We start from the raw sequence: 40,467 nt of genomic DNA on the forward strand, positions 1-40,467 counted from the left end.
CGCCTGGAAGCTGACCGGGTTGATGGTAAAACCCAGGATCTGATGATGGACGTTGTTGATGGCGAAGAAGTTCAGCGAGGTCGGCATCTGGGCGTAGAGAATGTAAAACAGCACCGCCTCGATCATCAGGATAAAGGCGACGAACATTTTGTTGCGCCCGGTTTTATCAAGGCGAAACGCCTCGCGGAAAAAGAACGCAATGACCACGACCGACAGGACAATCAGCACCAGGTTGGCGATCATCACGTTATGCATCAGCCAGGCGCAGAGAAAAATCATTACCACCGTACCGGCCAGCACCAGCGCCAGATTGCGCAGGCTGAGGGGGCGGTGATCGGGCTCGGAGCCAATATCTTTTACCATCCCGCGGCAGGCGAAGTAGACCAGCAGCGCGATAATCAGCCCCGCGCCGCACAGATTATAGGTCACCGCGTAGCCAAACTTTTCCGCGATCACCGGCGCCAGCGACAGCGACAGCAGCGAACCGATGTTTATCGACATATAAAACAGGGTAAACGCCCCGTCGAGACGGGCATCCTTCGGCGGATAGCATTTTGACAGCAGGCTCGCCGGGTTGGCTTTAAACAAACCGTTGCCGACGGCGATGGTGCCGAGGGCGATAAAAATCAGCTGCGGTTTCAGCAGCGACATCCCGGTCATAAAGTAGCCGATAGCCAGCACAACCGCGCCGAGCACCAGGGTACGTTTGGTCCCCAGCAGATGGTCGCCCACGTAGCCGCCGATCGAGATCAGCCCGTAAACCAGCGCCGCGAAGGCGCCGAAGGTGATAAAGGCCTGTTCCTGAGAGAAGCCCAACTGTTTAACAAAGAAGACCGCCAGGATCCCCTGAACGCCGTAATAGCCAAAACGTTCCCAGAGCTCCACAAAGAAGATCATGAAGAACGGACGAGGTTGCTGCAGCAAACCCGTAGGTGCAGTTGTATTCATATTCCTTCGCCTTGTATTACTTTCCCAAAAAGTATGAACGCGTATGCCAGAACGCGCCGAAAATGTCTGATAACTCGCCATGCTGCGGTTATTGGCTTAATGAGTAGATTATTATATAGATGTTTTAGTGAATAACTGGCTGATCACACTAATTGAATGGCTTTTTTATGGATTTAAGCTCTGTTGTCTGGCGGGGCGGAAGCGAAAATAAAAACGCCCGCAGCGGCGGGCGTCTGGCATGACACAACGGGAGGGTTATTCGTCTTCTTCGTCGCGCAGCGGGACGATCAGCATGTCGACATGGACGGTGTTGATCAGCTGACGGGCAGAGGACATCAGCTTGCTCCAGAAGTCCTGATGGTGGCCGCAGACCACCAGGTCCATATCATATTTTTTAATCGCATCGACCAGCACCTGGCCGAGGTCGCCGCTGCCGCTCAGGGTCTCGGTGATCGGGTAGCCGGCGTTGGTCGAGAGCTCGGTCAGCGCGTGATGGGTCTCTTCGGAGATGCGTTTTTGCATATCGCCGAGGTTCACGTCAATCAGCCCGGTGTAGAGGTCGGAGTAATTGACATCCACGTGGATCAGGGAGACTTTCGCGTTATAAGGGCGGGCCATAGAAACGGCTTTTTCAACCAGTACTTTACTCTCCGGGGACAGGTCTACTGCAATCAGAATATGTTTGTAAGCCATAGTGTTACTCCTTCCATAAGTTTGTCGATGACCATTGGACCTGACAGCTGGCGCTGCCGTTTCGCCCGCGTCCTGCGTGCTACATTCGCGGGAGGGTAGCCTTTAAGGACTTCATTGTAGAAGATATTTCTTACCTTATAGCGCCCCCCGCACTCCGTCAATGCACTGGGTTCACCTAAAAGCTAAACAAATTTATCCGTCTTACGTATTGATAACGAATAACCTTGTGGTAAAAAAATTAATGGATCTCCTACACTATTTAATGAGCCGGTCGGAAAAATAAATGTGATCGGAATCGCACTCTTTACGGTATTGTCGTCGGTTATTTGGGGAGCGGTAGCCGCGGAGGATTTCTCCGTGGGCGGGTCGCCGGGGAGGAGGTATGATCAGCACTATTGCGCTGTTTTGGGCCCTGTGTGTCGTTTGTGTGGTGAATATGGCACGCTACTTCTCATCGTTGCGTGCATTATTGGTTGTGCTACGTGGTTGCGATCCCTTGCTCTATCAGTACGTCGATGGCGGCGGCTTTTTTACCTCGCACGGGCAGCCCAGCAAACAGATGCGGCTGGTCTGGTATATCTATGCCCAGCGCTACCGTGACCATCATGACGATGAATTTATTCGTCGCTGCGAACGTGTTCGTCGCCAGTTTATTCTGACCAGCGCCCTGTGCGGCCTGGTGGTGGTGAGCCTGATTGCGCTGATGATCTGGCACTAACGATATTTTCAGAATAAAAAAAGGGCCAGCAAGCTGGCCCGTTTTGAACGAATAACGCTTAAATCAGCTTCAGGGAGAGCCAGTAAAGGACGCCTGAAAGGATAATCGCTGCCGGCAGGGTCAGTACCCAGGCCATCAGAATGCTGGTTACCGTCTTTTTCTGCAGACCACCGCCATCCACCAGCATCGTCCCCGCTACCGAGGAGGAGAGCACGTGGGTGGTGGAAACTGGCATCCCGGTGTAGCTCGCCAGACCGATTGAGACCGCTGCGGTCATCTGCGCCGACATCCCCTGGGCGTAGGTCATGCCCTTCTTACCGATCTTCTCACCGATGGTGGTCGCCACGCGGCGCCAGCCGATCATGGTGCCAATACCCAGCGCCAGCGCGACCGCCATGATAATCCAGATTGGCGCGTACTCGATGGTGCTCAGCATATCGGTTTTCAGTTTCTTCAGCAGACGCTGGTCGTCAGCGCTTACGTCCGGCAGTTTCGCCACTTTGTCGGTAGTGTCGGAGATGCAGAGCATGATGCGACGCAGCTGGCCGCGCTGTTCCGGTTTTAGCGACTCGTAGTTCTCAACGCCGGTCAGCATGGTCTTCACGCGGTCAAGGGCGTTGATGGTGTTCGCCGGATGGCAATGAAACTCGCCGTTGGCCGCGGTATTGGTGTCCGGAGAGGGAACCAGCTGGTCAACGCCGGTGGCTTTCTTCAGCAGGTCAGGGCGCTGCTGGAAGAAGGTTTCCACGTTGTTGACCGCATCGCGGGTACGGGTGATTTCGTAACCGGAGGCGTTCATATTCACCACGAAGCCCGCCGGGGCGACGCCGATCAGGACCAGCATCACCAGACCAATGCCTTTCTGTCCATCGTTAGCGCCGTGAGAGAACGACACGCCGATAGCGGACAGGATCAGGGCGATACGGGTCCAGAACGGCGGCTTTTTCTTGCCGTCTTTCTTTTCACGCTCCGCCGGGGTCAGGTGGATACGCGCCCGTTTTTTGGTGCCGCTCCAGTAGCGGCGCAGCAGGAAAATCAGGCCGCCCGCAATCACCAGACCAACGATAGGCGAGATGATAAGCGAACCAAAAATGCCGATGACTTTCGGGATATTCAACGCATCAACCACGGAGGTGCCTGTCATCAGCGCATTGGTTAAACCAATACCGATGATGGCGCCGATCAGGGTATGAGAACTGGATGCCGGAAGACCGAAGTACCAGGTCCCGAGGTTCCAGATGATCGCCGCCAGCAGCATAGAGAACACCATGGCGAGGCCATGCGCGGAACCCATGTTAAGCAGCAGATCGGTCGGCAGCATATGCACGATGGCATAGGCTACGCTGAGACCGCCCAGCAGAACGCCAAAGAAGTTGAAGAGCGCCGCCATCGCCACAGCGAGCTGTGAGCGCATAGCGCGAGTGTAGATAACCGTAGCCACCGCGTTTGCGGTATCATGGAAACCGTTAATCGCTTCGTAAAACAGTACAAAAGCTAAAGCAAGCAATAATAATAGTCCGGTATGTAAATCCAGACCGGCAAATAAATGTAGCATAGGACGTTACGCCATTTTGAGGACATGAACGCGGCGCATTATCAGTGACTTTAGCGGCGCGGGCAAAGTGAAATATAGACTTTTTTTGATTTTCTTCCTGTTTAGGTTTTACCCTGTTGGGAGTAATCCTATATCTTTCAATGATGTATCTAATGCGGGGTTTTTCCCGCTGGTGTGACCAGAGTGAAATATTTACAAAACCCGACAATTGGGGAACGAGGAATGCGGTGTGGAAAGGTTTGATGCCATTGTCGTTGGCGCCGGAGCGGCGGGAATGTTTTGCGCAGCGCAGGCGGGGCAGCTTGGCTGTCGCGTCCTGCTGCTCGACAACGGCAAAAAGCCGGGGCGAAAAATTCTGATGTCCGGCGGCGGCCGCTGCAACTTTACCAATATGTATGTCGAGCCGGCGGCCTATTTGAGCCAAAACCCGCATTTTTGCAAATCAGCCCTGGCGCGCTACACCCAGTGGGACTTTATCGAGCTGGTCGGCAAATATGGCATCGCCTGGCATGAGAAAACCCTCGGTCAGCTGTTTTGCGATGATTCGGCGGAACAGATCGTCACTCTGTTGCTGGCGGAATGCGAAAAGGGCGGCGTGCAGATCCGCCTGCGCAGCGAAATTCTCAGCGTGGAGCGCGACGAGCAAGGCTATCGGCTTCAGGTGAACGGCGAAACGCTGGCGACCAAAAAGCTGGTGATCGCCTCCGGCGGCTTGTCGATGCCGGGCCTCGGCGCCTCGCCGTTTGGCTATAAAATCGCCGAGCAGTTCGGCCTGAAGGTGCTGCCGACCCGTGCGGGTCTGGTGCCGTTTACCCTGCACAAGCCGCTGCTTGAGCAGCTCCAGGTTCTCTCCGGCGTCTCGGTGCCGTCGACCATCACCGCCGAGAACGGCACCCTGTTCCGCGAAAATCTGCTGTTCACCCATCGCGGCCTTTCCGGACCGGCGGTGCTGCAAATTTCCAGCTACTGGCAGCCCGGTGAGTTCGTCACCGTGAATCTGCTGCCAGACTGCAATCTTGAGGAATTCCTTAACGAGCAGCGCGGCGCGCATCCCAACCAGAGCCTGAAAAACACCCTCGCGATGCAGTTGCCGAAGCGGCTGGTGGAGTGTCTGCAGCAGCTGGGGCAAATTCCTGATGTCACGCTGAAGCAGCTGAACGTTCGCGATCAGCAAGCGCTGGTGGAGACGCTGACCGCCTGGCGCGTGCAGCCGAACGGCACCGAAGGCTACCGGACGGCGGAAGTGACCCTCGGCGGCGTGGATACTAACGAACTTTCGTCACGTACCATGGAGGCGCGTAAGGCGCCGGGTCTCTACTTTATCGGCGAAGTGATGGACGTCACCGGCTGGCTCGGCGGCTATAACTTCCAGTGGGCGTGGTCAAGCGCCTGGGCCTGCGCGCAGGCGCTGGTGGAAGGGTAATCTAAGCGTTCGGGCGCCCTGGCGCCCGAACGTATATGATCAGTTCAACCCAAGAAAATACTGGGCGATTTTGAAATAGATAATCAGTCCGGTGCCATCGATCAGCGTGGCGATAAACGGCGCGGAAACTACCGCCGGGTCGATGCCGATCCGCTTAAGCACCATCGGAATGACCGACGAGACAACTGCGCTCCACAGAGTAATGCATACCAGCGTCAGGCTGACGATCAGCGTGATTTCCATGCCGATGCCCATCATCCAGGCGCGCAGGCAGCCCGCCAGCCCCAGCGTTAAGGCAATCAGAAACGAGGTCGACACCTCTTTGCGGATCACCCGCCCCATATCGCGCAGCCGTACTTCTCCCAGCGCCATCGAGCGCACCAGCGTCGAAGTGATCTGCGTTCCGCTGTTGCCGCCGGTGCCGATGAGTAACGGAATAAAGAAGGCCAGCGCAATGGCCGACTCCAGCGCCTCTTCGAAATGCTGCAGCACGCTGCTGGTGTAGGCTTCGGCCACGAACAGCAGCAGCAGCCACACCGAGCGTTTCTTCCACAGCGTCCAGGGGCTGATGTCCAGATACGGTTTTTCCAGCGGCAGTGTCGCCCCCTGCAGCTGAGCGTCCTCGGTGACGTCATCCTCCAGCAGATGGGCGATCTCCTTTTCCATCAGGCAGCCGACCAGCTCGCCTTTATCGACGACGGGAACCAGCTCGAGGCCGCGCTCGTTGAGCTCGGCAATGACCTGCGGGCGTTCATCGTCAGGTTTGACGCGGAACAGGCAGCTGTCCATCAGGTAGCGGATAGACTGCCCGACATCCCCTTCCTGCAGTAGCTTTTTGACCGACAGGCTGCCGCGCAGCTTTTTACCAGCGACAACAAACACCTGGCCGGGAATATCATCGCTGGTGAGCTGCGAGATAAAGTGCTCCCGCGCCTCATGGACGCTGAGATGTTCCTGCAGCGTAATAAAGTCGGTACGCATATACTGGGCGATGGCATCGCCGTTGAAGCCAGAGGTCGCCTGATGGGCGGCGCAGAGTTGAATGGAAGACATGATTAAAATCCCTATAAAAAATCACTCATAGGGGCGAACAAGACAGGGTTAGCGCAGGCAGATCCCTACGTCCTGGTTTTAGCACTGCATAACGTATCTGAACGGTCATGACCGACAGAAGTTACCTTGGCAACACCTTGATTCGATGGAAGCCTGTATTTCCCTGAGTGGTCTCTCTCGATACCAGCAGGGCGGTAACTTGTATTTATGCAGGAGCCTCGCCATAACGAGATCGTTAAATGAGGCGCCATTATTGGCGAAGCGGGATAATTCACAAAGCGTATAGTTTATGTGGTTTATCAACGGTTGATAAACCACCCAAGAATTTTCAAATCGTTAATCATCCGCTAAACACTGCAAATGCCCATGGCGCACGCCGCGCTGGGCAATCACGTCGTCGGCAAAATGCTGTATCTCGACCATGTCTCCCTTCAGCACCGCAATCTCCAGGCAGTCGTCATGACTGATATGCACATGCAGCGTGGCGACGGAGAGATCGTGATGATGATGCTGGGTGGCCACCAGCCGGCTCGCCAGTTCGCGTTTTTCATGCTCGTAGACATATGACAGGACGGCATAACCGCGCCGCGGCTCCGACGGCGCGGGATCCTGGTTGAGGGCGTCGCGCAGAATATCGCGTACCGCCTCCGAACGATTGTGGTAGCCGCGGCGGGCGCTGAGCGCATCGAGAGCGGCCAGCAGGTCATCATCAAGAGTCAGGGTTACGCGCTGCATGGCATGGCCTCGTTAAGCAGAGTGGCAGGAAAAGGTGGCAGCACCGCCTGCTGGAGCGCCTGTCCGGCAGGGGAGCGCAGGCGCAGCGGTAGACTGACCGTTGCGGTTTCAACGATGCATCCGTGCTCCATCACCAGCACCCGCTGGCAAAAGCGCTCCACCAGCCGCAGGTCGTGAGTGATGAACAGGCAGGCGGTGCCAAACTGGGCCTGCAGGCGTTTCAGCAGGGCGATAATCTCCGCCTGCAGCAGCAGATCGAGATTCGAGACCGCTTCATCCAGAATCAACAGCTGCGGCCGTACCGCCAGGGCGCGAGCCAGGCAGACGCGCTGCAGCTGTCCGCCGCTGAGCTGCGTCGGGCGTTTATCGAGCAGCATCGTGGAAAGGTCGACCGCCTGCAGCATCTCTTCCACCTGGCGCGCGCGTTCCTCGCGCGACAAGCGCAACAGATGGCGCAGCGGCTCGCTGACGATCTCGCGCACCGTTTTGCGCGGATTCACCGCGCTGAAGGCGTCCTGAAACACCAGCTGAATATCGCGGCGGAAGGCGCCGACGGCCTCGCCCTTCAGGGCGGTCAGCGGTGTGCCGCGCCAGACAATATCGCCGTGCTGCGGCGTTTCCAGGCCCACCAGCATCCGCGCCAGGGTGCTCTTGCCGCAGCCGCTGCGCCCGAGCAGGGCCACCGTTTCGCCAGAGGCGATGGCGAGTTGGATCTCGTGCAGGACCCTGCCGTGGTGCGGGTAATTGTGGCTCACCCCGGTGACGCTGAGTAAATTCATGCTGTTTTCTCCAGTCCGTACAGCGCCAGATGCGCCGCCAACAGGCGTTGGCTCAGCGGGTGCTGTGGGGCGCTGAACAGCGTATTTACATCGCACTGTTCAACGAGGCGACCGTTCTCCATGACCGCTACGTAATCCGCCAGCCGCGCCACAACGCCCATGTCATGGGTCACCAGCAGCAGCCCCAGACCGCGGCTGGCGACGATATCCGCCAGCAGATTGAGGATCCGCGCCTGGGCGATGGCATCGAGGTCGGTGGTCGGTTCGTCGGCGATGATAAAGGGCGCGCGGCTGAGCAGGGCGAGGGCGACCATCATCCGTTGCAGCATGCCGCCGCTCATCTCAAAGGGGTAGCGTTTCAGCAGCGCCCGCGGATTATCCAGACCCACCTCTTCCATTGCCGCCAGCAGGGCGGCGTCACTTGCTTCGCGGCCCGCCGCCCGGCAGGTTTCCCGGGCGTGGGCGGACATGGTATGCAGCGGATTAAAGGCGCTGCGTGGGTTCTGCATGATAGTGGCGATAGTCGCGCCGCGCAGCTGTTCGCCGTGCACCGGCATGCCGTCAAGCAACACCCGGCCGGCGGTCTGGTTGACGCCGGGCGGCAGCAGGCCCAGCGCGGCGGCGCAGGTGAGCGATTTCCCGCTGCCGCTGCTGCCGAGCAGCGCCAGTACCTGGCCGCGGCGCAGGGTAAGCGAGACGTCGCTGACCAGCGGGCGGTCGGCGGTAAGGGCGATCTGTTGCAGTTGGATCTTCTGCGGCATCAGTGGCTATGCTCCGCGATCAGGTGAGGATCGAGGCGATCGCGCAGCGCGTCGCCCAGCAGGTTAAAGGCCATCACGCTGATGAACAGCGCCAGCCCCGGCCAGACCATCTGCAGCGGCTGGGTCCAGATATACTGCCGGGCGTCGTTGATCATCACCCCCCATTCCGCCGTCGGCGCGCTGACGCCGAGGCCAAGGAACGACATGCCGGCCACGTGAAGCATCATATGACCGATATCCAGCGAGGCGAGCACCAGCAGCGAGGGGATCACCGCCCCTGCCAGATGGTCGCTGAACAGCCGCCACTGGCTGGCGCCGCTCAGGCGGGCGGCGAGGATAAATTCGCGCTGGCGCAGGGAGACCACCAGATTACGCACCATTCTGGCGTACCAGGCCCAGTGCGACAGCGCAATGGCGAGGATCACGTTGGTCAGCCCGGTACCCAACACCCCCACCATAAAGAACGACAGGATCGAGGTCGGAAAGGTCATAAACAGTTCGGCGAGGCGCATCAGGCCGCGGTCGGCGCGGCCGCCCAGCAGCCCGGCGCTGCCGCCAACCGCCAGACCGATCAGCAGCACCAGCAGCAGGCAGGCCATTACCGCCCCCAGCGAGACGCGGGTGGCGGCCAGCAGGCGCGAGAAAATATCCCGTCCAAGATGATCGGTTCCCAGCCAGTGCGCCCCCCCTGGCGGCAGCAGCCGCTGCTGCAGGTTAATCGCCGCCGGATCCCAGGGCAGCCACCAGCCGCTGCCGAGGGCGATGACCGCCAGCAGCGCGATAACCAGCAGGGCCAGTTTCACCGGCCAGCGGAAGTTTCGCAGCCATCTCATACGCTCACCTCCTCATGGCGGCGCAGGCGCGGGTCGAGCGCCGCGTTAAGCACATCCACCGCCAGGTTAGCCAGTACGAACACCGTGACCATCATCAGGGTAAAGCACTGAATCACTGGATAATCGCGATTGAAGATCGCGGAAACCGCGTAGCGGCCAACCCCCGGCCAGGCAAAGATATTTTCGATAATCATCGTGCCGCCGATCAGCTCACCAATGTGCATGCCCATGGCGGTCACCACCGGCAGGGTGGCGTTGCGCAGGATATGCCGCCGCTCCACCTGGCGCGTGCTCAACCCGCGCAGCCGCGCCCATACCACGTGACGCTGGCCGGAGACCTCCAGCATGCTGGCGCGCAGCAGCCGGGCGTTAATCGCCAGCGACATAAAGGCGATGGAGACGGCGGGCAATATCAGGTGCTGCCAGTCGCCGTATCCCATCGCCGGGAGCCACTGCAGATGCACGGAAAAGAGCATCACCAGCAGAAAGGCTAGCCAGAAGTTCGGCATCGACACGCCGAGGAAGGCAATCAGCCGTACAGCAAAATCCGGCAGGCGATCGCGATGGCGCGCCGCCCAGATCCCCAGCGGCAGCGAGGTGACGAGGATCAGCGCCAGCGCCGCGCCGGTGAGCAGCAGGGTGGCCGGCAGGAAGTGCAGCAGGTCGTCCAGCACCGGCCGCCGGGTGGCATAGGAGAGGCCGAAGTCCAGGTGCAGCGCCCGCCACAGCCAGTGCAGATACTGCATCGCCAGCGGCTGGTTGAGCCCCAGCAGTTCGCGGGTCGAGGCGACCATCTCTTCCGTGGGCGGCAAGTTCGACAGGCGCAGATAATCCAGCGCCGGGTCGCCGGTGCCGAGCCGCAGCAGCAGAAAGATGATGGCGGAGGCGGCGAGCAACAGCGGGATCAGCAGCAGCAGGCGGCGTAAAATATAGCGTAGCATTATGGCGTTACCGGTTTAATCTGGTCGAACGGGATCTCGGTGGTCACCGGCGCGAACGGGATCTCGCCGACCTCCTGGCGCGCAACCGACATCAGCGAGACATAGCTGATGGGTAGGTACACCGCGTCCTGATGCAGACGGGTCAGCACATCGTGGTACAGCCGTTTCCGCTGCGCCTCGTCGCTGGTGGTCAGCACCTCGCTAATCTCTTTATCAATCAGCGCTTTGTCGGGCAGGCCGCGCTGGGCCTGATAATCGGCATGCGAGGGCACGCGCATCGAGCTTAAAAAGGCATGCGGATCGTAGGGGGCGCCCCAGGTGCGATTGAAGATCATGCCGAACCGGCCTTCGCGCTGGCGCGCATAGATGCTGCTCTCCTCCTCGCCCACCAGGGTGACGCGGACGCCGACCTCCCGCAGATTGGCCTGAATAATTTCGGCCATCGATTTAGCCAGCGCGTCGGTGCCGATAAACGCCAGCTCAATCGCCAGCGCTTGCCCGGCTTTTTGTCGCCAGGGCTGGCCTTCCGGCTGCTGCCAGCCGGCCTGCGCCAGCAGGGCGCGGGCTTTTGCCGGATCGTAACGGCGCGGCGTCAGATCCTGCGGGGCGTAGGGGACCGAGGGCGCAAACAGGGTGTCGGCAACCTGCTGGGTGCCGTAGAGCACGCTATCGACGAGGGTCTGCTTGTCGACGGCGTAGTTGAGCGCCTCGCGAACCGCCTGCTCGCGGGTCGGGCCCTGGCTGGCGTTCAGCGCTAGCATCACCGTCTCCGTCGGGGCGGAGAGTCGAGCCACGTAGCCGGGGTGATGACGAAAGCGTTCGAAGGTATCCAGCGGTAGCAGCCCTTCGTCGCCGTAGAGCATGTCAATTTCCCCGGTTTCGAACGCCACCGCGCGGCTGGTGGCGTCAGGGATCACTTTGATGGTGATTTGCTGCAGCGCGGGTTTATTACCCCAGTACTGTTCGTTGCGTACCAGCACGTCGCGCTGATTGAGCTGCGAGCTCGCCAGTCGCCACGGCCCGGTGCCGATCGGGGCTTTGATGCCGTTGGCGGTGCCGCCATCGATAAACTGCGAGGGGGCGATAAAGCGGAACGGGCGGGGCAGGGCCAGCTCTTGTAGCAAGGGGGCGTAGGCGCTTTTCAGGGTGATCTGCAGCTCGCTGGCGCTGAGCGCCCGCACGTCGGTTATCTGATTGGCGAGCTCAAGCCAGGCGTGGCGTTGACGGTTGGCGAGCACCGCCTGGAAATTCGCCGCTGCGGCCTGGGCGTTAAAGGGTTCGCCGTTGGAGAAGGTCACATCCTCGCGCAGGGTGAACCACCAGGTTTTACCATCGTCGGAGTGACGCCAGCGGGTCGCCAGCCAGGGCTGCACGCTGCCGTCAGCCTGATACTTCACCAGCGGCTCATAGACCATGCTTTGGGCAAACATCTGGTTGGGGGTATAAAGATGCGGATTCAGCGGGCCGACGTTCACCGGCCAGGCGGTGGTGAGCGAGTGCTGCGCGGCCTGAGCCAGCAGAGGGACGCAGGCGATCAGCGCCAGCAGAGTGAGGCGGAAAATAGACAAGACGGCAATCTCAACGACAGGAAAGTATGACGATTTTAGTGATTCATCATACTTTCGGAGTAACCTGGATCAATATTGCGCCGAAAAGTATAAGTAATCCGTATGATTATGCGCAGGGGCAGGCGCCGCTTTACCCCTCAGGGCGCCCGGAACAACCCCAGCAGCGTGGCCACCTGTTCGTCGATCGGCACCAGATCCCGCTTGACGATCAGATGCAGCGGCGTCGCGCGGCGCGCGCCATGGCTGAGGGGCAGCCGCTTCAGCACGCCCTGATCGAGATGGGAACGAATGCGCTCTTCCGGCAGCCAGCCGAAGCCGACCTGATACATCACCGCATCAATGGCGGCGTCAATGGTGGAGAAAGTCCAGGCGTCACGCGTCGCCTGGCCATCGCCGGTCTGGTCGGCAATGCGCACCAGCGGCCATGGCGCCAGCGCGCTATCCTCCAGCGGACCGTCGAGCGCGGCGAGAGGATGGTCGCGGTGGGCGACGGCGATAAAATCAATATTCATCAGCCACTCTCCGCGGCCGGTAATATCCTGGCGGCGGGTCAGAACCATGACATCGGCTTCCGTTCGCGCCGCGCCCTCGTCATCCATATTTTCCAGCACTTCGGTGAGTCTGACCTGCGTCTGCGGATAGCGCTGCTGAAACTGGCGCAAAATGGCGAACAACCGCTGGCGCGGGAAAATGCTGTCGACCACCAGATCCAGACGGGTGCGCGCCCCGTTGCGCAGAGTGGCGGCATGCGTCTCAACGTAGGCGAAGGCCTGTAGCAGCGGTTTGACCTGATTCAGCAGCAGTTCGCCGGCCGGGGTCAGCACCGCCCGCCGCCCGGACGGCGCCAGCAGCGCTACCCCTAAACGCTCCTGCAGCAGCGCGAGGTTATAGCTCACCGAAGACTGGCTGCGATTGGTCTCCTCCGCCGCTCTGGCAAAGCTCCCCAATTCCACTACCTTTTCGAGTAACGCCCACTGCTCCAGGGTTGTCTTGTGCATAATCAATCTAAAATTTGGATGTATTTAATCCAAACATAGCGTTATTCATTCAATTTTTAAAGACGTATGCTGTCCTCAACAACACAGAGGAGAATAAATGATGAGCACTTTCGACAAACATGACCTCAGCGGCTTTATCGGTAAACATCTGGTCTACACCTACGACAACGGCTGGAACTACGAAATTTACGTCAAAAACGGCCACACCCTCGACTACCGTATTCACAGCGGCATCGTCGGCAATCGCTGGGTGAAAGATCAGGAAGCGTACATCGTGCGGGTGGGGGAAAGTATCTACAAAATCTCATGGACCGAACCGACCGGTACCGACGTCAGCCTGATCGTCAACCTGGGCGATAAACTGTTCCACGGCACCATTTTCTTCCCGCGCTGGATCATGAATAACCCGGAAAAAACCGTCTGCTTCCAGAACGATCACATTCCTCTGATGAATTCGTACCGCGATGCCGGCCCGGCCTACCCGACGGAAGTGATTGACGAGTTTGCTACTATCACCTTCATTCGCGACTGTGGCGCGGATAATGACGAGGTTATTAATTGCCCGGCAAGTGAATTGCCAGCTGATTTTCCTGCAAATTTGTAATTAAGCAGAAATAACTTTGTGATCTGCGCTAACTTTTTGTCATCAAGCGTGACAAAGACAGCGTCATTAATTGTTATCTGGTTTAACCCCCGTTTACTTTCCGCGATAGCGTTCCTGTTTGCTTTTCCAGACAGGAACGCTTTTTTGTCAAAATTCTGCCATAAATAAAACCTATCATTCTGTTTCTTAATGATTTATTTGGCTATGCTGAGAAAAGATTAATTTCTTAATATTATCCTAAGCAAGGTCGACTACATTAATAGTGGTCGAAATACCCTGAAATGGAATGCCGCGCTGAACTCACTTCATTTTAATTTCGTTTAAGTCCGCAGGCGCAGGATATTTTATTCTAACGACCCAGGTTTGTGCGTGGGTCATCTACAGAACAGGATGATGATGAGCGATTTTTTGCCTTTTTCGCGCCCGTCGATGGGCGACGCAGAGCTGGCAGCCCTGCGTGAAGTTTTAACGTCGGGCTGGATCACCACCGGACCGAAGAATCAGGCACTTGAAGCGGCATTTTGCCAGTTGACCGGCAACCGCCACGCGATTGCCGTCAGTTCAGCGACCGGCGGGATGCATGTGACCCTGATGGCGCTGGGTATTGGCCCTGGCGATGAAGTCATTACACCGTCCCAGACCTGGGTCTCCACTCTCAATATGATCTGCCTGCTGGGCGCCACGCCGGTAATGATCGATGTCGATAACGACAATCTGATGATCACCCCTGAGGCGGTGGCAGCGGCGATCACCTCGCGTACCAAAGCGATTATTCCTGTGCACTACGCGGGGGCGCCAGCCGATATCGACGCCATTCGCGCGGTGGGCGAGCGCCATGGCATTCCGGTGATCGAAGACGCCGCCCATGCGGCGGGGACCCACTATAAGGGCCGCCACGTAGGCTGGCAGGGGACCGCGATTTTCTCGTTCCACGCGATCAAAAACATGACCTGCGCTGAAGGCGGCCTGATTGTCACCGACGACGACGAGCTGGCCTCCCGTATCCGCAGCCTGAAATTCCATGGCCTTGGCGTGGACGCCTATGACCGCCAGACCCATGGCCGCGCGCCGCAGGCGGAGGTGATCGCTCCGGGCTTTAAATACAATCTTGCCGACATCAACGCCGCGCTGGCGCTGGTCCAGCTGGAAAAACTGCCTCACGCCAACCAGCGGCGGGCGGAAATTGCCCAGCGCTATCTGCGCGAACTGGCGGACACGCCGTTTACGCCCCTGACCGTCCCGGCCTGGGATCACCAGCACGCCTGGCATCTGTTTATCATCCGCGTCGATGAGGCTGCCTGCGGCATCAGCCGCGACGCGTTGATGGAAAAGCTAAAGGCGATGGGTATCGGCACCGGTCTGCACTTCCGTGCGGCCCATACGCAAAAATATTACCGCGAGCGCTTCCCGGAGGTTTCCCTGCCGAATACCGAATGGAACAGCGCCCGCATCTGTTCTCTCCCGTTGTTCCCGGACATGACCGATGACGATGTCACTCGCGTCATTTCCGCACTGCGCCAGCTGTCAGGACGTTGATATGCTTACTTACCCTCCCGTGAAGAAGGTCTCGGTGGTTATTCCGGTTTATAACGAACAGGATAGCCTGCCGGAGCTGCTTCGTCGTACGGATACCGCCTGCGCCACGCTGGGGCGGCAATATGAAATTCTGCTGATCGACGATGGCAGCAGCGACGATTCCGCGCGCATGCTCACCGAAGCTGCCGAGGCGGAAGGCAGTCACGTCGTCGCCGTGCTGTTAAACCGTAACTACGGGCAGCACTCGGCGATCATGGCCGGTTTCAGCCATGTAACCGGCGATTTAATCATTACGCTTGACGCCGACCTGCAAAACCCGCCGGAAGAGATCCCGCGGTTGGTAGAGAAGGCGGATGAAGGCTACGACGTGGTGGGCACCGTTCGCCAGAACCGTCAGGACAGCATCTTCCGCAAAACCGCGTCGAAGATGATCAACCGCCTGATCCAGCGCACCACCGGCAAAGCGATGGGCGACTACGGCTGCATGCTGCGCGCTTACCGCCGCCATATCATCGACGCCATGCTCAACTGCCATGAGCGCAGCACCTTTATCCCGATCCTGGCGAATACCTTCGCCCGTCGCGCGGTGGAGATCCCGGTGATGCATGCCGAACGTGAATTCGGCGACTCCAAATACAGCTTTATGCGCCTGATCAACCTGATGTATGACCTGGTGACCTGTCTGACCACCACGCCGCTGCGTCTGCTCAGCATTTTCGGCAGCGTGATAGCCCTGCTGGGCTTCGCCTTTGGCCTGATGCTGGTGGTGCTGCGTCTGGCCTTTGGCCCGCAGTGGGCGGCGGAAGGGGTATTTATGCTCTTCGCCGTGCTGTTTATGTTCATCGGCGCTCAGTTTATCGGGATGGGCCTGCTCGGGGAGTATATCGGACGCATCTATAACGACGTGCGCGCGCGTCCCCGCTACTTTATTCAACGTGTTGTTCGCCAGCCGGAAACGGCATCTAAAGAGGAAGATCGTTCATGAAAGCCGTAGTCTTCGCTTATCACGATATGGGCTGCACCGGTATCCAGGCTCTGCTGGACGCTGGATATGATATCGCTGCTATTTTCACCCACCCGGATAACCCTGGCGAAAACCATTTCTTTGGCTCCGTGGCGCGCCTTGCCGCCGAGCAGGGCATTCCGGTGTGGGCGCCGGAAGACGTGAACCATCCGCTGTGGATTGAGCGTATCCGCGAGATGAAGCCGGACGTGCTGTTCTCCTTCTACTACCGCAACCTGCTGGGCGATGAGATCCTCAGTCTTGCGCCGAAAGGGGCGTTTAACCTACACGGTTCGCTGCTGCCGAAATATCGCGGCCGCGCGCCGCTGAACTGGGTACTGGTCAATGGCGAAAGCGAAACCGGCGTGACGCTGCACCGGATGGTGAACCGCGCGGATGCCGGCGATATCGTCGCTCAGCAAACCGTGGCGATTGGCCCGGATGACGCCGCCCTGACGCTGCACCGCAAGCTGTGCGCTGCCGCCACTGAGCTGCTGAGCCAGGCGTTGCCGGCGATCCTCGCCGGAACCACCGATGAACGTCCGCAGGATCACAGCCAGGCGACCTATGTGGGACGGCGCACCCCGGAAGATGGCCGCCTCGACTGGGAGCAGCCGGCGCAGACGCTGCACAATCTGGTGCGCGCGGTCTCCGATCCGTGGCCGGGGGCCTTCGGCTACGCTGGCGCGAACAAATTTATTGTCTGGAAATCCCGTGTACGCAATGATCTACCTGCAGCCAAACCGGGCACCGTTATCTCCGTTGCACCGCTGATCGTGGCGTGCCAGGAAGGGGCGCTGGAGATTGTCACCGGCCAGACCGAACGCGGCGTGTACATGCAGGGCGCCCAGCTGGCGCAGGCGCTGGGCCTGGTGTCCGGGGCGGTGATCAGCAGCAAACCGGTGGTGGCGGTTAAGCGTCGTACCCGGGTGCTGATCCTCGGCGTCAATGGCTTTATCGGTAACCATCTGACCGAACGCCTGCTGCAGGACGACAACTATGAGATTTACGGCCTGGATATCGGCTCCGACGCCATCAGCCGTTTCCTCGACTGCCCGCGTTTTCACTTCGTGGAAGGCGATATCAGCATTCACTCCGAGTGGATCGAATATCACATTAAGAAATGCGACGTGGTGCTGCCGCTGGTAGCTATCGCCACCCCTATCGAGTACACCCGCAACCCGCTGCGCGTGTTCGAGCTGGATTTCGAAGAGAACCTGAAGATCATCCGCGATTGCGTGAAATACAATAAGCGCATCATCTTCCCGTCGACCTCTGAAGTGTACGGCATGTGCACCGACAAAAACTTCGACGAAGATACTTCCAACCTGGTGGTCGGGCCGATCAACAAACAGCGCTGGATCTACTCGGTCTCCAAGCAGCTGCTGGACCGCGTGATCTGGGCCTACGGCGATAAGAATGGCCTGAAGTTCACCCTGTTCCGTCCGTTCAACTGGATGGGGCCGCGTCTGGATAACCTCAACGCCGCGCGTATCGGCAGCTCCCGCGCCATCACCCAGCTGATCCTCAACCTGGTGGAAGGCTCGCCGATCAAGCTCATCGAAGGCGGTAAGCAGAAGCGCTGCTTTACTGACATCAGCGACGGTATCGAAGCGCTGTTCCGCATCATCGAGAACAAAGACGGCCGCTGCGACGGGCAGATCATCAACATCGGTAACCCGGATAACGAAGCGAGCATCAAAGAGCTGGCGGAGATGCTGCTGGCCTGCTTCGAACGCCATCCGCTGCGCGATCGCTTCCCGCCGTTTGCCGGCTTCCGCGAAGTGGAAAGCAGCGACTACTACGGCAAGGGCTATCAGGACGTTGAGCATCGCAAACCGAGCATCCGCAACGCCAAACGCTGCCTGAACTGGGAGCCGAAGGTGGAGATGGAAGAGACCGTTGAGCATACGCTGGACTTCTTCCTGCGCACGGTAGAACTGGTGGACGCTAAACATCCATGAAACAGGTCGGCTTACGCATAGATGTCGATACTTTTCGCGGGACGCGGGACGGTGTTCCGCGGCTGCTGGACCTGCTAGGCCAGCACGGGATTCAGGCAAGCTTCTTCTTCAGCGTCGGGCCGGACAATATGGGGCGCCACCTGTGGCGCCTGGTAAAACCGAAGTTTCTGTGGAAGATGCTGCGTTCCAGAGCGGCTTCGCTGTACGGCTGGGATATTCTGCTGGCCGGCACCGCGTGGCCGGGACGCCGCATCGGCGCGGGGAACGAGGCGGTGATCCGTGCGACCGCCGAGTCTCATGAAGTGGGCCTGCACGCCTGGGACCACTACAGCTGGCAGGCGTGGAGCGGCGTCTGGCCGCAGGAACGGCTGACGCTGGAGGTCGAGCGTGGCCTGCTGGAGCTCGAGCGCATCATCGGCCGGCCGGTCACCTGTTCGGCCGTTGCCGGCTGGCGCGCCGATCAGCGGGTGGTGAAAGCCAAAGAATCCTTCGATTTTCTCTACAACAGCGACTGTCGCGGCACGCGGCCGTTTCTGCCCCAGCTCGGCAGCGGCGTCTCTGGTACGGTGCAGATCCCGGTCACGTTGCCGACCTGGGACGAGGCGGTGGGCACGGCGGTGGATATCGCCGGCTTTAACCGCTATCTCCTCGACTGCATCCATCGCGACCCTGGCGTGCCGGTCTATACCATTCACGCCGAAGTGGAAGGTATTGCCTATGCCGATCAGTTCGATGAACTGCTGACCATGGCGGCGGAAGAAGAAATTCAGTTTTGCCCACTGAGCCAGCTGCTGCCCGCTGACTTTAGCGAGCTGCCGTCCGGCAAAGTGGTTCGGGGTGAACTGGCTGGCCGGGAAGGCTGGCTCGGACGTGAACAATTACTGACTTCGGGTGTTTGATGAAAAGCATTCGCTATGGCGTCTCTCTGATTGCGCTGTTTGCGCTGTATTACCTGCTGCCGCTCAATTTCCGTTTGCTCTGGCAACCCGATGAAACACGCTATGCGGAGATCAGCCGTGAAATGCTGGCCACCGGCGACTGGGTGGTGCCGCATTTTCTCGGGCTGCGCTACTTCGAAAAGCCGATTGCCGGTTACTGGATCAACAGTGTCGGCCAGTGGCTGTTTGGCCATAATAACTTCGGCGTACGCTTCGGGTCGGTCTTCGCCATCACCATGACCGCCGTGCTGGTGGCCTGGCTGGCGTGGCGCATCTTTCGCGATAAGCGGGTAGCCGTCCTGTCGCCAGTGATTTTTCTCACCGCGATGCTGGTGTATGCGATTGGTACCTATGCGGTGCTGGACCCGATGATCACCCTGTGGCTGGCGCTGGCGATGTGCAGCTTCTGGGGCGCGACGCAGGCGCAGAGCCGCGGCGGCAAAATACTGGGTTACGTGCTGTTGGGCGTCGCCTGCGGTATGGGGGTGATGACCAAAGGTTTCCTTGCGCTGGCGGTGCCGGTGGTGGGCGTTCTGCCGTGGGTGATCGCCCGTAAACGCTGGCGTGAAGTGCTGACCTACGGTTGGCTGGCGGTTGTCGTCTGTACGCTGGTGGTGCTGCCCTGGGGGCTGGCTATCGCCCAGCGCGAGCCGGACTTCTGGCGCTACTTCTTCTGGGTCGAGCATATTCAGCGTTTCGCCGAAAAAGACGCCCAGCACAAAGCGCCGTTCTGGTACTACATCCCGTTCCTGATTGCCGGCAGCCTGCCGTGGCTGGCCCTGCTGCCAGGGGCGCTGAAGCGCGGCTGGCGTGAGCGCGATGAGGCCCGCGGCGCGCTGTATCTGCTCGGTTGGGTGGCGATGCCGCTCCTGTTCTTCAGTATTGCAAAAGGCAAACTGCCGACCTATATCCTGCCGTGCTTTGCGCCGCTGTCGATCCTGATGGCCCGCTACGCGCTGGAGGCGGCGAAGACCGGCGCGAAAGCGCTGCGCATCAATGGGATGATCAACCTGGGCTTTGGCCTGCTGGGGCTGATCGCCGTGCTGGTGGTCTCGCCCTGGGGCGTGATGCACAAGCCGGTATGGACCAAGATTGAGCTGTATAAATGTCTGCTGGCGGCCATCGCCTTCGCCGTCTGGGCGCTGATGGGCTGGCTGGCGATGAAAGACGCTGGCCGCCGTTGGAGCCTGGCGGCGCTTTGCCCGCTTGGCCTGGCGCTGCTGGTGGGCTTCGCCATTCCGGACCGGGTTATCGACAGCAAACAGCCGCAGTTCCTCGTGGATATCGTCAGCGAATCCCTGCAGCCCAGCCGTTACGTCCTGACGAACAACGTCGGGATCGCCGGCGGCCTGGCCTGGGAGCTGAAGCGAAGCGATATTATTATGTTCGACAAACAGGGTGAGCTGAAGTACGGTCTCGACTGGCCGGACGCTCAGGGAAGCTTTGTCAGCCAGGCCGGGTTTGCCGACTGGTTGGCCACGCACCGTCAGCAGGGGCCGGTCTCGCTGGTGCTGTTGATGGATAAAGGAGAGAGTATGGTCGACTTACCGTTACCGAAACCCGATAACGCCTATGAGCTGGGTCGGGTGGTCTTCCTTCAGTACCTGCCGCAATGAGCGTCTGGATCTGTCTGGTTTTCGCCAGCCTGCTGAGCTGCGCCGGACAGCTGTGCCAGAAACAGGCGACCCGCCCGTCCCGTCGCGGACGGCGGAGTCGCCATATACTCTTCTGGCTGGGGATGGCGCTGCTATGCCTCGGCTGCGGCATGCTGCTGTGGCTGAGCGTCCTGCAGTCTATTCCGGTGAGCATCGCCTATCCGATGCTGAGCCTGAACTTCGTCTGGGTCACCCTCGCGGGCTGGGGCATCTGGCATGAGCCGGTCGCTCGCCGCCACTGGTTTGGCGTCGGGTTGATCGTCGTGGGCATTGTCATTCTGGGGACCAGCGTTTGATGGGCTTTCTCTGGGCATTATTCAGCGTCGGCCTTGTCAGCGCCGCGCAGCTGCTGCTGCGCAGCGCCATGGTGGCCTTGCCGCCGCTGACCGATATTCTGGCCTTTCTCCAGCATCTGCTGCATTTCGAGCCTGGTACCTTCGGCCTGTTTTTCGGCCTGCTGGGCTACCTGTTGTCAATGGTCTGCTGGTACTTTGCCCTCCACCGTCTACCGTTATCAAAAGCGTATGCACTGTTGAGCCTGAGCTATATCCTGGTGTGGGCTGCCGCCATCTGGCTGCCCGGCTGGCATGAGCCGTTCTACTGGCAATCGCTGCTGGGCGTGGCGATTATCGTCGCCGGCGTATTGACCATCTTCTGGCCGGTGAAACGCCGCTAGCCGGGGAGCCGGCTTTTGGGACGCCCCGGGCCGAGCAGGATCGCCAGCTTGCTGCCCCCGACGGTGGTCTCCATCCAGATTTTACAGACGCTGGTTAACGGCACCGAGAGCAGCATTCCCACCGGCCCCAGCAGCCAGCCCCAGACCAGCAGCGACAGGAACACCACCAGGGTCGACATCCCCAGCCGGTGGCCCATCATGCGCGGCTCCACCATGTTGCCCAGCACCATATGCACCACCAGAAACAGCGCCCCGACCAGCAGGCACTCATAGATGCCGCTGAACAGCAGCGCCTGCAGCATGGGTGGGATGGCGGAGATGGCGGAGCCGATATTCGGCACATAGTTCAGCAGGAACGCCAGCACCCCCCACATCAGCGCGAACTGCACCCCCATCGCCAGCAGCCCCAGCCAGACAATCAGCCCGGTCCACAGGCTGATCAGCGTTTTCAAAGCCAGATAGTGGGTAACGCCTTTCAGCGCCCGGTGCAGCCCGGCGATATGCAGACGAGGGTTATTGAGGGCAAAACGCAGTTTGTAGGGCAGGTGGCGAACCTCAAAAAGCATAAAGATCACCGTCATCACCAGCAGCACAATGCTGGCCATCGCCCCGGAAAGCTGGGTCATCAGCGTTGTGGCCCAGGTCATCAGCCGTTCTGAATCCATACGCCGCAGCATGCGCTCCGGATTGATATGCAGGTTGAGAAAGGGGAGATACTCCTGGAGCTGGACGATCTTACGCGTCAGGGCGCGGTTGAAATCGGGCAGCATGGCGACAAAGTCATTGAGCGACGCCGCCAGCACGCCAAGCAGCGCGGTGAGCATCACCAGCATTGCCGTCACCACCAGGGTAATGGCGAACGGGCGCCGCACCCCGCGGCGAATGAACCAGGTGACCAGCGGGTTGAGGACGATAGCGAAAAACAGCGCCAGCAGGAGCTGCACCAGAATATCGGCGGCGGCGTGGATCCCTGCGAGGATAATCACCAGCGCCGCCAGCTTAAGTAAAATATGGAGCCCGGCTTTATCAGCCTGCGGAGGGGACATAGGTATTCCTTTTGTGAGTCGCGCCTGATAAGTGTAGCGGTTCGCCGACTGCCAATATTCCGAAAGGCGAGCTGCTTTTCCGCCGCCAGCGTGGTAATAGTGAAAGCTGGTTGTCGAAATCTGGTGGAACCTGATGCCCGAACCCGTCGCCGAACCGGCGCTCAATGGACTGCGCCTCAATCTGCGGATTGTCTCCGTCGTCATTTTTAACTTTGCCAGCTATCTCACCATCGGCTTGCCGCTGGCGGTGCTTCCCGGCTATGTGCATGATGTAATGGGCTTTAGCGCTTTCTGGGCCGGCCTGGTGATTAGTCTGCAATATTTCGCCACGCTGCTCAGCCGCCCGCACGCCGGGCGCTACGCTGACCTGCTGGGGCCCAAAAAGATTGTCGTCTTCGGCCTCTGCGGCTGCTTTTTAAGCGGTCTGAGCTATCTGCTGGCCGCCTGGAGCAGCGGCTGGCCGCTGGTTAGCCTGCTGCTGCTATGCCTCGGGCGGGTCATTCTCGGCATCGGCCAGAGCTTTGCCGGCACCGGCTCGACGCTGTGGGGCGTCGGCGTTGTTGGGTCGCTGCATATCGGGCGGGTGATCTCATGGAACGGCATTGTGACCTACGGGGCGATGGCGATGGGCGCCCCGCTCGGCGTGCTGTGCTATTCGTACATTGGCCTCAGCGGCCTGGCCGGGGTCATTATGGCGGTTGCGCTGGCGGCTATCCTCTGCGCGCTGCCCCGCGCAGCGGTGAAGGCGGCGAAAGGCAAAGCGATGTCGTTTCGCGCGGTGCTCGGGCGGGTGTGGCCTTACGGCATGGCGCTGGCCCTGGCCTCCGCCGGTTTCGGGGTGATCGCCACCTTTATCACGCTGTTTTATGAGGCCAAAGGCTGGGACGGGGCGGCCTTCGCCCTGACGCTGTTCAGCTGCGCGTTCGTTGGTGCGCGGCTGCTGTTTCCTAACGCCATTAACCGCCTCGGCGGGCTGAACGTGGCGATGCTCTGCTTTAGCGTGGAGATCATCGGCCTGCTGCTGGTCGGCTTTGCTGATACGCCGCTGCTGGCGAAAATCGGCACCTTGCTTACCGGGGCCGGGTTCTCGTTGGTCTTTCCGGCGCTGGGCGTGGTGGCGGTGAAAGCGGTGCCGCAGCACAACCAAGGGTCGGCGCTGGCCACCTATACCGTGTTTATGGATTTGTCGTTAGGCGTCACCGGGCCGCTGGCCGGCTTGCTGATGGCGTGGACCGGGATCCCGGTGATATATCTGGCGGCGGCAGGTCTGGTGATGGCGGCGCTGCTGTTGGGCTGGCGGCTAAAAAAACGGCCCCCGGTTAGCGAACCGGAGGCCAGCGCACCAGGCCAGTAATTACTGGATGGTGAGGGTGCTGATGATGCTTTCCGCTTCGGTCTGCGCCTGCTGCTGGTTGTCCGCCGGCAGGGTGACCTGCAGGGTCAGCAGTTTGTCATCCACTTTGCCGAGCAGTACGGAAGACCACGCGGTCTGCCCCTTGGCGGAGATGATGCTGTCCAGCTGCTGCAGGGTATGACCTTTGATCTCCAGCGACTTATTGCTCACCACCTGCAGCTGCGGGTCGCGGCTACGCTGCTGATCTTCCAGGCGTTTCGCCAGCACCGCCAGGTCTTCATTGGTGCTGTCGCCGACGATGACGATGACTGCTTTCTGGCCGGTGGCGTCAGAATAGACGTGCATGTTGTTCGCCTGAGTACCCAGTTTGCCGCTCTGGTCGGCCATGCCCGCAGGCAGGGTGAAGCTCAGCTTGCCATCCAGCAGGCTGATTGCCTGGCCGCTGGCATTGCTCTCCGCTGCTGCGCCAACGGTTGGCGCTTTTGAATCGCTGTTATCGCAGGCGGCAAGCCCCATCACCAGCAGGCCAATACCGACATATTTAACCAAATTGCGCATTGACATCTTCCTTTCGATAAACGGCCACTAATGGCTCATCCGGCTATCTTAACACATCAGTCCGCGAGTACCTTTAACTCGGCTGCAATGCCGACAAATCAGATTTATCCGCCAGCCTTTTCAACAGCATATTTAACAGAACGCCGTACATCGGCAGGAAGAAAATGATGCTGATAAGCACTTTAAAGCTGTAGTCGACGAGGGCGATCTCCCCCCAGTGAGCGGCCATAAACGGATCCGGGCTGCGCCAGAAGGCGATGAAGAAGAACGCTACGGTATCGCTGATGTTGCCGAACAGCGTCGAGGCGGTGGGGGCCAGCCACCAGTGACGACTCTGCCGCAGGCGGTTGAAGACGTGGACGTCAAGGATCTGCCCCAGCGCATAGGCCATAAAGCTGGCGATGGCGATGCGCGCGACGAAGAGATTAAAGGTGCCCAGCGCGGCGAAGCCCTGCCACTCGCCCATGTAAAACAGGGCGGAGATGGCGTAGGAGATGACCAGCGCCGGGACCATCACCGCAAAAATAATGCGTCGCGCCAGCGGTGCGCCAAAAATTCGCACCGTCAGATCGGTGGCGAGGAAGATAAACGGAAAACTGAACGCGCCCCAGGTGGTATGGAAACCAAAGATGGAGATCGGCAGCTGAACCAGATAGTTGCTGGAGGTAATCACCAGCAGATGAAATAGCGAAAGCCAGACGAGCGCTTTTTTGCGCTGTACGGTAGTAAACGGATTCATATTGTGACCTTTTTATGCCCGTCATGCTTCAGGTAAATGAGCAATCGGCAGCGGAACGTTGGGGTGAGGGAACCCAATTAAAAACGGCTGCATGATACTGCGTTGCCGGCGTAATGCAATGGTTGTTTTTCGCGCAAACGTTAACCTGGCTTGCGTACTGGCGAGCAGGGGGTAAACTAGGGCCGTTTTGTTGACGTGAGACTAAAATGAGCGAACTTTTCTCCACTCCTGACCACACTCTGGATGCCCTGGGACTCCGCTGCCCGGAGCCGGTCATGATGGTGCGTAAAACCGTGCGGACGATGCCGGTGGGCGAGACGCTGCTGATTATTGCTGACGATCCGGCCACCACCCGCGATATCCCGGGATTCTGCCGCTTTATGGAGCATGAGCTGGTGGCCCAGGAAACCGAAGCCCTGCCGTACCGCTACCTGATCCGCAAAAGCCACTGAGCCTCTCCCGGATGGCGGCGCGCAGCGCCTTATCCGGGCTACCCGACGGTCCGGAACCGTAGCCCTGCTAAGCGTAGCGCGAGCAGGGAATACCCCGGATGGCGGCGCGTAGCGCCTTATCCGGGCTACCCGACGGTCTGGAACCGTAGCCCTGCTAAGCGTAGCGCGAGCAGGGAAGCCGGTATCTATGCTACAACTTCTTACGCAATAACCGCAGCGCGTTAGCCGTTACCAGCACGGTGGCGCCGGTATCCGCCAGCACCGCCAGCCACAGACCGGTCAGGCCGAGCAGGGTGGTGACAAGGAAAATCCCCTTCAGCCCTAAGGCAATCGCGATGTTCTGGCGGATATTGGCGTGAGTCGCCCGCGCCAGGGAAATCATCTGCGCCAGGCCGGTCAGACGGTTGTGGGTCAGCGCGGCGTCGGCAGTCTCCAGCGCCACGTCGGTACCGCTGCCCATGGCGATGCCGATGGTCGCCGCTTTCATCGCCGGGGCGTCGTTGATGCCGTCGCCGACCATCGCCAGCGGCGCATCGGCATTCAACGCCATCACCGCTTCGACTTTGTCCGCCGGCAGCAGGCCGGCGCGGAATTCCAGCCCCAGTTCGCTGGCGATGGCCGCCGCGGCGCGCGGGTTATCCCCGGTAAGGATCACCCCCTGAACGCCCAACTGATGCAAAGCATCCACCGCCTGACGCGCGTCGTCGCGCAGGGTATCGCGCAGCGCCAGAATGCCGAGCAGCGTCTCGCCGCGCATCACCAGCACTACCGTTTGCCCGGCGCTTTCCAGCTGCTGGATCTGCGCCTCATGCTCTGCCGGGGCGGCTTTGCTGGCGGCGCAGATCAGGATGCGGCTGCCGTTGACTTCGGCTTCGATACCAGAGCCCGCCAGCGCCCGCTGGCCGCTGGCAAGCGGAATGCTCAGCTGACGCCGCTGCGCTTCACGGACGATGGCCTGCGCCAGCGGGTGGCTGGAGCCTTGCTCCACCGCCGCCGCCAGCGCCAGCAGCGCGTTGTCGTCAACTTCGGCCGTGGCAATAACCGAAGTCACCTGCGGCTGGCCGACGGTCAGGGTGCCGGTTTTATCGAACGCCACCTGGCGCACCTGGCCCAGCTGCTCCAGCGCCGCGCCGCCTTTGATTAGCGCCCCGCGGCGGGCGGCGACCGCCAGGCCGGAGGTGATGGCCACCGGCGTGGAGATGACCAGCGCGCACGGACAGCCGATCAGCAGCAGCGTCAGCCCTTTATAAATCCACGGCAGCCAGGCGCTGGCGAAGAACAGCGGCGGGACAATGACGACCAACAAGGCCACGACCATAATGGCCGGGGTGTAGATCCGGCTGAAGCGGTCGATGAAGCGCTCGATTGGCGCCCGACGCTCCTCAGCCTCTTCAATCAGCTTCAGGATGCGGTCGATGGCGCTGTCGCCCGGTTCGGATATCACGGTAAGCTGCACCAGGCGATCGACGCTGGTGGCGCCCGCCGCTACCCGTTCCCCGGCCTGACGCTCCACCGGCACCGACTCGCCGGTCAGGGCGCTTTCATCAAAGCTGGCAAACGGCGACAGCAGCTGTCCATCCGCCGGCAGACGCCCGCCGGCAGCCACTTCAATCACATCTCCGGGACGCAGGTCGCGCTGGGCGACGGTTTCCCGCACGCCGTTGCGCAGACGGATGGCGGTGTCGGGCTTCAGCGCCATCAGCGCGCTCACCCCCTGCCGCGCGCGGCTGGCGGCCCAGCCTTCGAGACGCTCGCCGATCAGGAACAGCAACAGCACCATCGCCGCCTCCGCGGTGGCGCCGATAAACAGCGCCCCGATGGCGGCGACGCTCATCAGCGTTTCAATGGCGAACCAGCTCCCGCTCTTGATCAGGCGTAGCGCCTGGCGGGCAACCGGCCACAGGCCAACCAGGGTGGTGGCAATAAAGGCCAACTGACCGGCAGGGTGGTTGGCCTGCTCCAGCCCCCAGCTCAGGGCCATCATAATGACCAGCGTCAGCAACGGTAAATTGTCGCGCAGCCGCGAGCCCTGCGTTTTCTCTGACGCGGGGGCATCGGCATCGCGCAGCGTATAGCCTGCCTGACGTACCGCCTGCTCAACCTGGGCGCGAACGTCGCCTTCAGCGTTAACCAATAATTTTTCCGTGGCGAACAGCACCTGAACCTGACTGACGCCGGGCACCTGACGAACCGCCGTTTCCACCTTGCGGGCGCAGGCGGCGCAGTCCATGCCGGCAACCTGCCAGCTGTAGCGGGCGTCGCTAAGCGCTTCGGCAGCTGGTGCGCTCTCTACGGCGCAGGCGTGGTCTGTGCAGCAGCTCTCCGCCGGGGCGGGCGCTGGCCGCATGGTGAATGACGAGAATTGTGGGACTTTTTTATCCTGCGCGTCTGGAGTCGACATGGCACCCTCCGGTAAATGATAATTTTCTCATTAGCCGTAGGATACACTCTGGAGTCGACTCCAGAGTCAAGGACTAAATTACAGGTACAGCGCGCGCACGATGAGGAAGTGGCCGGCAAAGTAAAACGCGGCGGCAATGGCGTTATCGGCGCGGAAACGGCGACGATAGTGACTTACCAGCCACACGGCATTGCTCAGCAGCAGCAGAGCGGCGCCGGCGAAACCGGACAGCGCGGTGTCGGTAGGGCGGGCAAACCATAGCTCACCGGCCAGCCAGACCATCACCAGCGTCATGCCGATAAAGGTCAGCACCGGCATTTTCATCTCTTCCAGGCGGCTCCAGATCACCGCCATCAGCAGGGCGCCGAATACCAGCAGCACCAGCGGCAGCGGCCAGAAGAACGACAGCGTCAGCTGGCTGGCAAACCAGATGGTATACAGCAGATGCGACAGGAAGAAGGCGCCCACCGCGTACATCACCCGCTGACGCGGCAGCAGGGTGAGGGCGTCGCCGAGCAGCGAGGCGCACAGGCCAGCCAGCACCAGGTAGCTGATGGCATTGAACATCGGCGCCTGCCAGGCCAGCAACAGCAACAGAATCAGGGTGACAGGTTTAAATACCCAGCGTCGCCAGGCCGGCCCGCGATAGGATGCATCGACATAAAGCCATGCGGAGAAACAGACAGCAATAAATGACCAAAGCATAGTAAGTCCCTGTATCTGTTATCATAAAGAAAGTTACGGATGCGTGAAGCTACCACTCAGTGTAGTGGTTTGGCGCAGCAGATGACAATGTTATTCCAGTCGCAGTATGCTGATTCCTGATATTTTTTATGGGTAACCTTAATGAGTAAAATGCCGCTCTTTTTTGTTCTGGTCGTCGCGGTGATTGTGGTGGCGGCTTCGTTTCGCTATGTGCAGCAGCGCCGCGAAAAACTGGCGAACGACGCCGCGCCGGTGTTGCAAAAGCGGGTGATCGTCAGCAATAAGCGGGAAAAAGTGATTAACGATCGGCGTTCGCGCCAGCAGACGGTGACGCCTGCGGGCAGCGAGATGCGCTATGAAGCGAGCTTTCGCCCTGAGAGCGGCGGGCTGGAGGTGGTGTTTCGCCTTGACGCGCCGCAGTATCATGCGCTGAGCGTCGGCGATCGCGGGATGTTGCGTTATAAGGGCACAGCGTTCGTGGCGTTTACGCCCGATCCCTGAGCCCTTGTCAGGACTATTTCTTCAGCGTCGCCTTCAGTTTTTTCTGCCAGGCGACGAGCTCAAACACGCCGAAGATAAAAATGCGGATTTGCTCAAAGCGGCCCAGCGGCGGGGCATCTTTCGGCTGCGTCGCCTTGAGCAGCGTCAGCTGCAGGCCATGCATCAGGATCATAAAAATCAGCGCGACGTTGACGAAGATATTCAGCGGCTTCGGGAAGGGCTGAAACAGATTCAATAACAGAAAGGCCCAGACGCACAGCATCAGCAGGCGGCCTAAATTAATCAGCATGGTGCTCTCCTTGGGCCTCACGTTGGTAAAGACGGTACGCGACCTGTCCGGCCACTTTTTCACGATACAGATGCCAGTTTGCCGGTACCGGCGGTAAACCGTTTTCGACTTCGCTTTCGACGTACACCAGGGCCTCATCGGCCAGCCAGCCCTGCGTTTCCAGCAGGCGCAGCGTCTCCTCCAGCAGCCCCTGACGGAACGGTGGGTCGACGAATACGATCTCATGCGGCGTGCCCGGTTGGCTCAGGAAGCTGAGGGTGTTGGTCGCGATCACCTTGCCGCGATCCGCTTTCAGGGTGGCCAGGTTTTTTTGCAACTGCTGAGCGACGCCGCGCTCCATCTCCAGTAGCGTAGTGCTGGCCGCATAGCGGGACAGCGCCTCAAGCCCCAGCGCGCCGCTGCCGGCAAAGCAGTCGAGGCAGTGCGCGTCAACGATGGACGGCGCCAGCCAGTTAAAAAGGGTTTCGCGAACCCGGTCGGTGGTCGGCCGCAGGCCCGGGCTCTCCGGCACCGGTAATTTACGGCCGCGCCATTGCCCGCCGATGATGCGGATCTGACCGCTGCCCGCGTGGTTTGGTTTTTTCATCTCTCTGCTCAAGTCTCAACTTCCGGCCTGCTATTCTAGCGATCGACGGCGGTTGACGAAACCTTAATCCGGGGGCGGTGCTGCGAGTTAAGTTAAGTGATAGACTATCCAACTAATTTCATCATTTTTTCAGCTTCTGATGAAGCTGCGCCATGAATAAACAGCGAGGAGTGTGGTCGCAAATGGCAAAAGAGAAAAAACGTGGCTTCTTTTCCTGGCTGGGCTTTGGACAGAAAGAACAGGCACAGGAAACCGAGACTGAACAAAAAGTAGAAGAACAACAAGCGGTTGCCGATGAGACGCCGGCGGCGGAAACCCCTGCCGAGCCGAGCGCGCCGAAAGCGGACCCGGAGGCGTTTGCCGAAGAGGTCGTCGACGTCACCGAGACGGTGGTCGAAAACGAAAAGGCCCACCTTGCGGAGCCTGCCAGCGCGCAGGAAGAAGAGTGGGTGGAAGCGCCTGCTCTGACCGAAGAAGCGCCTGTTGTTGAACCGGATCCCGCAGTCAGCGAACCGCCTGAACAGCCTGCGGTGGTTGAGTCGCTGGCGGAAGAGGTTATCGCCGAACCGGTGGCGGCGGAGGTCGTGGCTGAGCAGCCTGTAGAGGATGCTGTTGCCCAGCCGCAGGAGACGGAAGCGCCGGAAGAGGACGCGCCGTTAAGCGATGAAGAGCTGGAAGCGCAGGCGCTGGCGGCCGAGGCGGCAGAAGAGGCGGCGGTGGTGGTGCCGGCGCCAGAAGACGAGGCGCCGGTGGAAGAACTGGCCCAGGAGCAGGAAAAACCGACGAAAGAAGGCTTTTTTGCCCGCCTAAAACGTAGTCTTCTGAAAACAAAAGAAAATCTCGGTTCCGGATTTATCAGCCTGTTCCGCGGTAAGAAGATCGACGACGATCTGTTTGAAGAGCTGGAAGAGCAGCTGCTGATCGCTGATGTCGGGGTGGAGACCACCCGCAAGATCATTACTAACCTCACTGAGGGCGCCAGCCGTAAGCAGCTGCGCGATGCGGAGGCGCTGTACGGCCTGCTGAAAGAAGAGATGGGTGAGATTCTCGCCAAAGTGGATGCGCCGCTGAACGTTGAAGGCAAAACGCCATTTGTTATTCTGATGGTCGGCGTGAACGGGGTGGGGAAAACCACCACCATCGGCAAGCTGGCGCGTCAGTTTGAGCAGCAGGGCAAATCGGTGATGCTGGCGGCGGGGGATACCTTCCGTGCGGCGGCGGTAGAACAGTTGCAGGTCTGGGGGCAGCGTAACAATATCCCGGTGATCGCCCAGCACACCGGCGCCGATTCCGCTTCGGTGATTTTCGACGCCATTCAGGCGGCGAAGGCGCGCCATGTTGATGTGCTGATTGCCGATACCGCTGGGCGTCTGCAGAATAAATCGCACCTGATGGAAGAGCTGAAGAAGATCGTCCGGGTGATGAAAAAGCTGGACGTCGACGCGCCGCATGAGGTGATGTTAACCATCGACGCCAGCACCGGGCAGAATGCGATTAGCCAGGCCAAACTGTTCCATGAGGCGGTAGGTTTGACCGGGATCACCCTGACCAAGCTGGATGGCACCGCCAAAGGCGGCGTGATCTTCTCGGTGGCCGACCAGTTCGGCATTCCGATTCGCTATATTGGCGTCGGCGAGCGTATTGAGGATCTGCGTCCGTTTAATGCGGGCGACTTTATTGAGGCACTTTTTGCCCGAGAGGATTAAGAATGATTCGCTTTGAACAAGTCAGCAAAGCCTATCTCGGTGGGAGACAAGCGCTGCAGGGGGTGAACTTCCACCTGCAGCCGGGCGAGATGGCGTTTCTGACCGGCCACTCCGGCGCAGGGAAAAGTACCCTGCTGAAGCTTATCTGTGGTATCGAACGGCCCAGCGCCGGCAAAATCTTCTTCAGCGGTCATGAAATCAGCCGCCTGAAGAGCCGTGAGGTGCCGTTCCTGCGCCGCCAGATCGGCATGATTTTCCAGGACCACCATTTGCTGATGGATCGCACCGTGTATGACAACGTGGCGATCCCGCTGATTATCGCCGGCGCCAGCGGCGATGACATTCGTCGCCGCGTCTCGGCGGCGCTGGACAAGGTCGGGCTGCTGGACAAAGCGAAGAACTTTCCGATTCAGCTCTCCGGCGGCGAGCAGCAGCGCGTGGGGATCGCTCGCGCGGTGGTCAACAAGCCGGCGGTACTGCTGGCGGATGAACCGACCGGTAACCTCGACGAGGCGCTCTCGGAGGGGATTTTACGTCTGTTTGAAGAGTTTAACCGCGTCGGGGTGACGGTACTGATGGCCACGCACGATCTGGGGCTTATCTCCAGCCGTCCGTACCGCGTGCTGACGCTCAGCGACGGCCATCTGCATGGAGGCATTCGGGGTGAATAAGCGCGACGCAATGAACCAAATCCGCCAGTTCGGCAGCAAGTTCGATCGCCTGCGCAACGCGGCGGGCGGCGGCGGCGGCGGGCGCAATGCGCCAAAACGGCCGAAAGCGGCGCCTAACCCGGCCTCGCGTAAGAGCAACGTGTTCAACGAGCAGGTGCGCTACGCCTGGCACGGCGCGCTCCAGGATTTAAAAAGCACACCGCTGGCCACCTTCCTGACGGTGATGGTTATCGCCATCTCGTTGACCCTGCCAAGCGTCTGCTACATGGTCTACAAAAACGTCAGCAGCGCGGCGTCACAGTACTATCCCTCGCCGCAGATCACCGTGTATCTGGAAAAAACGCTGGATGACGACGCCGCGGCGCGGGTGGTAGGTCAGCTGCAGGCGGAGCAGGGCGTCGACAAGGTGAACTATTTGTCACGTGACGAGGCATTGGGTGAATTCCGTAACTGGTCCGGCTTTGGCGGCGCCCTGGATATGCTGGAAGAGAACCCGCTGCCGGCGGTCGCCATCGTGGTGCCGAAGCTGGATTTCCAGAGCACGGAAGCGCTGAACACCCTGCGCGATCGGGTATCGCGGATCCAGGGGGTCGATGAGGTGCGGATGGACGACAGCTGGTTTGCCCGCCTCTCCTCGCTCACCGGGCTGGTGGGCCGCGTGTCGGCGATGATTGGCGTGCTGATGGTGGCGGCGGTGTTCCTGGTGATCGGCAACAGCGTGCGCCTGAGCATCTTCGCCCGCCGCGATACCATTAACGTGCAGAAACTGATCGGCGCCACCGACGGCTTTATCCTGCGTCCGTTCCTCTACGGCGGGGCGATGCTGGGCTTCTCCGGCGCGTTTTTATCGCTGATCCTGTCGGAGATTCTGGTGATGCGCCTCTCGTCGGCAGTGACCGAAGTGGCGAAGGTGTTCGGCACCCAGTTTGAGCTAAGCGGCTTAGGCTTTGACGAGTGTCTGCTGATGCTGATCGTCTGCTCGATGATCGGCTGGGTAGCCGCCTGGCTGGCGACAGTGCAACATTTACGTCACTTTACTCCCGATTAAAAAAAGCGTGATATAATCTTTCCCTGCTGCAATGAGTTCCTGTTCGCAGGGAAAGATACCGCAAGCTTGTTCTCCTTTTCCTGCCCTCACTTTTTCATCGTGGTGTCACATTTTGTGCGTAATTTATTCACACCGTTGCATGGAACTTGTGGATAAAATCACTGTCTGATACTAATGTGAGTGATATTCTCGTTGCTCATGAATGCTGGCATGCTTGTTGCCTGATGGGGACAAGACCACGTCAGAAGATATCAATTGAGAGGATTTGAATGACCAAAGAAATGCAAACTTTAGCTTTAGCCCCCGTTGGTAACCTGGAATCGTATATCCGGGCCGCTAACACTTGGCCGATGCTGTCGGCTGATGAAGAGCGGGAGCTTGCTGAAAAGCTGCATTACCAGGGCGATCTGGAAGCAGCGAAAAAGCTGATTCTGTCTCACCTGCGCTTTGTTGTTCACATTGCTCGTAACTACTCGGGCTATGGCCTGCCGCAGGCGGATCTGATCCAGGAAGGCAATATCGGCCTGATGAAAGCCGTGCGTCGCTTCAACCCGGAAGTGGGTGTGCGCCTGGTCTCCTTCGCCGTGCACTGGATTAAAGCCGAAATTCACGAATACGTGCTGCGCAACTGGCGTATCGTGAAGGTCGCTACCACCAAAGCACAGCGTAAACTGTTCTTTAACCTGCGTAAAACCAAACAGCGTTTGGGTTGGTTCAACCAGGATGAAGTGGAAATGGTGGCCCGTGAGCTGGGCGTGTCGAGCAAAGACGTCCGCGAGATGGAATCCCGTATGGCGGCCCAGGACATGACCTTCGACATGTCGTCCGACGATGAGTCCGACAGCCAGCCGATGGCGCCGGTCCTGTATCTGCAGGACAAAACGTCAAACTTTGCCGATGGCATCGAAGACGATAACTGGGAAGAGCAGGCGGCGAATAAGCTGACTGACGCGATGCAGGGCCTGGACGAGCGTAGCCAGGATATCATCCGCGCCCGCTGGCTGGACGAAGACAACAAGTCCACGCTGCAGGAGCTGGCTGACCGCTACGGCGTCTCCGCAGAGCGCGTGCGTCAGCTGGAAAAGAACGCCATGAAAAAACTGCGTGCAGCGATCGAAGCCTGATACGCCACCCCTGCCTGACGCCAGGCAACCCGATAACGCCCCGCCTCAGGTTGGGGCGTTTTGTTTTTCTGCGCCATCCATGGGCCGCAGCACCTCTGGACAGTGCGTCCGCAGGCAGCCGATCAGCACGCTGAATGCCGGCGCCATCTGCTCCTCGGGCTGGCTGGCAAATCCCATCAATAATCCTTTCTTACGCGCCGCCGTCAGGTAGTAGCGCGAGAGCGGCCGCACCAGAATGTGGCGCGCATTGGCCTCGCGGGCGATCGCCACATCGTCAGCCTCTTCCGGTAAATTGAGGATCAAATGCAGCCCGGCATTATCGCTGAAGTCCGACAGGGCGTCGGGCATACAGTGCCGCTGAATCAGCTCGGTTAAAAAGGCGCGGCGACGGCTGTAGAGCAGGCGCATGCGGCGGATATGGGCCGAGTAGTGACCAGCGGTAATAAACTCCGCCAGCGCCATCTGGATCAGCGAATGGCCGCCGCGGTAAAGCTCGGCGTGGGCGTGCTTCAGATCGCTGACCAGCGGACGGGGGATCACCACATAGCCCAGACGCAGGCCGGGATAGAGCGTTTTACTGAAGGTGCCGATATAGACCACCGGCGCGTCGGCCACCAGCCCCTGCAGGGCGGGGATGGGCTGGCCGGAAAAGCGAAACTCGCTGTCATAATCATCTTCGACGATCCAGCTCCCCTGCTGGCGGGCGAGCGCCAGCAGCCGCTGACGACGTTCAAGGCTCATCACTGCGCCCAGCGGATACTGGTGAGAAGGGGTGACAAAGATGAGCCGCGGCGCATCGTCAACCGTTTCCGGCGGACACAGGCCGTTGGCATCGACGGTCAGGGGCTCCGCCCGGACGTCGTTCATCGCCAGCAGGTGGCGAATGCCCCAGTAGGAAGGCTCCTCCACCCACGCCAGATCGCCGCTGTCGCACAGCATGCGGGTGACCAGATCGATAGCCTGGTGGATCCCCTCGGTGATAAGAATTTGATCTGCCTGACAGTGGACGCCGCGCGATACCCGCAGATAATCCACCAGCGCCTGCTGCAGCTCCGGGGTACCGCCGTTGCAGCTGTAGCTGAGCCGCTCGGGCTTTGGCCGACGGCTGATGCGCGCCTGGATCTTGCTGAACAGCGGATGGGGAAAGGCGTTAACGTCCGGTACGCCGGGAATAAACGCTCCCCACTGGCGCGGGCTGGCGCTGACCTGGCCGAGCAGGTGCTGGCCGCGGCGTGAAAGATGCGCCGTCGATGTCGCGATGCTGCTGTTTTCCCGCTCACCCTTAGCGGTCAAGGAACTTTCAGAGGCGGTTTGGGCAACGAATGTTCCGCTTCCCCGACGGGAAACCACATATCCTTCCGCCAGTAATTGTTCATAAGTTGTTAATATGGTGTTTCTTGATACGCCGAGTTCTCCCGCCAGGTCCCGCGACGGCGGCAGGCGGCTTTGCGGCGCCAGCGAACCGTCAAGGATCGCGCGGCGAAGCGCGTTGTATAAGCGTTTGTGCAGAAGAGGGGCGCGCTCTTCCTGCAGACGGACCAGCACCAGGTCACCCACCAGCGAACGCAATTGGATCCCTCAGATATTCAAAATTGGTACTCGATTATAGGGCCAACTCCTGTGTAAATAAACGACATCGTTTCTAATTTGTTGCGATAACGTGACATACACGACAGGAGATTCGCAGGTGAAAAGCTCAGAACTGAATCAACGTCGCCAGCAGGCGACGCCGCGCGGCGTAGGCGTAATGTGTAACTACTTTGTCGAGAAGGCGGAGAACGCCACGCTTTGGGATATCGAAGGCAATGAGGTGATCGATTTCGCCGCCGGTATCGCCGTGTTAAATACCGGTCACCGTCATCCGAAGGTGGTCGCCGCGGTCGCTGACCAGCTGCAGGCATTCACCCACACCGCCTATCAGATTGTGCCGTACGAAAGCTATGTCACGCTGGCGGAACGTATCAACGATCTGGCGCCGATTGACGGGCCGGCAAAAACGGCCTTCTTCACCACCGGCGCGGAAGCGGTCGAGAACGCGGTGAAAATTGCCCGCGCTTACACCGGTCGTCCGGGGCTGATAACTTTCGGCGGCGGTTTCCACGGCCGTACCTTTATGACCATGGCCCTCACCGGTAAGGTCGCACCCTACAAAATCGGCTTCGGGCCGTTCCCGGGCTCGGTGTACCACGGTGTCTACCCGAATGCGGCGCATGGCGTGACCACAGCGGATGCGCTGAAAAGCCTGGAGCGCATTTTCAAAGCGGATATTGCGCCGGATCAGGTCGCGGCCATCATCCTCGAGCCGATCCAGGGGGAAGGCGGCTTTAACGTCGCGCCGGCCGATTTCATGCAGGCGCTGCGCGACCTGTGCGATACCCACGGCATTCTGCTGATCGCCGATGAAGTGCAAACCGGTTTCGCTCGTACCGGCAAGCTGTTCGCCATGCAGCATTATGATGTGAAACCGGATCTGATGACGATGGCGAAAAGCCTCGCCGGCGGTTTCCCGCTGTCGGGCGTCGTTGGTCGCGCCGAGGTAATGGATGCCCCAGCGCCAGGCGGACTGGGCGGGACCTATGCCGGTAACCCGCTGGCGGTGGCCGCGGCGCACGCGGTGCTGGATGTGATTGCCGAAGAGCAGCTGTGCCAGCGCGCTGAGCAGCTGGGTAGCCATCTGCAGGAAGTGCTCAACCAGGCGCGCGCCACCTGTCCGGCGATTGTCGATGTCCGCGGCCGGGGGTCGATGGTGGCAGTGGAGTTTAACGATCCGCAAACTGGCGAGCCGTCGCCGGAGTTCACCCGCCAGGTGCAACAGAGAGCGCAGGAGAACGGCCTGCTGCTGCTGAGCTGCGGCGTCTACGGCAACGTGATCCGCTTCCTCTATCCGCTGACGATTCCGGACGCCCAGTTCTCGAAAGCGCTGGATATTCTGGCGCGCGTACTGAAGAGCTAACGTCTCCCCGGCGGGCTGCGGCGGCAGGGAAGCCGAACAGAAACAGGACGCCGCAGCCGGCTGTTTATGCTCAGCGTGAGTGGTTTATCACCCTGATATCACCTTTTTTCCGGCGGTGAAAACCGCCGGAGTAAAACGGAAAGTATTATGTCTGAAAACTCCACCTTTTCTCCCGTCCTCACCGGCCGGGAACGTACGGCTGTCCCTGCAAAATCTCTGAGCTTCGTCGAAGGGGTATCGATGATTGTCGGTACCAATATTGGCGCGGGTGTCCTCTCTATCGCCTATGCGTCAAGCAAAGCGGGCTTTTTACCACTGCTGTTCTGGCTGGTGCTGGTGGGCAGCCTGACCACGGTGACCATGCTCTATGTCGCGGAATCCACGCTCCGTACCCGAAAACATCTGCAGCTCAGTGGATTATCGAAGCGCTACGTCGGCGGCTTCGGCGCGCTAATGATGTTCCTCTCCGTCTGCGTCAACAGCGTCGGGGCATTGACGGCTTATATGACCGGCAGCGGCAAGCTGCTGCACTCGCTGTTTGGCATCTCGCCAGCGCTGGGCAGCGTGCTGTTTTTCGTCCCGGCGGCAGGGGTGCTCTATCTGGGGCTGAAGGCGATCGGCCGCGGCGAGAAATTTATCAGCATCGGCATGGTGGTGATGATCTCGGTGCTGGTGATTGCCACGCTGCTGAAAGAGACCACCCGCGTGGGCTATCTGCTCGACGGCAACTGGCTGTATATGGTTCCGGTCTTCAACGTCGTGGCGTTCTGCTTCTCGGCACAGTATATCGTCCCGGAAATGGCGCGGGGCTTCGCCGACAAACCGGAAAAATTGCCTAAAGCCATTATGGTCGGCATGGCGCTGACCTTTACCCTGCTGGCGCTGGTGCCGCTGTCGGTGATCTCGCTTAACGGCCTGGAGAATATTTCGGATGTGGCCACCATCTCCTGGGGCAGGGCGCTTGGCGAGTGGGCCTTCTTCTCCGCCAACCTGTTTGCGCTGTGCGCGATGCTGACCTCCTACTGGGGACTGGGCGGCAGCTTCCTGACCAATATCTTCGATCAGTTCCGCATGGGGAATGATGAACAGCCCGCCCGCCGCCTGATGGTGCTGCTGGTGGTGGCGATCCCGCCCTTCGCGCTGGCCTACAGCGGTATGGTCTCCTTCGTCAACGCGCTCTATTTTGCCGGGGTGTTCAGCGGCGTTATTTTATCGATTATGCCGATCCTGATGCTCAAGGGCGCCCGCCAGCGTGGCGACCTGACGCCGGGCTGGACCTGTCCGGCCTGGATGACCCATCCGCTTATCCAATGCTTCATTGTGTTGTTGTATCTTTGCAGCGCCGTCTACGCGATAGCGTCCGCGGTAGGCTACCTGCCCGCTGGCTGGTAATTAGGGCCTGTTTTGCACCGCGTCCGGTTCATGCTGGCGCGGTTTTTTTATTTGTCACTTATCTGTTACATAGCCCGCAATTTAGTCGTTTCAAATTCCTCAGAATGACGGTATGTTTAGCATAGTGTGCTGCAAAAGCGCGAGCAGCCCCCGGTAGATTAGCTATCATATGCTTTTCCTATCGATATAAACAAAATAATGCGCTAACAAACAACATCACAACAAATGCAAAAACCATAATAATGGGGAGCCTCAGGATGAATATGAAGGGTAAAGCGTTACTGGCAGGATGTATTGCCTTAGTTATGAGCAGCGCGGCGCTGGCGGAAGATATCAAAATCGCGGTAGTCGGGGCGATGTCCGGCCCGGTGGCCCAGTACGGCGATCAGGAATTTACCGGCGCCGAGCAGGCGGTAGCGGATATCAATGCTAAGGGCGGCATTAAGGGCAATAAGCTGCAGATCGTAAAATATGATGACGCTTGCGACCCGAAACAGGCGGTAGCGGTCGCCAACAAAGTGGTCAACGACGGGATCAAATACGTTATCGGCCACCTGTGCTCCTCTTCCACTCAGCCGGCGTCTGATATCTATGAAGACGAAGGCATTCTGATGATCACCCCGGCAGCAACCGCGCCGGAGCTGACCGCGCGCGGCTATAAGCTGATCCTGCGCACCACCGGACTGGACTCCGACCAGGGACCAACCGCGGCGAAATACATTCTCGACAAAGTGAAGCCGCAGCGTATCGCAGTGGTGCATGACAAACAGCAGTATGGCGAAGGTTTGGCCCGTGCGGTGCAGGATGGCCTGAAAAAAGGCGGGGCGAACGTGGTCTTCTTCGACGGGATCACCGCCGGTGAGAAAGACTTCTCCACGCTGGTAGCGCGCCTGAAGAAAGAGAATATCGACTTCGTCTATTATGGCGGCTATCACCCGGAAATGGGCCAGATCCTGCGTCAGGCCCGCGCTGCCGGTCTGAAAACCCAGTTTATGGGCCCGGAAGGCGTAGCGAACGTCTCCCTGTCTAACATCGCCGGCGAGTCGGCGGAAGGTTTGCTGGTGACCAAGCCGAAGAACTACGACCAGGTGCCGGCGAACAAACCGATCGTGGATGCGATCAAGGCGAAGAAACAGGATCCGAGCGGCGCCTTCGTGTGGACCACCTACGCGGCGCTGCAGTCGCTGCAGGCAGGCCTGAATCAGTCTGACGATCCGGCGGAAATCGCTAAATACCTGAAAGGCGCGACGGTAGACACCGTGATGGGCCCGCTGTCGTGGGATCAGAAAGGCGACCTGAAAGGGTTCGAGTTCGGGGTCTTTACCTGGCATGCTAATGGTACGGCGACCGACGCCAAATAATTTAACCGGCGCCTTTCACGCTGCAAATGCGTTGTCTGCGGCCCTCAACCCCGGTCACTTACTGATGTAAGCTCCCGGGGATTTCGGGTCTTGACGCCTTTTTGCAACGCGAAATGCTGGGTTAAATGGGTGGGGGCCTTTCACACTGCAAATGCGTTGTCTGCGGCCCTCAACCCCGGTCACTTACTGATGTAAGCTCC

The 40,467-nt window shown here is 59.6% G+C and carries 39 protein-coding genes and 1 riboswitch (1 of these 40 cut by a window edge); of the genes, 20 read left to right on the plus strand and 19 right to left on the minus strand.

Annotation, left to right across the window (positions count from 1 at the left end):
• Both dtpB and uspA read right to left on the minus strand, forming a co-directional pair.
• Positions 1-948: the 5' portion of a dipeptide/tripeptide permease DtpB gene (dtpB, locus tag ABLU73_RS19130; RefSeq protein ID WP_004204941.1), read on the minus strand. Its footprint begins 525 nt before the window's first position; the window shows 948 of its 1,473 coding nt (coding positions 1-948); the start codon lies at positions 946-948; the stop codon falls past the left edge of the window.
• A 255-nt stretch (positions 949-1,203) separates the two neighbouring features.
• Complete coding sequence (gene uspA, locus ABLU73_RS19135; RefSeq protein WP_004145166.1) at positions 1,204-1,641, minus strand: universal stress protein UspA; 438 nt, start codon at positions 1,639-1,641, stop codon at positions 1,204-1,206.
• Positions 1,642-2,023: 382 nt separating this feature from the next.
• Here uspA and uspB point away from each other — a divergent pair, with 382 nt between their 5' ends.
• Positions 2,024-2,359: a universal stress protein UspB gene (gene uspB, locus ABLU73_RS19140; protein WP_002921203.1), complete on the plus strand. Its 336-nt coding sequence runs from the start codon at positions 2,024-2,026 to the stop codon at positions 2,357-2,359.
• Positions 2,360-2,417: 58 nt separating this feature from the next.
• On the opposite strand, the gene pitA is transcribed toward uspB, so the two are convergent.
• The gene (gene pitA / locus ABLU73_RS19145; protein ID WP_004204940.1) at positions 2,418-3,914 is read right to left on the minus strand and encodes an inorganic phosphate transporter PitA; all 1,497 of its coding nucleotides are present in this window, start codon (positions 3,912-3,914) and stop codon (positions 2,418-2,420) included.
• 229 nt (positions 3,915-4,143) lie between these two features.
• Between pitA and ABLU73_RS19150 the strand changes: the two genes are divergently transcribed.
• Positions 4,144-5,337, plus strand: coding sequence for an NAD(P)/FAD-dependent oxidoreductase (locus tag ABLU73_RS19150; RefSeq protein WP_004204939.1), 1,194 nt, complete (start codon positions 4,144-4,146; stop codon positions 5,335-5,337).
• A gap of 39 nt (positions 5,338-5,376) precedes the next feature.
• Here the strand turns inward: ABLU73_RS19150 and ABLU73_RS19155 are convergent, their stop codons facing one another.
• The 8 genes from ABLU73_RS19155 to ABLU73_RS19190 all read right to left on the minus strand — a co-directional run bounded on the left by ABLU73_RS19155 (position 5,377) and on the right by ABLU73_RS19190 (position 13,005).
• Positions 5,377-6,390 carry a magnesium transporter gene (locus ABLU73_RS19155; protein WP_065799832.1) on the minus strand — a complete coding sequence of 338 codons (1,014 nt, stop codon included), beginning with the start codon at positions 6,388-6,390 and terminating at the stop codon, positions 5,377-5,379.
• 56 nt (positions 6,391-6,446) lie between these two features.
• Positions 6,447-6,628: riboswitch (M-box (ykoK) riboswitch) on the minus strand.
• Positions 6,629-6,726: 98 nt separating this feature from the next.
• Entirely contained in the window at positions 6,727-7,125 is a 399-nt protein-coding gene (gene nikR / locus ABLU73_RS19160; RefSeq protein WP_004202063.1) for a nickel-responsive transcriptional regulator NikR, read from the minus strand.
• Positions 7,113-7,904 (minus strand): nickel import ATP-binding protein NikE, encoded by a 792-nt coding sequence (gene nikE, locus ABLU73_RS19165; RefSeq protein WP_064189855.1) that lies wholly within the window; start codon positions 7,902-7,904, stop codon positions 7,113-7,115. Before nikE ends, nikR begins: the two co-directional genes overlap by 13 nt.
• Entirely contained in the window at positions 7,901-8,665 is a 765-nt protein-coding gene (nikD, locus tag ABLU73_RS19170; protein ID WP_064189856.1) for a nickel import ATP-binding protein NikD, read from the minus strand. The genes nikE and nikD overlap by 4 nt, the downstream gene beginning before the upstream one ends.
• Positions 8,665-9,498, minus strand: coding sequence for a nickel ABC transporter permease subunit NikC (gene nikC, locus ABLU73_RS19175; protein ID WP_004202068.1), 834 nt, complete (start codon positions 9,496-9,498; stop codon positions 8,665-8,667). Before nikC ends, nikD begins: the two co-directional genes overlap by 1 nt.
• A complete protein-coding gene (gene nikB / locus ABLU73_RS19180) occupies positions 9,495-10,439 on the minus strand; it encodes a nickel ABC transporter permease subunit NikB (protein WP_004202070.1) in 945 nt (314 codons plus the stop codon). The genes nikC and nikB overlap by 4 nt, the downstream gene beginning before the upstream one ends.
• Positions 10,439-12,007: a nickel ABC transporter substrate-binding protein gene (gene nikA / locus ABLU73_RS19185; RefSeq protein WP_032456700.1), complete on the minus strand. Its 1,569-nt coding sequence runs from the start codon at positions 12,005-12,007 to the stop codon at positions 10,439-10,441. Before nikA ends, nikB begins: the two co-directional genes overlap by 1 nt.
• A 137-nt stretch (positions 12,008-12,144) precedes the next feature.
• Positions 12,145-13,005: a LysR family transcriptional regulator gene (locus tag ABLU73_RS19190; protein WP_004202072.1), complete on the minus strand. Its 861-nt coding sequence runs from the start codon at positions 13,003-13,005 to the stop codon at positions 12,145-12,147.
• A 97-nt stretch (positions 13,006-13,102) separates the two neighbouring features.
• Between ABLU73_RS19190 and ABLU73_RS19195 the strand changes: the two genes are divergently transcribed.
• The 8 genes from ABLU73_RS19195 (at position 13,103) to arnF (ending at position 21,381) form a co-directional block, all read left to right on the plus strand.
• Positions 13,103-13,609 carry a phenolic acid decarboxylase gene (locus tag ABLU73_RS19195; RefSeq protein WP_012540376.1) on the plus strand — a complete coding sequence of 169 codons (507 nt, stop codon included), beginning with the start codon at positions 13,103-13,105 and terminating at the stop codon, positions 13,607-13,609.
• A gap of 396 nt (positions 13,610-14,005) precedes the next feature.
• Positions 14,006-15,145 (plus strand): UDP-4-amino-4-deoxy-L-arabinose aminotransferase, encoded by a 1,140-nt coding sequence (gene arnB, locus ABLU73_RS19200; RefSeq protein WP_004202075.1) that lies wholly within the window; start codon positions 14,006-14,008, stop codon positions 15,143-15,145.
• A gap of 1 nt (position 15,146) precedes the next feature.
• Positions 15,147-16,130: an undecaprenyl-phosphate 4-deoxy-4-formamido-L-arabinose transferase gene (gene arnC / locus ABLU73_RS19205; RefSeq protein ID WP_004202077.1), complete on the plus strand. Its 984-nt coding sequence runs from the start codon at positions 15,147-15,149 to the stop codon at positions 16,128-16,130.
• A complete protein-coding gene (gene arnA / locus ABLU73_RS19210; RefSeq protein WP_264923660.1) occupies positions 16,127-18,112 on the plus strand; it encodes a bifunctional UDP-4-amino-4-deoxy-L-arabinose formyltransferase/UDP-glucuronic acid oxidase ArnA in 1,986 nt (661 codons plus the stop codon). The genes arnC and arnA overlap by 4 nt, the downstream gene beginning before the upstream one ends.
• A complete protein-coding gene (gene arnD / locus ABLU73_RS19215) occupies positions 18,109-19,011 on the plus strand; it encodes a 4-deoxy-4-formamido-L-arabinose-phosphoundecaprenol deformylase (RefSeq protein WP_004202080.1) in 903 nt (300 codons plus the stop codon). The genes arnA and arnD overlap by 4 nt, the downstream gene beginning before the upstream one ends.
• Positions 19,011-20,666 (plus strand): lipid IV(A) 4-amino-4-deoxy-L-arabinosyltransferase, encoded by a 1,656-nt coding sequence (gene arnT / locus ABLU73_RS19220; RefSeq protein ID WP_032456697.1) that lies wholly within the window; start codon positions 19,011-19,013, stop codon positions 20,664-20,666. The genes arnD and arnT overlap by 1 nt, the downstream gene beginning before the upstream one ends.
• Positions 20,663-21,001 carry a 4-amino-4-deoxy-L-arabinose-phosphoundecaprenol flippase subunit ArnE gene (arnE, locus tag ABLU73_RS19225; RefSeq protein WP_004202083.1) on the plus strand — a complete coding sequence of 113 codons (339 nt, stop codon included), beginning with the start codon at positions 20,663-20,665 and terminating at the stop codon, positions 20,999-21,001. The genes arnT and arnE overlap by 4 nt, the downstream gene beginning before the upstream one ends.
• Entirely contained in the window at positions 21,001-21,381 is a 381-nt protein-coding gene (gene arnF, locus ABLU73_RS19230) for a 4-amino-4-deoxy-L-arabinose-phosphoundecaprenol flippase subunit ArnF (RefSeq protein ID WP_023319275.1), read from the plus strand. The genes arnE and arnF overlap by 1 nt, the downstream gene beginning before the upstream one ends.
• On the opposite strand, the gene ABLU73_RS19235 is transcribed toward arnF, so the two are convergent.
• A complete protein-coding gene (locus tag ABLU73_RS19235; protein ID WP_004202085.1) occupies positions 21,378-22,427 on the minus strand; it encodes an AI-2E family transporter in 1,050 nt (349 codons plus the stop codon). The genes arnF and ABLU73_RS19235 overlap by 4 nt on opposite strands.
• Positions 22,428-22,560: 133 nt before the next feature.
• On the opposite strand from ABLU73_RS19235, the gene ABLU73_RS19240 reads away from it, so the two are divergent.
• Positions 22,561-23,781, plus strand: a complete 1,221-nt coding sequence (locus ABLU73_RS19240; protein ID WP_048295685.1) for an MFS transporter — start codon at positions 22,561-22,563, stop codon at positions 23,779-23,781.
• Here the strand turns inward: ABLU73_RS19240 and ABLU73_RS19245 are convergent, their stop codons facing one another.
• The gene (locus ABLU73_RS19245; RefSeq protein WP_017899984.1) at positions 23,782-24,339 is read right to left on the minus strand and encodes a DcrB family lipoprotein; all 558 of its coding nucleotides are present in this window, start codon (positions 24,337-24,339) and stop codon (positions 23,782-23,784) included.
• Between the two features lie 73 nt (positions 24,340-24,412).
• Positions 24,413-25,078: a 7-cyano-7-deazaguanine/7-aminomethyl-7-deazaguanine transporter gene (locus ABLU73_RS19250; protein WP_004202088.1), complete on the minus strand. Its 666-nt coding sequence runs from the start codon at positions 25,076-25,078 to the stop codon at positions 24,413-24,415.
• A 206-nt stretch (positions 25,079-25,284) separates the two neighbouring features.
• On the opposite strand from ABLU73_RS19250, the gene tusA reads away from it, so the two are divergent.
• Entirely contained in the window at positions 25,285-25,530 is a 246-nt protein-coding gene (tusA, locus tag ABLU73_RS19255) for a sulfurtransferase TusA (protein ID WP_002920858.1), read from the plus strand.
• A 190-nt stretch (positions 25,531-25,720) separates the two neighbouring features.
• Here the strand turns inward: tusA and zntA are convergent, their stop codons facing one another.
• A complete protein-coding gene (gene zntA, locus ABLU73_RS19260) occupies positions 25,721-27,931 on the minus strand; it encodes a Zn(II)/Cd(II)/Pb(II) translocating P-type ATPase ZntA (protein ID WP_348850367.1) in 2,211 nt (736 codons plus the stop codon).
• Between the two features lie 78 nt (positions 27,932-28,009).
• Positions 28,010-28,636 carry a lysoplasmalogenase gene (locus ABLU73_RS19265; protein WP_004202090.1) on the minus strand — a complete coding sequence of 209 codons (627 nt, stop codon included), beginning with the start codon at positions 28,634-28,636 and terminating at the stop codon, positions 28,010-28,012.
• Between the two features lie 150 nt (positions 28,637-28,786).
• Between ABLU73_RS19265 and ABLU73_RS19270 the strand changes: the two genes are divergently transcribed.
• Positions 28,787-29,137 (plus strand): DUF2500 domain-containing protein, encoded by a 351-nt coding sequence (locus ABLU73_RS19270; RefSeq protein WP_074377636.1) that lies wholly within the window; start codon positions 28,787-28,789, stop codon positions 29,135-29,137.
• Between the two features lie 13 nt (positions 29,138-29,150).
• Here ABLU73_RS19270 and ABLU73_RS19275 read toward each other — a convergent pair whose 3' ends face one another.
• Positions 29,151-29,426 carry a DUF1145 family protein gene (locus tag ABLU73_RS19275; protein ID WP_004202092.1) on the minus strand — a complete coding sequence of 92 codons (276 nt, stop codon included), beginning with the start codon at positions 29,424-29,426 and terminating at the stop codon, positions 29,151-29,153.
• Positions 29,416-30,012, minus strand: coding sequence for a 16S rRNA (guanine(966)-N(2))-methyltransferase (gene rsmD, locus ABLU73_RS19280; protein WP_017899982.1), 597 nt, complete (start codon positions 30,010-30,012; stop codon positions 29,416-29,418). The genes ABLU73_RS19275 and rsmD overlap by 11 nt, the downstream gene beginning before the upstream one ends.
• A gap of 182 nt (positions 30,013-30,194) precedes the next feature.
• On the opposite strand from rsmD, the gene ftsY reads away from it, so the two are divergent.
• From ftsY to rpoH, 4 genes are all read left to right on the plus strand, one after another.
• The gene (gene ftsY, locus ABLU73_RS19285; RefSeq protein ID WP_049002846.1) at positions 30,195-31,718 is read left to right on the plus strand and encodes a signal recognition particle-docking protein FtsY; all 1,524 of its coding nucleotides are present in this window, start codon (positions 30,195-30,197) and stop codon (positions 31,716-31,718) included.
• Positions 31,719-31,720: 2 nt separating this feature from the next.
• On the plus strand, positions 31,721-32,389 hold the full coding sequence (ftsE, locus tag ABLU73_RS19290; protein ID WP_004202097.1) for a cell division ATP-binding protein FtsE: 669 nt from the start codon (positions 31,721-31,723) through the stop codon (positions 32,387-32,389).
• Positions 32,382-33,437 carry a permease-like cell division protein FtsX gene (ftsX, locus tag ABLU73_RS19295; RefSeq protein WP_002920816.1) on the plus strand — a complete coding sequence of 352 codons (1,056 nt, stop codon included), beginning with the start codon at positions 32,382-32,384 and terminating at the stop codon, positions 33,435-33,437. The genes ftsE and ftsX overlap by 8 nt, the downstream gene beginning before the upstream one ends.
• 269 nt (positions 33,438-33,706) lie before the next feature.
• Positions 33,707-34,561 carry an RNA polymerase sigma factor RpoH gene (gene rpoH, locus ABLU73_RS19300; protein ID WP_002920815.1) on the plus strand — a complete coding sequence of 285 codons (855 nt, stop codon included), beginning with the start codon at positions 33,707-33,709 and terminating at the stop codon, positions 34,559-34,561.
• A gap of 45 nt (positions 34,562-34,606) precedes the next feature.
• Here the strand turns inward: rpoH and ABLU73_RS19305 are convergent, their stop codons facing one another.
• Positions 34,607-36,130, minus strand: a complete 1,524-nt coding sequence (locus ABLU73_RS19305; protein WP_241504932.1) for a PLP-dependent aminotransferase family protein — start codon at positions 36,128-36,130, stop codon at positions 34,607-34,609.
• 118 nt (positions 36,131-36,248) lie between these two features.
• Between ABLU73_RS19305 and ABLU73_RS19310 the strand changes: the two genes are divergently transcribed.
• The 3 genes from ABLU73_RS19310 (at position 36,249) to livJ (ending at position 40,267) form a co-directional block, all read left to right on the plus strand.
• Positions 36,249-37,514, plus strand: a complete 1,266-nt coding sequence (locus tag ABLU73_RS19310; protein WP_023319267.1) for a 4-aminobutyrate--2-oxoglutarate transaminase — start codon at positions 36,249-36,251, stop codon at positions 37,512-37,514.
• Between the two features lie 147 nt (positions 37,515-37,661).
• On the plus strand, positions 37,662-38,906 hold the full coding sequence (locus ABLU73_RS19315; RefSeq protein WP_264923658.1) for an amino acid permease: 1,245 nt from the start codon (positions 37,662-37,664) through the stop codon (positions 38,904-38,906).
• A 257-nt stretch (positions 38,907-39,163) separates the two neighbouring features.
• Positions 39,164-40,267 carry a branched chain amino acid ABC transporter substrate-binding protein LivJ gene (gene livJ / locus ABLU73_RS19320; RefSeq protein WP_002920812.1) on the plus strand — a complete coding sequence of 368 codons (1,104 nt, stop codon included), beginning with the start codon at positions 39,164-39,166 and terminating at the stop codon, positions 40,265-40,267.
• Positions 40,268-40,467: the final 200 nt, after the last annotated feature.

The organism is Klebsiella sp. GG_Kp175 (assembly GCF_040062325.1).
In the GTDB taxonomy this organism is placed as follows: Bacteria; Pseudomonadota; Gammaproteobacteria; order Enterobacterales; family Enterobacteriaceae; genus Klebsiella; species Klebsiella quasipneumoniae.

Coding starts and splice junctions, on each gene's coding strand:
- uspA (WP_004145166.1), bottom strand. CDS start 1,641: ATGGCTTACAAACATATTCTGATTGCAGTAGACCTGTCCCCGGAGAGT.
- uspB (WP_002921203.1), top strand. CDS start 2,024: ATGATCAGCACTATTGCGCTGTTTTGGGCCCTGTGTGTCGTTTGTGTG.
- pitA (WP_004204940.1), bottom strand. CDS start 3,914: ATGCTACATTTATTTGCCGGTCTGGATTTACATACCGGACTATTATTA.
- ABLU73_RS19155 (WP_065799832.1), bottom strand. CDS start 6,390: ATGTCTTCCATTCAACTCTGCGCCGCCCATCAGGCGACCTCTGGCTTC.
- nikR (WP_004202063.1), bottom strand. CDS start 7,125: ATGCAGCGCGTAACCCTGACTCTTGATGATGACCTGCTGGCCGCTCTC.
- nikE (WP_064189855.1), bottom strand. CDS start 7,904: ATGAATTTACTCAGCGTCACCGGGGTGAGCCACAATTACCCGCACCAC.
- nikD (WP_064189856.1), bottom strand. CDS start 8,665: ATGCCGCAGAAGATCCAACTGCAACAGATCGCCCTTACCGCCGACCGC.
- nikC (WP_004202068.1), bottom strand. CDS start 9,498: ATGAGATGGCTGCGAAACTTCCGCTGGCCGGTGAAACTGGCCCTGCTG.
- nikB (WP_004202070.1), bottom strand. CDS start 10,439: ATGCTACGCTATATTTTACGCCGCCTGCTGCTGCTGATCCCGCTGTTG.
- ABLU73_RS19190 (WP_004202072.1), bottom strand. CDS start 13,005: ATGCACAAGACAACCCTGGAGCAGTGGGCGTTACTCGAAAAGGTAGTG.
- ABLU73_RS19195 (WP_012540376.1), top strand. CDS start 13,103: ATGATGAGCACTTTCGACAAACATGACCTCAGCGGCTTTATCGGTAAA.
- arnB (WP_004202075.1), top strand. CDS start 14,006: ATGAGCGATTTTTTGCCTTTTTCGCGCCCGTCGATGGGCGACGCAGAG.
- arnC (WP_004202077.1), top strand. CDS start 15,147: ATGCTTACTTACCCTCCCGTGAAGAAGGTCTCGGTGGTTATTCCGGTT.
- arnA (WP_264923660.1), top strand. CDS start 16,127: ATGAAAGCCGTAGTCTTCGCTTATCACGATATGGGCTGCACCGGTATC.
- arnD (WP_004202080.1), top strand. CDS start 18,109: ATGAAACAGGTCGGCTTACGCATAGATGTCGATACTTTTCGCGGGACG.
- arnT (WP_032456697.1), top strand. CDS start 19,011: ATGAAAAGCATTCGCTATGGCGTCTCTCTGATTGCGCTGTTTGCGCTG.
- arnE (WP_004202083.1), top strand. CDS start 20,663: ATGAGCGTCTGGATCTGTCTGGTTTTCGCCAGCCTGCTGAGCTGCGCC.
- arnF (WP_023319275.1), top strand. CDS start 21,001: ATGGGCTTTCTCTGGGCATTATTCAGCGTCGGCCTTGTCAGCGCCGCG.
- ABLU73_RS19235 (WP_004202085.1), bottom strand. CDS start 22,427: ATGTCCCCTCCGCAGGCTGATAAAGCCGGGCTCCATATTTTACTTAAG.
- ABLU73_RS19240 (WP_048295685.1), top strand. CDS start 22,561: ATGCCCGAACCCGTCGCCGAACCGGCGCTCAATGGACTGCGCCTCAAT.
- ABLU73_RS19245 (WP_017899984.1), bottom strand. CDS start 24,339: ATGCGCAATTTGGTTAAATATGTCGGTATTGGCCTGCTGGTGATGGGG.
- ABLU73_RS19250 (WP_004202088.1), bottom strand. CDS start 25,078: ATGAATCCGTTTACTACCGTACAGCGCAAAAAAGCGCTCGTCTGGCTT.
- tusA (WP_002920858.1), top strand. CDS start 25,285: ATGAGCGAACTTTTCTCCACTCCTGACCACACTCTGGATGCCCTGGGA.
- zntA (WP_348850367.1), bottom strand. CDS start 27,931: ATGTCGACTCCAGACGCGCAGGATAAAAAAGTCCCACAATTCTCGTCA.
- ABLU73_RS19265 (WP_004202090.1), bottom strand. CDS start 28,636: ATGCTTTGGTCATTTATTGCTGTCTGTTTCTCCGCATGGCTTTATGTC.
- ABLU73_RS19270 (WP_074377636.1), top strand. CDS start 28,787: ATGCCGCTCTTTTTTGTTCTGGTCGTCGCGGTGATTGTGGTGGCGGCT.
- ABLU73_RS19275 (WP_004202092.1), bottom strand. CDS start 29,426: ATGCTGATTAATTTAGGCCGCCTGCTGATGCTGTGCGTCTGGGCCTTT.
- rsmD (WP_017899982.1), bottom strand. CDS start 30,012: ATGAAAAAACCAAACCACGCGGGCAGCGGTCAGATCCGCATCATCGGC.
- ftsY (WP_049002846.1), top strand. CDS start 30,195: ATGGCAAAAGAGAAAAAACGTGGCTTCTTTTCCTGGCTGGGCTTTGGA.
- ftsE (WP_004202097.1), top strand. CDS start 31,721: ATGATTCGCTTTGAACAAGTCAGCAAAGCCTATCTCGGTGGGAGACAA.
- rpoH (WP_002920815.1), top strand. CDS start 33,707: ATGACCAAAGAAATGCAAACTTTAGCTTTAGCCCCCGTTGGTAACCTG.
- ABLU73_RS19315 (WP_264923658.1), top strand. CDS start 37,662: ATGTCTGAAAACTCCACCTTTTCTCCCGTCCTCACCGGCCGGGAACGT.
- livJ (WP_002920812.1), top strand. CDS start 39,164: ATGAATATGAAGGGTAAAGCGTTACTGGCAGGATGTATTGCCTTAGTT.